Genomic DNA, 56,751 nt, shown 5'->3' with positions numbered 1-56,751 from the left:
TGGCCGCACCTCAGCCGCCCCAAAACAATCGGGCAGCGTACTTGGGCACGATAAGGCGGTAGCGAACTGCTTGCCCTGGCCGGCTAAAACAGGTGGCCCTTGCGGTGGCGCCGCCCAAGCGGCACCTAGGGCCATGCTGCGCCCCGGCGGCCTCGGCAGGCACTACTTCAGGATTTCCACAACCGGACGGCGCCCCGTAGCCTTTTCCATTTCGCGATTGAAATCGGCCAGCGAAATGACTTTGACCTTGAGCCTGAGTTCCTGGGCTTGCTTTATCTGTCCGTTGCCCGAAGAATAGTCCATCATGTCCGAATACTTGTAGGTATTCAGGGCTTCGCGGGTTGGTTCGGCCAGTACCAGGTTGTCGGCTTCGCTGTAGCTCAACTTCTTAAGCTCGCCGGCTTGGTACGCTTCTGCCACCACCGCCAACGAAACCTCGACGCCTTTGGGCTCTTGCCGGCAAGCCATTGCCCCGAAAGCGAGCAGCAGCACAGTTGGTTTATGCATGGTTCGATGGAAATGAAATTAGTTGCTTGCTGTAGGCAGTCGGCTGACCGCGAGTAGTAAAATTGGCCGAGGCAACGGTTATTTGCCGACCGCAAATTTGCTTATCGATTGGCTTGGCCCAAACCAGCGGTGGCCGCTTGCCCACTGCGTGGCGGCAAGGCTCTAAATTAAGGCTAGTTGAGGCGGCCCTGCCGGCAACCAACAATTTCTGAGGCCCTGGTTAAACCCAGCCCCCGTGCCTTCGTCTAACCCCGCACACGCCAACCGCCTCTACCACCTCTCCACTACCCCGCTTGGAAGACCAGGAAATCCTCCTCAAGTTCCGGGACCCCACCGCCCGCAATGTGGCCTTCAACCAGCTGGTGCGCAAGTACCAGCAGCGGGTGTACTGGCACGTGCGCAAGATGGTTATCGACCACGACGATGCCGACGACCTCGTGCAGGACGTGTTCGTGAAGGTGTGGAACAACCTCGAAAACTTTCGGGCCGATGCCTCGCTCTACACCTGGATTTACCGCATTGCTACCAACGAGTGCCTGAACTTTCTGCAAAGCAAGCGGCGCAAGTTTTTCCTGCCGCTCAACGATGTGGGCGCCGAGCTATCGGCCAAGCTCGAAGCCGACGACAGCCTGGCCGGCGACGAGGTGGAGCTGAAGCTGCAGAAAGCCATTTTGCGCCTGCCCGATAAGCAGCGCATGGTGTTCAACCTGCGCTACTACGACGAAATGCCCTACGAACAAATGGCCGAGGTAACCGGCACCAGCGTGGGGGCCCTCAAGGCTTCGTACCACCACGCCGTCAAGAAGATCGAGCAATACGTAAACGAAGCCAGCCATTAAACCTCAGGGCTTTGCGGCCCTCTAACCGATATGAAAACGCCTTTTCGACTGGACGACCACCCGCGGCGCCAACAGCCGCTGGCCGCGCCGCCCGATGGCTACTTTGATAAGTTGCCGCTGCGCGTGATGCAGCGCGTGCGCCCCGCCGAGCCCGACGCGGCTCCGCTGTTCGGCTGGCTGGCGGCGCTGAGCGCGCCGCTGCGCACCGCCCTGGCCTCGGTGCTGCTGTTGGTGGCCTTCGTGGGCGCGTTCTGGCTTACCGGCAACCCCGGGCGCGGCACGGGCCCGGCGGCTGCCGTGGCCACCGCCGCGGCGCCTAGGTCGGCGCAGGCGCTGGCGGCCGTGCCCCACGCCGAAGTGGTACAGTACCTGCTTACCAACGATGAACGCCTGACGCTGCAGGACTTGGCCGAAACGCCCGTGGCCGACCGCGACCTGACGGCCACCTTCCTGCCCGGTTCCTCGCGCGCCGAGCTGGAGGCCGCCCTCGACGAGCAGCCCAGCGTGGATGTTTACCTGTAAGCCCATCTTTGCAACCTCCTTCCTCTGATATGAAGCTTTTCCGATTGCCCCATTTGCTGCTGCTGATGCTGCTGGCCCTAGGTGCCGGGGCACCCGCCATGGCCCAGCGCCCCGGCGGCGGCCCGCGCATGGAGCGCCTCGAAAGCGCCCGCGTGGCCTACATCACCGAAAAACTCGCCCTCACGCCCGAACAGTCGCAGCGCTTCTGGCCTCTCTACAATGAGTACACCGACAAGCGCCGGGCACTGCGCCGCGAAGGCGGCCAGACCATGCGCGGCAAAGATTTTACGACCATGTCGGACCGCGAAATTCAGGCTGCCCTGGATCAGCAGTTTGCCACCCGCCAAAACGAGCTAAACCTCGACAAGGATTACGTGAAGCGGTTTCAGAAGGTCATCACCCTCCGCCAGGTAGCCCAGCTGCAACAGGCCGAGCGCGAGTTTACCAAGGCCCTCATCAAGCGCCTCGACAACCGCCCAACGCAGACTACCATCAGCAACGATTAGCCCGCTTTCTTGCCACTGCTTTTCAAAGGCTGCCCGCTGGGCAGCCTTTGTTGTTTGCCCTAGGTGTACGGGGCAGCCGCAGCGGCACTCCACGCCTAGGTGGTAACTTTGCGGGCTCGTTCTGCACGCTTATGCTTACTCCTCGCCAGCTCTTTCTGCGCCACCAGGCCCAAACCTCCGACTTCCCGCTGCTGCTCGAAATTGAGCGCGCCGAAGGCGTATGGATGTACTCGCCCGATGGCCGCCGCATTCTCGATCTGATTTCGGGCATTGGCGTGAGCAACGTGGGGCACCGCCACCCGCGCGTGCTGCAAGCCATTCAGCAACAGCTCGATAAGTACTTGCACCTGATGGTGTACGGCGAGCTGGTGCAGGCGCCGCCGGCCGAGCTGGCCCACGCCCTGCACCAAACCCTGCCCCCGGCGCTCGACAACGTGTACTTCGTGAACTCGGGCACCGAGGCCGTGGAGGGCGCCCTCAAGCTGGCCAAGCGCCACACCGGCCGCACCGAGCTGATTAGCTGCCACAATGCCTACCACGGCTCCACGCAGGGCGCGCTGTCGGTAAACGGTTCCGAGGGCTTTAAGCGCAGCTACCGGCCGCTGCTGCCCGATGTGCGCCACATCCGCTACAATCACCTCCCCGACCTCGAGCAGATTACCACCCGCACCGCCGCCGTAATCGTGGAAACGGTGCAGGGCGAGGCCGGCGTGCGCGTGCCCCTGCACGACTACCTAGGGCACCTGCGCCGCCGCTGCACCGAGGTCGGCGCCTTGCTCATCCTCGATGAAATCCAGTGCGGATTCGGGCGCACGGGCACGTTTTGGGCGTTCGAGCAATTCGGCATCGAACCCGATATCCTCCTGACGGCCAAGGGTATGGGCGGCGGCATGCCCATCGGGGCGTTCATTTCGCGCCAGGAAATCATGCAGGGCTTCAAGACGAACCCCATCCTGGGGCACTGCACCACGTTTGGCGGGCACCCCGTGTCGTGCGCGGCCTCGCTGGCCACGCTGCGCACCATCCTCGACGACCACCTGCTGGCTGGCGTACCTGGCAAAGCCGCGCGCTTCCGGCAGCAGCTGGTGCACCCGGCTATTCGGGCGGTGCGCGGCCAGGGGCTGATGATGGCCGTGGAGTTCGAGTCGTTCGGGGTGCTCAAGCCCATCATCGACCACGCCCTCGCCCACGAAGGCATCCTGACGGACTGGTTCCTCTTCTGCGACAACTCCCTGCGCCTGGCCCCGCCCCTCACCATCGCCGACGACGAAATCGACTATGCCTGCGCCGCCCTGCTGCGGGCCATCGATGCGGTGGTTCAGCCGTAGCGCGAAATTTCCGTTCGCTCTTCTCTGTCATCCTGAGCACAGCGAAGGACCTTATCACGCGAGAACGACCTAGGAGCAGGTAGTTACTATCAGGCGTGATAAGGTCCTTCCTTCGTCAGGATGACAGGTGGGCAGAAACGCCCTAGGTGCGCTACAGCCCGCGGCCGTGCGCGGCGGTGCCTTCGCCCTTGAAATTCAGGAAGGATTCCGATTCATTTTTGATTTGCTCGCGGGGCAGGCCGTCGCGCACGCCCATCGAGATTTTGCGCACCAGCACGCCCACAATGGCCTTGCGGAAACCGAGTTTCTCGGCCATGTCGATGCAGAAATCCATTTCGTTGTCGTCGACCACGCCGTCGGCCAGCATCATGTCCACCAGGTCGAAGATCTGATCAAAGCGTTCCGAGTCGTTATCGGGCAGGGTGAGGCTGTGCTGCTGCGCCTGCGCCACCACGCTGCGCACGTCGCTGGAGCTCAGCCCGTTTTTCTTCCCCACCGACACCAGGAAGTTCATTTCCCGCTCGTCGATGTGGCCATCAACCCGGGCCAGCGAAGCCAGATTGTGAATGTGGCTGCGTACTTTCTTGGATTGTTCGCTTTCGAAGAAACCAAACATAGGGGTGGGAGAAGAAACGGTGAGGAACAGCGGCCGCCACAAAAGCCAAATTGGCTAATGCCAACCCGCGGCCAAGCCAGTTGGCAGGGAGGGTAATGTTAATTTATCCTTTCCCTCTCAGGCATGCATACGAAACTCGAAAAAAAACTGTCAAATAATGGCGCATATTTGCAGGCTTAAATCAGCAACCCGCCGTACCGGTTAGCGGTTGTTCTAAACTGCCACACCTGAACGGGCCGCCGGTCGGCCCGTTTTTCTGCCCTTTTTACTAGCATGAAACGCATCGGAGTGTTTACGAGCGGTGGCGACGCGCCCGGCATGAACGCGTGCATCCGCGCCGTTGTGCGCACGGCCCTCTACCACGGCATTGAAGTTTACGGGATTATGCGCGGCTACTCGGGCATGATCAAAGGCGAAATCGTGCGGCTCGACACCACTTCGGTGGCCAACATCGTGCAGCGCGGCGGCACCATTCTCAAGTCGGCCCGCTCGCAGAAGTTCCTGACCAAGGAGGGCCGGCAGCAGGCGTTCGATCAGCTTGTCAACCACAAAATCGAGGGCCTGGTAGCCATCGGCGGCAACGGTACTTTTACCGGGGCCATGAAGTTTGAGGAGGAGTTCGGCATCCCGACCGTAGGCGCGCCCGGCACCATCGACAACGACCTGTTCGGCACCGATTACACCATCGGTTATGACACGGCCGTGAACACCGCCCTCGACGCCATCGACAAAATCCGCGACACGGCCGACTCGCACGACCGCGCCTTTTTTGTGGAGGTGATGGGCCGCGACTCGGGCTACATTGCCATTCCGTGCGCCATTGGCGGCGGGGCCGAAATCGTGCTGGTGCCCGAGCAGCAGCAAAGCATCGACACGGTGATTGAAACGCTGCAAACCGCCCGCAAGCGCCAGAAGTCGTCGTTCCTGATTATCGTGGCCGAAGGCGACGAGGAAGGCAACGCCACCATTATTGCCAACAAGGTGAAGGAGGCCATTCCGGAAATGGACGCCCGCGTAACCGTGATTGGCCACATTCAGCGGGGCGGCGCGCCCTCGGCCGCCGACCGCCTGCTGGCCTCGCAAATCGGCATTGCGGCCGTGGAAGGCCTCGTGAACGGCATGCGCAACGTGATGGCCGGCATCGTGGACCGCAAACTGGTGTACACCCCCTTCCACGATACCATCTACAAAAAGAAGCTCATCAACCAGGGCTTTATGCGCATGGTCGAGATTCTGTCGGTGTAACTGATTCACTTGCAAGCAAAAGCCGGTGCTTACCGTTTTGGCGGTAGGCACCGGCTTTTTTAGTGCTGCGGTGACGAGGCCGGCAATAGCCTACATCCCCCGCGACGTTATATGCTCTTGAATCCAGGCTTCGGCGGACTCGGGGTGCAGCCAGTGGTAGGCCGGGTCGCGGCGCAGCCAGGTAAGCTGGCGCTTGGCGTAGCGGCGGGTGTTGCGCTTGAGCAGGCGCACGGCTTCGTCCCAGTCGTAGTCGCCATCCAGAAAACCGAAAATCTCCTGGTAGCCCACGGTTTGCAGCGCCTGCTTGTCGCGGAACGGCACCAGGGCGCGCACCTCGTCGAGCAGGCCTTCGGCTAGCATCTGCTCCACGCGCAAATCAATGCGCTGGTACAGCTCGTCCCGCTCGCGGGTAAGGGCTACTTTCAGCACCTCAAAGGGGCGCTCGGCTTTGCTGCTGCTGCCGTGGAAGGAGCTGAATGGCCGGCTGGTGCTCATAGTCACCTCCAGGGCCCGCAGCACCCGTACGTGGTTCTGGCGGTCGATGCGCTGGTGGCACACGGGGTCGAGTTCGGCCAGCCGGGCCACCAGGGCGGGCAAGCCCCCCTCCTCCAGCTGCTGCTGCAGTTGCTCGCGCACGGCTGGGTCGGCGGGCGGCAGGTCGTCGAAGCCATCGGTAATGGCTTGCAGGTACAGGCCCGAGCCGCCGGTCAGGATTACCACCGGGTGCTGCTGAAACAAACGCGTGAGCAACGCCAGGCCGTCGGCCTCGTAGCGGCCGGCGCTGTAGTCCTCGCTGATGCTGTGCGAGTCGATAAAATGATGCGGCACGCCTTGCATTTCGGCCGCAGTGGGCTTGGCGGTGCCAATGCTCATCTCACGGAAAAACTGGCGTGCGTCGGCCGATACTACCTCGGTGCCCAGGTGCTGGGCTAGGCGCACGCACAGGGCTGTTTTGCCCACGGCCGTGGGGCCGGCTACTACCAGCAGCAGCGGCCGCGGGGTTGCTTGTTTGCTCATGCCAAAAGGGGTTGGGTATTCGGGACTTCCCACAGCACGGCGTACAGACGCAGCAGCTCTTGCTCTTCGTGTTGCCAATTGAGGGCCTGGCGGGCGCGCTGGCAGTTACGGGCCAATTGCTCGCGGCGTTCGGGCGCATCGCGCAGCAGGCGGTTGAGCGTGGCGGCCAGGCATTCAGGTGTTAGCTCCGGCACAACTTCGGCCACCTGGTATTCGTCGTTCAGGGCCACATATTCGGGAAAGGGCGAAATCAGCTGCGGCACGCCGGCGTGCAGGTAATCGAAAAACTTGTTGGCCAACGAGTAGTAGTAGCTCAGCCCTAGGTGCTCGAGCACGCTGATGCCCACGGCAGCCCCGCGGGTTACCTGCCGCAGCTCGGCCGGCACCACGTACCCCCGAAACTCCACCTTGCCAGCGGCTACCAGTCCTAGGTCGGCGGCGCGCTGCCGCAGCTGGGCCGACAGGTCGCCCTCGCCGCAGATTACCAGCCGGCCCTGCACCGCGGGCATGGCATCAATCAATGCCTCCAGGCCGCGGCCCACGTTCAGCACGCCCTGGTACAGAATGTACCCCGTAGCCGGCGAGGTGCCGGGCGTTTCGGCACCCAGGCGGCTGATGTTGCGTACCACCCCAAAAGGCCGCTGGTACCGCTGGCTAAACCACTGCGCCAGCGCCGGCCCCACCGTGTAGGCCAGCGTGGCCCTAGGTACCACAAAGCGCTCCACTGCTTGCCACACGCGCTGCACCCCCGGGCGCGCCACTACCTCGGGCACTTCGGTAAACAGCTCGTGGGCATCGTACACGAAGGGCTGGCCGCCAAGCCGGGCCCGCACCCACACGGGCAGGGCGGCGTCGAGGTCGGCGGCGCCGTAGGCGTGCCAGCCGCGCTGCCGCAATAGGTACAGCAGCAGCCGGATATTGTACTCTGCGTAGAAGAGCTTGCCCTTGTTGAACCAACACCGAATGCGCACTTGTTCAAAGGGTTGCGCACCCAGTGGCCGCGAGCCGGGCCGTTGCCGCCCCACCAACCGCACACGGTAGCCGTGCTGCGCCAGCGAGGCACAAATGCGCTGCATGCGCTGGTCGTAGGTAAGGTCGGAGGTAACGGCGAAGAGCAGGCGGCGCACGGCAATGCACAAATTCATCCTTCCGATGTGCACCCGGTAGGGTGTTCGGTTAGGATATATTTGACAAATTTAAGCGGTTAACCTGCTTATCACCGGCTACGGCCCAACCTAGGGGCCGCTGCAGCTGTAGTTTCTGCGATGTCATTCCACACAGATCAGGCCGTATCGGCCACCGATTACGCAACCTACCGGGCTCTTTTCGATGGTGCTTTCGATGCCATTCTGCTCTACGACGAGCAGGGCCGGCTTTTCGACTGCAACCAGCGCGCCCTCGATTTGCTGGGCACCTCGCGCGAGCAACTGCTCGAAGCTGGCATGATGAGCTTTACGCGGCCGGTGGCAACCGCCGAGCCGCACTGGGCCACCGAAACCGAGCTGACCGACGCCGTGCGGCACTGCGCCCGCACCGGCGAGCAGGCCTCGCGCGTGTGGTACGCGGCCCACCCCGATAAAACCGAGCTCGACGTGTGGCTGACGCTGCACCGGCTGCAATTGCCCGATCAGCGTAAGATTGTGCAGCTCACCGCCCGCGACGTAACCACCCAGCGCCGCACCAACGAAGCCACCAAGCAGCAGGTGGCCGTCGAGCATTTGCACAGCCAGCTGCGCGACGTGCTGAGCCGGGCCAATATGTGCTACCTCGAGCTCGACCGCAACGCGCACATCGCCGATTTCAACGAGCACTTTGAGCACCTGACGGGCTACACGCGCGAGGAGATTGTGGGGCGCGAGTACTTCGATACGTTTGCCCCGGTGGCCGAGCGCGAACCGCGCCGCCACGCCTTCCGCATGTCGCTGGAGCAGCAAAAGCTCTACGACTTTGTGGAGCGCTCCTTGCTGGGCCGCGACGGCAGCAAGCGCACTTTGTTCTGGCATTCCGAGTTTGCCCACACGCCCACCGGCGAAATCCGGGGCATCTTCTTTATCGGCTACGACACCACCGACCGGCAGGTAACGGCCAAAGCCCTGACCGACAACCGCTCGCGCCTGCAGGACTTTCTCGACAACGCCCACGACCTGATCCAGAACCTTTCGGTTGATAACCGCTTCCTGTTCGTGAACAAGGCCTGGAAGGAAAAGCTGGGCTACGACGACGACGAGCTTTCGGAGCTGACCCTAGGTGACGTGGTGCACCCCTACTACAAGGCCAAGCTGCTGTACCAGCTGCGCAACCTGTACAAGGGCGAAAAGGTGAACAAGCTCGAAACGGTGTTCCTCACCAAAACAGGCAAGCCGGTGCACCTTATTGGCTCCATTACCTGCCACTGGGACGAGGGCGAGCCGGTAAGCACACGCGCCATTCTGCACGACATCACCGACCGCATCAAGGCCGAGCGCCTGCAGAAGGTTTACTACAGCATTGCCAACCTGGCCATCAGTTCCAAGGACCTGCACTCGTTGTACGGGGCCATCCACCGCGAGCTGAGCAAAATCATCGAGACCAACAACTTCTACATCGCGCTCTGCGACGAGGCCCGCACGCACCTGCAGTTCGCGTACTTCGTCGATCAGAACTCGCAGGGCGAGAAGGCGATGGTAACGCGCCCGTTCTCGTCGGGGGTGTCGGAGTACATTATCCGCACGGGCAAGCCGCAGATTCTGGTACGCGAGGATTTGCAGATGCTGATTGCCGACGGCACCATTACGGCCTACGGGCTGATGCCGGAGGTAATGCTCTGCTCGCCGCTGAGCATCGGCGACCGGATTATCGGGGTAATTGCGGTGCAGGATTACTCCAACCGCGAAGCCTACGCCCCCTCTGATTTGGAGATTCTGCACTTCATCTCGAACCAGGTAGCGCTGGCCATTGAGCGGAAGCGCAACGAGGTGCAGATCAACAAGCAGAACGCGCGCCTCAACGCCATTTTCGAGAGCGGCACGCACTTGATGTGGTCCGTCGATCTGAAGTCGCGCCTTACCTCGTTCAACCGCAACTACGCGGCGTACTTCCTGCGCCGCAACGGGGTGCATCCGGCCCTCAACATCAACCTCTGGCACGCCGACCTGGCCATGATGGACGAGGATGCGCGCCAGCTGTTTATCGAGCACTATACCCGCGCTTTCGAGGGCGTGCCGCAACGCTTCGAGGTGCGCCTGCGCGACGTGCGCGGCCACGACACCTGGCGCGAAATCTACCTCAACCCGATTTACCTCGACGATGGCACCTTCGAGGAGATTTCGGGCATCGCGCACGACATCACCGACAAGAAACGCGGACAGCTGGAGCTGGCGGCGCAGGAGGAAAAATTCCGGGCCATCTTCGAGTCGTTCCAGGACGTGTACTACCGCACCGATGGCCAGGGCATCCTCACGCTGCTTAGCCCCTCGGTACACGATATGTTGGGCTACGAGCCGCACGAGGTGATTGGCACGCACATCGTGAACTACTACGTGAACCCCGCCGACCGCGACGCCCTGTTGCAAACCATTAAGCAGGATGGCGAAGTGCGCAACTACGAGATTGACATGCGCCACAAAGACGGGCACCCGGTAAGTGTGCTCATCAACGCGCGCATGGTGCAAGATGGCCCAGCCGGCACCGAGGGCATTGCCCGCGACATCACGGAGCTGAAAACCCTGAACGACGACCTGCGCCGCGCCAAGGACGAGGCCGAGCAGGCTTTGCATGCCAAAACGCAGTTTTTGGCCAACATGAGCCACGAGCTGCGCACGCCCATGAACGGCATCATCGGCATGATTGACTTGCTGCACCAAACGGTGGCCTCGGAGGAGCAGGAAGAGTACATCGATACGCTGCGGAAGTCGTCGGATGCGCTGCTGGCCATCCTGAACGATATCCTCGACTTGTCGAAGATTCAGGCGGGCAAAATGGAGCTGAACGAGGAGGGCATGGATTTGCACTACACCCTCGACAAGATTCACTCGCTGTTTGCCAACCGCGCGCAGCAAAAGCACCTCAACTTCACCTACGAAATCACGCCGCACACGCCGCGCTTCATCATCACCGACGAAACGCGTTTGCTGCAGGTGCTGAGCAACCTCACCTCCAACGCTATCAAGTTCACGCAGCAGGGTTCCGTAACGGTGCGCGTTACGTCGGTATCAACCGATGGCGTGGAGCACACCCTACGCTTCGAGGTGCAGGACTCGGGCATCGGCATTTCGCCCGAAAACGCGAAGCTGCTGTTCACCAACTTTACGCAGCTCGATACCACCCCCACCAAATCGTTTGGCGGCACGGGCCTAGGTCTGGCCATCAGCAAGCAGCTCACGGAGCTGATGGGCGGCAGCATCGGCGTCGACTCGAACGTGGGCGAAGGCTCCATTTTCTGGTTTAGCATCCGGTGCCGCGTGGCCACCAACGAAATGGAGATTTTGCAGGAGCGTCAGGCCTCGCGCGACCGGACCGGCTCGGAGGTAATGCGCTTCGAGCAAGCCCCGCGCGTGCTGCTCGTCGACGACAACCCCATCAACCAGAAAGTGGCCGTGCGCCTGCTCGATAAGCTGGGTTGCCGCACCGATGTAGCCGGCGACGGGTTTGAGGCCATCGGCCTGGCTACCAGCGGCCTGCGCTACGACGTCATCTTCATGGACATTCAGATGCCCGAAATGGACGGCGTTACGGCCATGCGCGAAATCCGGCGGCGCCTAGGTCCGGGGTGTCCCCCGGTGGTAGCCATGACGGCCTACTCGATGAAGGAGGACGCCGAGCGGTTTGTGCAGCAAGGCATGGACGACTACGTGCCCAAGCCCGTGAAAAGCCAGGACCTGTACGAGGTGCTGTGCCGCTGGCGCCCGCAGGCGGCGCTGCTCGCCAACGCCGGCGCCCTAGGTGCCGCCGAGCCGCCCACCGCCCCGGACCCCGAGGCCACCGCCGTGGTGGCCGCCCCGGCACCCGCCGCCGCCGCCGAGGAGGCCCCCGACCCACGCCCCATCATCGATATGGACACGGTGGAGCAACTGCGTCAGCTGGGCGGGGCTGATTTCGCGGCCGGGTTGTTCGCCGATTTCGAGCACGAGGCCGGGCCTTTGCTGAAAGAAGCCAAAGCCCTGGTTGACGCCGGAAAATACGCCGACATTTTGCCCCACCTGCACCAGCTAAAGGGCACCGGCTTCACGCTGGGCCTCACCCGCCTGGCCGAGCAAGCAAAACATTTGGAACATGACTTAAAGCAGGGCCGTACGGAGAATGCAGTGCAGGATTTTCAGGTGCTTTTGCATTACTTCGCGCAGTTCGTGGCCACTTATCCGGTCCAAACCAGCGCCACCTGACGCCCTGCCGTTAGTTTACGCCCCTACCAACTCACTCCAAACATTCTAGCTGTCAGTCATGTCCGACTCGAAAACCATCCTTATTGCGGAGGACAGCTCCGTTATCCTGAACCTGACCAAGAAGATCCTGGAGCTGCAGAAATACCGCATCGTGTCGGCGAAAAACGGAGGCGAGGTAGTAAAGCAGCTCGAGGCGCAGCCCATCGACTGCATTCTGCTCGATATCAACATCCCGGTGAAAGACGGCATGACGGTGGCCCGCGAAATTCGCCAGCACGGCGACGACAAGATCCGCCAGGTGCCCATCATCGCCATTACGGGCAATGCCAACAACTACACCATGGACGATTTCCGCGAGGCCGGCATCACCGATTACCTGCCCAAGCCCCTGGATTTCGACGCCTTGGTGCGCACCGTTAAGCAGCACATCGGGTAATTCTGAATGTTGAATTATGAATTCTGAATGGATGGGGTTCGGCATAGCTACGGTTCCGGTAATTCAGAATTCATAATTCTCAATTCATAATTCAGCACGCAGTGCAGGTTACTTTCCTCGGTTCGGGTACGTCGCAGGGGGTGCCCGTAATCGGGTGCCACTGCGCGGTGTGCCGTTCCGTCGACTTTCGCGACAAGCGCCTGCGCGTGTCGGTGCACTTGCAGGTGCAGGGCCGCAGCATCATCATCGACTCGGGGCCCGATTTCCGGCAACAGGTGCTGCGCGAGCAAATCGACCACCTGGATGCCCTGGTGTTCACGCACGAGCACAAAGACCACACCGCCGGCATGGACGACATTCGGGCGTACAATTTCAAGCAGCGGCAGGATATGCCCGTGTACGCCGAGCCGCGCGTGCTCGAGCAGCTGAAGCGCGAATACGCCTACATTTTCGCCGACCAGAAGTACCCCGGCGTACCGCAGGTCAAAACCATTCCCATCCTCAGCGACACGGCCGGTTTCGAGGTCGAGGGCATCGAGTTTCAGCCCATCCGGGCGCTGCACTACAAGCTGCCGGTGCTGGGTTTTCGGGTGGGGCGCTTTTCGTACGTAACCGATGCCAACCACCTCTCGCCCGAGTCGCGCGAGCGGCTGCGCGGCTCCGATGTGCTGGTGCTGAACGCCCTGCGCCACGAGCCGCACATCTCGCACTTCAGTTTATCCGAAGCCCTGGAAGTAATTGAGGATGTGCAGCCTAAGCGCGCGTACCTGACGCACATCAGCCACCTGCTGGGCCGGCATCGGGAGGTAGAGGCCACGCTGCCGCCGCACGTGAAGCTGGCCTACGACGGCCTGCGGGTGCAGCTGTAATATCTTCCTGAACAGGTACTTTTTTGGCTGCGTCGGGGCTGCTGAACCCGAAGCTTTTCGGCATGCACAACAACTATTTCTTTCTGCGCCTGCTGGCCCCTGCCCTTGCTCAGCACCTAGGCGGCTACCGCGTGGCAGCGTGCTTCTCGCAGGAGAAGGATGAGCTGGTTATCGGCCTGGCAAACGGCACCGCGGAATTTTGGCTGAAGGCGCATTTGGCCGGCACGCAGCCGCTGTTGTCGTTGCCCGAGAGCTTTCATCGCGCCCGCCAGAACTCCGTGGATTTGCTGCCCGATATGCTGGGCCGCGAGGTAACCGAGGTGGATACTGTGCCCAACGACCGGGTGCTGCGGTTCGCGTTTGCCGATGGGGCCGTGCTGCTGCTGAAGCTGTTCGGACCTAGGCCCAATGCCGTGTTCTGCCCCGCGCCCGGCGCACCGGCGCAGTTGTTTCAGCAGCGTGTGGTGGAGGATGCCGAATTGCTGCACCAGCCTGCCAAGCCCACCCCCACCGAGGCGGAAGTAAGCGCCCACCCCGACCCGGCCCGCCTGTTTCCGACCCTAGGCGAAGTACCTCGCTTGTGGCTCCGTTCCCAAGGCTACGACTCGGCTCCGCAACCTGGGCGGGTGGCGTTGGTGCACGAGGTGCGGCGGCGTCTCAGTACCCCCGAGGCATTCTTCATCATTCAGTTGGAAGGCCGTACGCGACTTAGCCTGCTGCCCGTGGGCACCGTGGAGCAAACCCTGGCGCCCGAGCCCGTGGCGGCCCTGCGGGCCTTTGTGCCGCTGCTGCTGGGCCGCGGGGCCTACGAGGCGGAACTGCGCCAGCTCCGCCAGCTGCTCGAAAAACGCGCCGACGAAGCCACCACCAGCGCCAGCATGGCCCGCCGGCGCCTGCACGCGCTTGCACACGAGGCCAGCTACCGCCAAACCGCCGACCTGATCATGGCCAACCTGCACCAGATTCCGGCCGGAGCCGCGCAGGTGGAAGTCGTCGATTTTTACCAAAACGACCAGCTGCGCACCATCAAGCTGAAGCCTACCGAAACCCCGCAGCGCACCGCCCAAAACCTCTACCGTAAGGCCAAAAACCAGCAGATTGAAACCCAGCAGCTGCAGGAGCGCGTGGAGAAGCGCGAAACCGAAGCCCTGTGGTGCCTGGAGCGGCTGGAGGAGCTGCCCACCCTCCTCGACCTGCGCACCCTGCGCCAATGGCGCAAGCAGCACGCCCTCGATGCGGCCACGCAAACCAAAGCAGCCAACGAACTGCCGTTTAAAGTGTTCGAAGATGGCGGCTTTACCATTCTGGTGGGCCGCAATGCCCAGAACAACGACCTGCTGACGCAGCGCTACGCCCACAAAGACGACCTGTGGCTGCACGCCAAGGACGTAAGCGGCTCGCACGTGGTGATTAAGCAGCGCCCCGGCCAAACCGTGCCCGAGCCCGTGCTGGAGCGCGTGGCCCAACTGGCCGCGTGGTACTCGCGCCGCAAAAACGACTCGCTGTGCCCCGTAACGGTTACGCCCAAAAAGTTTGTGCGCAAGCCCAAAGGTGCCGAGGCCGGAAAGGTGATTGTGGAGCGCGAAAAAGTGGTGCTGGTGGTACCTGCCAACCCCTACGAGCGCAACGCCTAGGTGCCCTGGCTGAGGTGGGCCGCTCGGCACCTAGGGCCGCTCGCATCAGCTAGCAGTTTTGCCCCCCCTGAAAAGCCAAAGCGGCTCGCCTTCCGAAGAAAGCGAGCCGCTTAGCTGGTGTGCGCACAGGGAGAGTCGAACTCCCACACCCGAAGGCACCACCCCCTCAAGATGGCGTGTCTACCAATTTCACCATGTGCGCAGGTCACATTAAATCGGCGCTTTGGGTGCGCCCGCTCCGCCGTAGAGGGCGGCGAAGTGGCGACAAAAGTAGTAGGTGGGTTTGGTTGGTGCAAGTCCTGCCCGGGCATTTTTGCCCATTGGCGTTGTACTGGCAAGGTTATCAGCTACAAAAATTCTCAGCCGGCACCGTTCATGCGTTCCTCACCCATTGTAAATTAAGCTTCCGTCGACTTTTAGCCACACCCTTCGCCATGACTACCAAAGAAGCGCTGCAGGAAATAGGCAGCCAAAACCAAGGCTCCATCTTCCAGCGCATTGCGCACACCATCACGGCATGGTCGGGCTCATCGTCGGCCTTTCTGCTAGCGTTGGGCGTTGTGCTGGGTTGGGCGCTAACCGGGCCCATGTTTCAATATTCCGAAACCTGGCAGCTCGTCATCAACACCGGCACCACCATTGTCACCTTCCTGATGGTATTTCTGATTCAGCGGGCGCAAAACAAAGACTCGTTGGTGCTGCACCTTAAGCTGAACGAGCTGATTGCCGCCACCAAAGGCGCCAGCAACCGCCTCATCAACGCGCAGGATTTCACCGAGGAAGAAATAGACACGCTGCACCGGTTTTACTGCCTGCTGGCCGAGAAAGCCAGGAAGGACAACGACCTAGGGCGCACCCACACCGTGGAAGAAGCCGAGGAAAACCACGCCGAGAAAATGGTGAAGCACCGCTCCCGGTAACTAACCGACCTGGTAAAAAACGGCCCGGGCTGCAGCTGCAGCCCGGGCCGTTTTGGTGTGCGGTGGCGGCGCGGTTTAGGAGCGGGCCAGCGGCGTATCAACCAGGTGCTCCGACAGGAACCACACCTGCATTTCGTTGGTGCGGATAACCTGGCTTACCACCAGGTCGTTGGTGCCGTCGTCGCCCGAGTCAGCCGAGCGTTCGGCAAACTCGTGGCAGGCGCGCAGGATGATTTCGTGCGCTTCGAGCAGGCGCGAAACCTGCACGGGGGCCTCCTCCCGGTCACGCGGGGGGCGCGGAATGCTGGTGGCTTCGGCAATGTCGGGGGCCATAGCCAGCGAAATGCCGCCCAAAATCTGGATGCGCTCGGCAATGGTATCCACCAGGGTGCTCTGCTCCTCGTAATGCTTGTCGTAGAGCAGGTGCAGCTGGTAAAAAGTAGGGCCCACCACCTGCCAGTGGTGCTTTTTGTACAGGTCGCGCAGCGTGATGGTATCGGCCAGCAGCTGGTTCAGCATGGTTACGCTCTCCAGCCGGGTGGCATCGTCGAGGCCGATGGGCAGGCGCTGCGCCACGGTGCCGAAGCGCTGGAGCACGCGGGGCGAGTTTTCCTGCTGATTCAGGACCGGCTGCACCATATCGGTGCCGTTTTTGGCCAATGTGATGGGCGCATCAATGTCGCCGTTGTTGGCGGTTGCTTTGCTCGAGAGTTTCGGGGCCGATTTGCCGCCGACGCGGCCGTTGGCCGAAGCCGGCGTTTTGGCGGCCGGAGCGGCCGCGGCTTTGGCGGATGTTTTGGTAGCCATTGGGTGTGGTGCGTATGCGAGTGTTCAGGTAAAACAGCCTTGCAGCTGCTCGGTTTGGCTTACGCACAGCACGGCTGCAGGTTTGCGCCGGGCGCTATCTTTACCGGTATGGCAGCCTACCACCAACACCCCCACCCCGAGGAGCACCTCACCAGCTCGGCTGTGTTGCAGGACATCGTCATTGGCTTGTCGGATGGCCTTACGGTGCCGTTTGCCCTGGCTGCGGGCCTGAGCGGCGCCGTGCAGTCGTCCGAGCTGGTGATAACGGCCGGCCTGGCCGAGATTGTGGCGGGCTCCATTGCCATGGGCCTCGGCGGCTACCTCTCGGGCCGCACCGAGCTCGATCATTACGCCTCGGAGCTGCGGCGCGAATACCGCGAGGTAGACGAAGTGCCCCACGTAGAGCGCGAGGAAGTGCGCGAGCTGCTGGCCGATATGGGCCTCTCGCCGGCCACCCAGGAGCAAGCCGTGCGCGAGCTTACCTCCGACCGCGACCAGTGGGTGAAGTTTATGATGAAGTACGAGCTAGGCCTCGAGCAGCCCGACCCCAAGCGCGCCCGCAACAGCGCGGCTACCATCGGGCTGGCCTACGCCCTAGGTGGGCTCATCCCGCTGAGCGCGTACTTCTTCACGGCTACGCCCGCCGAGGGGCTGGGGTGGTCGGCCGCCATTACGCTGCTGTGTTTGCTGGTGTTCGGTTACTTCAAAAGCCGCCTTACGGGCCAGCCGGCCGCCCGGGGCGCCCTCAAAATGGCCGGCATCGGGGCCTTGGCCGCGGCAGCGGCCTTTGGCGTGGCGCGGTTGGTGGAAGCCCTGTAATCAGCGCCCCCCCGCGACACGTATTTTGCCTTCCGCCGTGTACCTTTCGGCCGCCCATTAGCCCGGGTGCTTTACCATGAACGAAGCTCACCTTCACCTGCTGCTCAACCACGTTCCGATTTTGGGTAGCCTTGCCGGTTTTGTGATCCTGCTGGTTGGCGCCCTGCGCCGCAACGCCAGCGTAACCAAAACGGGCCTGATCATGCTGCTGGTTGCCGCCGCTGCCGCCGTGCCCACCCAGCTTACCGGCGAGGGCGCCGAAGAGCTGATTGAGCACCGCCCCGGCATTTCGCACCGGCTGATTCATGAGCACGAGGAAGCAGCCGAGCTGGCCTTCTGGGCCCTGGAGCTCACGGCCGCGCTGGCGCTGGTAGCCCTGATGCTGTGGCAGCATGCGCGGGCCCGGTTGCTGGTGCTCCTGACCGTAGGCGCGGCCGCCGTCAGCTTTGCCCTAATGGCTTACGCCGGCTGGGAAGGCGGCAAAATAAGCCACCCCGAGCTAGCCACCGCTGCCCCCGCCACCGAGCCCCAGCCCTAGCGGCCGGTTCGCGAGGTTTCCACCTAGGGCCGCTCGGCGCCCGCCTTACCCGTTCTGCATAGCCATGGCATTTCCTTTTTTCGGCGACGATAAATCGGTCGTGGCGCGCTTGCTGGCCACGCTGCCGCAAGTAGGCCGCGTGGAGTGGATTGGCGTGCGCCCGGCCCGGCGGCAGCCCTTGCAGTCGGTGCCGGAAGTGGAGGCCCTGACCGACGCCCACCTGGCCGGCGACCACGCCCGCCCCAAACCCGGCGGCAAGCGGCAGGCCACGCTTATTCAGCACGAGCATTTGGCTTCGGTGGCCGGTTTTTTGGGTTTGCCCGAGCCCGTAGAGCCCGGCCGTTTGCGCCGCAACCTCAGCATCAGCGGCCTGAATCTGCTGGCCCTGAAAAACCGGCGCATCCGCATCGGCGAGCAAGTGGTGCTGGAGATTACCGGCGAATGCCACCCTTGCTCGCGCATGGAAGAGGAGTTGGGCCCGGGCGGCTACAACGCCATGCGCGGCCACGGCGGCCTCACGGCCCGCATCCTGCAGGGCGGCCTTATCCGCGTCGGCGATGCGGTGCAGGTGGTGCACCAAGAATAGTTTGCCTGCTGACACACCCTTTTTCCGGGTTTCAACCTAGGCGGCGTTTCGCTGCTCCCGGTTCGGCATTGCGCAAATGAGCTCAGCTGATGCCGACAAGCTTGACCTTGATTTACTGCCTGTTGTCGATTGGTAAATTATTTTACCAACGGACGGCAACCGGCAATAAAATGCCACTTCTACTTTTCAAACATTAACGTATTTTGTTTGAAAGTTTAGAAAACCGTTACCTTTGCGGCACGATGACAGCCAAAAAGGACGACAAGCGCGAGGCGATTTTGCAGGCGGCAGCCCACTGTTTCAGCCGCTTCGGCTACGACAAAACCACGCTGCAGGACATCGGCGACGCGGCCAAGCTCAACAAGGCCTCGCTGTACTACTACTTCCGCAACAAAGAGGACCTGTTCGTGCAGGTAGTGCTGCTGGAGGCCGAGCGCTACCTAGGGGCTTTGCAGGAGCAGGTGCAGCCGCTGATGCGCGCCACCGATAAAATCGTGACGTACCTCACCGGGCGGCTCGAGTATTACCAGCAGGTGCTGAACCTGCACCAGCTCAGCATCGAGAACCTGCAGCGCCTTGAGCCGATGTTCGACGACGTGTACCAGGCCGTGCGCGGGCAGGAGCTGGCCTTTTTGGGCGAGCTGCTCAGCGAAGGCGTGGCCGACCGCGAGTTTCTGAAACTGCAGCCCGAGCGCGCGGCCGATGCCCTGCTTACCGTGGCCGACGGCATCAAGCACGAAGCCGTGCAACGCGCCCGCACGCGCTTTGCCCACGAGGTAGATTACGCCCCCGTGCAGGAAAAGCTTACCTACACCCTCACCCTGCTCCTCAACGGCCTCAAGAAATAGTGCCGCTGCCGCCGGCCCTAGGTCCGGCACGTTGCCCAGCATCCCAACCCCCAAACCACACCCATGAAAACTGCTCTCATTACCGGCGCCAGCAGCGGCATTGGCCTCGAGCTGGCCCGCATCTTCGCCCGCGAAAAACACCGCGTGGTGCTGGTGGCCCGCAACCAGGCAGCCCTGGAGCAGCTCCAGCAGGAGCTGCAGCAACAGCACGGCATCGAGGCCGTGGTGCTGCCCGCCGACCTAGGCCGCCCCGAGGCCCCGCAGCAGCTGTACGCGGAGCTGCAGCGCCGCGGCATTGCGGTTGATTACCTCATCAACAACGCCGGTTTCGGCGACTTCGGTTTGTTCGTGGAGGCCGACTGGGCCAAGCAGGAGCAAATGCTCGACGTGAACATCCGGGCCCTTACGCACCTTACCAAGCTGTTTTTGCCCGGCATGGTGCAGCGCCGCTCGGGCCGCATTATGCAGCTGGCCAGCACGGCCGCGTTTCAGCCCGGGCCCCTGATGGCCGTGTACTACGCCACCAAGGCCTACGTGCTCAGCTTTTCCGAAGCCCTGGCCAACGAGCTGCAAGGCACCGGCGTAACGGTAACGGCCTTGTGCCCTGGCCCCACGGCCTCGGGCTTTCAGGATGCGGCGGCCCTCAACGACTCCAGGCTGGTGAAGGGGAAAAAGCTGCCCACCGCGGCCGAAGTAGCCGCGTACGGCTACCGGGCGCTGCTGCGCGGCGAAACCGTGGCGGTGCACGGCTTGCTGAACGCGCTGATGGCGCAGTCGGTGCGCTTTGCCCCGCGCAAAATGGTAACGGCCCTGGTACGGCGCATGTCGGAAAAAGCCCGCTAGGGCACGGCCAATGCCGCTGGCAGCCGCCAGGCTAGCCGGGCGAATATTGTTAGTTTATAATATTTATAAGTTATTATAGTTCAGACCAATGAAGCCTCGCACTGAATATCAGCTTTAAGCACCTTCGATACGGGGCAGTTCAGCTTGGCGTCGTCGACGAGCGTGCTGAACTGCTGCTGATCGAGGCCGGGCACATCGGCGCCTACCCGCAGGTGCGAGGTGGTGATGACGCCCTCTTCGAGCACGATTTCGCAGGTGGCATCGATGAAGCGCGGGGCAAAGCCGGCCGTTTGCAGGTTGAAGGCGAGCTTCATGGCAAAGCACCCGGCGTGGGCGGCCGCAATCAGCTCTTCGGGGTTGGTGCCGATGCCCTCGGCAAAGCGCGAATGGTAGGAATACTGCACCGCTTGCAGCACGGTGCTGGGCGTGTTGAGCTGACCGGTGCCGGTGGTGCCGTTGCCCTCCCAGCGGGCAGTAGCAGCGCGTTTGATAGCCATAATCGTTGATTGATTTACCTAGGGAATGCGCAATGGTAGCGCGGGCAACAACGTCAATACGTTGCAAATAACCAAAGCGGTAGCGCGCGATTAAGGCTTGCCCGGTTGATTGCTTCTGTTCGGTTTACTTGCGCCGAAATTCTTTGCCGAAGCCATCCGGCATGTCCTCGTCGAGCCCAAGTTTATCGGAAAGCTCACTGACCAGGTACCGCCACCGAATTACGTGATACCCGGTGTCGGGCGGGGCCAGGTACACCTTACGGCGAATGGTAAGCACCAGCCGCTCGTCGCCGAACAGCCGGCTCCGCTCGCGGCGCAGCGTGTATTTGACGGGCTCGGCGCAGCCGCCGCTGCCGCACTGCACAAACAGGCTATCGGCGCTGAAACGGTAGGTTTTCGGGCCGTGCGTGGCCGGCGTTTCTACCTGCCGGCCGGTCATACCGCCTACGCTGCGCTCCCACTCCCACCCGCCCACCAGCGTGGGCGCCTGCTCCTTCGTGCAACCCCCAAATGCCAAGGCTGCGCTGGCACCTAGGGCCAATAACCTGATTCGCATAATTCCGAAGCCGATGGCGTGTAGCCGCACGATGCGCTCGGGCTACTGGTTGGTTGCATGCGCAAAAAAAAGTGCCGGCCCGGCCACCGCTTAGCCTTCGCGGTGGCCGGGCCGCACCGATCAACAAACCGCTTAGGTGCCGCCGCGCGGCCTACTCGCCGCCGTACTTGCTTTTGCCCGAGCCGCCGGCGTCCATGCGCACAATGCGCGGCGTAAAGGAGCCGAGCACGTCGACCAGGTCGCGTTGGTGCGCCATTACCTGGTGGATGTCCTTATAAGCCATCGGGGCCTCGTCGAGGCCGCCGCCGATTAGCTCCACGCCCTGGTCGCGCAACAGGCGGCGCAGCTCGCCTTCGGTTACCTGCTGCTTGGCCTGCGTGCGCGAAAGCCGCCGCCCCGCCCCGTGCGAGGCCGACTGGATGGAATCCCGCTCGCCGCGGCCGCGCACGATAAAGCCGGGGGCCGTCATGGAGCCGGGGATAATGCCCAGCACACCCTGGCCGGCCGGCGTGGCGCCCTTGCGGTGCACAATGGCTTCGCGGCCGTCGGCCAGGGTTTCCTTCCAGGCAAAATTGTGGTGGTTCTCTACCTGCGCCAGCGGATTGTAACCCAGGGCTTTGCTAAGGCGCCGGTGAATGTCGTGGTGGCAGGCCGAGGCGTAGTCGCCGGCCAGGTTCATGGCGCGCCAGTACTCCTGCCCTTCCTGCGAGTCGAGGTCGAGCCAGGCAAGGTAGCGGGCTTCGGGCGGCAGCTGGCACTTGTTCATGGCTACTTTGGTGTAGTGCTGGGCAATGGCAGCGCCCAGGCCCCGCGAGCCGCTGTGCGAGAGCAGCCCCAGGTACTGGCCCAGGGGCAGGTTGAGGTCGTTTTCTTCCTCGGTGATATCAACAATGCCCCATTCCACGAAGTGGTTGCCCGAGCCCGATGAGCCGAGCTGCTTTACGGCGGCTTCGTGCTTGCCGCGCACCACCCCGATTTCCTTGAACTCGGGCCGCTCCAGCACGGGGTCGTCGGCGGGGTTCTTGAATACTTCTTTGTTGCCGAAGCGGGTGTGGTTGTGCAGCAGCTTTTTCAGCTCGTCGCGGCGCTGCTCGAGGTAGCGCGGCGGCAGCTCGAACACCGACAAGGCCATGCGGCAGCCGATGTCCATGCCCACGCCGTAGGGTATCACGGCATTATCTACGGCCAGCACGCCGCCAATGGGCAGACCGTAGCCTTGGTGGGCGTCGGGCATAAGGGCGCCGTCAATCGAAACGGGCAGTTGCATAGCGGTGTCCATCTGCTTGCGGGCCCCGTCTTCGATAAAGGCCTCGCCGTAGCGGCGGTAGTCTTTTATTTCGGGGTTCAGCTTTACGTCGCGGCTGGGTTGCGGCACCAGCTCCTGGGCTAAGGGGCGCCAGGTTTGGTCGCGCACGTACTTGTAGGGGTCGGCTTTAATTTCGCGCAGCAGCGCCAGGGCGCTGCCTTTATCGAGCTTGCGCAGCTCGCGTTGGTCGAGTATGTCGAGGGCAAGGCTGATCTGCTTGTCGTCGGTGAAGCCGAGCTGGCGTAGGTCCTTGCTGTGAAGTTTATTGGTGTTTTTGGCCATGATGCAGATGGGAAGGATGGTAGTGGGTTTACCGCACCTGGCGTGGCCCGGGTTGCATGTGCATGCTGATGCTGCATGCCTTAGGTATGATGGATCAGCTACCGACAACACATAGATGAGGTTGAATATTTAATGCGGATTTAATGGCTTTTGGCAATCCGCCGGGTGTTGGTGGTCCGTAGCTCCTACCTCGCTGGCTAAGCAAGCCAGCGGAGCTGTACGCCATTTTCAATCTTACCATATCCCATGCAAACACCAGTACTGTTGCCCACTACTCGCCTGATTGCCCGCCGTATGCGCCGCGCCGCCCTGCTAGGTTCGGTGCTGAGCCTGGCTGCCCTGGCACCCGCCGCGGCCCAAACCATCTACGGCCTATCGGGCACCAACCTAGTTACCTTCCAGGCCTCGGCCCCGGGCACGCTCACGGCTACCACGGCCATTACGGGCGTAGCCACCGGTCAAACCATCGTAGGCATGGATGTGCGCCCCAACACCGGCGAGCTGTTTGCCCTGGGCTACAACCCGGCCACCACCACGGCGCAGCTCTACCGCATTAATGCGGGCACCGGCGCCGCAACTGCCGTAGGCACAGCCCTCACGCTGAACCTAGGCGGCACCACCGACCGCATCGGCTTCGACTTCAACCCCACCGTCGACCGCATTCGGGTAACCAGCACCAACCGCGCCAACCTGCGCCTCAACCCCAACGACGGCGCCCTGGCCGCCACCGACGGCCAGCTAACCTACGCCCCGGCCGATGCCAACTCGGGCCAAACGCCCGGCGTGGGCGCCTCGGCTTACACCAACAGCTACATCGGCACGGGCAGCACCACGCTCTACAACATCGATGAGGTGAACAGCCGCCTGGTGTCGCAAGTACCGCCCAACGACGGCACCCTCAACACCATTGGTGCCCTAGGTGTAACCACCAGCGGCGCCACCCAAAGCGCCGACCTCGACATTGCCTACAACGCCGCCAACCAAACCAACACGGCCTACTTGGTGGTAACGATGGCGGGCACCTCCACGGGCACCACGCTCTACACCGTGAACCTCACCAGCGGCGCAGCAACCGCCGCAGGTGCCGTGGGCACGGCCACCAGCATGATTACCGACATTGCCGTAGCCATCGACCGCACAGTGCCGGCCACGCTTACCGGCCGTCTGATTTACGCCGTGTCGGGCACCAACCTGCTGTCGTTCGATTCGGCTCTGCCTGGCACCATCCGCACGCTCACGCCCATCACGGGCCTTACCGCTGGGCAGGCTTTGGTGGGGGTTGATTTCCGCCCCGCCACCAACCAGCTGTTTGCCCTAGGTTATAGCGCTGCCAACACCACGGCGCAGCTCTACCGCCTCAACCTGACCACCGGCGCTGCTACTGCCGTGGGCTCGGCCCTTACCCTTAACCTAGGGGCTGCCACCGACCGCATCGGTTTTGATTTCAACCCCACCGTCGACCGCATTCGGGTAACGAGCACCAACCGCGGCAACTTCCGCCTCAACCCCAACGACGGCACCATTGCCGCTACCGATGGGCAGCTGAACTACGCCGCTACCGACGTGAATGCCAGCGCTACGCCGTCGGTTTCGGCTTCGGCCTATACCAACAACGTGAACGGCGCCACTACCACCACGCTCTTCAATTACGACGACGCGCTGAACGTGCTGGTAACCCAAACCCCGCCCAACGACGGCGTGCTGAACACCGTGGGCAGCTCGGGCATTACCGTGAACCGCACCACCAACTCGGTCGATTTCGACATCATCACCGACGGTACCACCAACCAGGCGTTGCTGGCAGCCAGCACCGGCACCAGCACCTCGGATAACCTCTACTCCGTGAACCTGACTACGGGTGCCACTACGCTGGTGGGCCCCGTGGGCGGTGGCATCAACATCAGCGGCATGGCGGCCTACTCGCAGGCTGGCTTGCCCACGGCTACGGTGCCCAGCGTACTGGCCGCGCAAGTGTCGCTGTACCCCAACCCGGCCCAGGGCACGGCCAACTTGGTGCTGCCTACCGAACTCACCAAGCAGCCCCTCACCGTACGGGTGCTGAATGCGCTGGGCCAGGAGGTTAGCCAGCAAACCCTTACGGCGCGCGGTGCGCAACCGGCCGCCATTTCGCTCTCGGGCGTGAAAACCGGCTTGTACCTGGTGCAGGTAAACACGGCCGAAGGCCAACTGACCAAGCGCCTGTTTGTGGAATAGCAGCGCCCTAGGTGCGTACAACAAAAGCGGGCCCGACGAACAGCTGTTCGTCGGACCCGCTTGTTTGTTTTCGGCTCAGAGAGGCCTTGGCACCTAGGCGGCACTTGGGCAGATCAGGCACCATCCATGCGCACAATCTTAGGCGTGAAAGTGCCAAGCACATCCACCAAATCGCGCTGGCTTTCCATCACGGAGTAGATGTCCTTGTAGGCCTGCGGCGCTTCGTCGACGCCGCCGCCGATCAGCTCCACGCCGTGCTGCTGCAGGTGGCGGCGCACTTCGGCTTCGCCCAGCTCCTGCTTGGCCCGGGTGCGCGACATCAGCCGCCCGGCCCCGTGCGAAGCCGAAGCCAGTGACTCTGCCACTCCCCGACCGCGTACAATGAATCCCGGCGCCGTCATCGAACCCGGAATAACTCCGAGCACGCCTTTGCCGGCCGGCGTAGCGCCCTTGCGGTGCACGATAACCTCGCGGCCATCGGAGAGGCGCCCCTTCCAGGCAAAGTTGTGGTGGTTCTCCACCTTGGCCAAGGGCCGTTCTCCTAGGGCGCGGGCAATGCGCTGGTGAATCTGGTGGTGGCAGGCCGAGGCGTAGTCGCCGGCCAGGTTCATGGCGGCCCAGTATTCCTGCCCGGCTTCCGAGTCCAAAGTCAACCACGCGAGGTGTTGCGCTTCGGCGGGAAGCTGGCAGGTGTCTTTGGCAAGCTTGGTGTAGTGCTGCGCCACGCTGGCACCCAGGCCCCGTGAGCCCGAGTGCGACAGCAGCCCCAGGTACTGGCCCACGGGCACACCCATTTCGTTGCTGGGGTCGGTAATCTCAACAAAGCCGAACTCCACGAAGTGGTTGCCCGAGCCCGACGTACCAATCTGCGCCGCGGCGGTTTCCTGCTTGTTGCGCAAGAACGGAATCGTGCTGAATTCATCGCGTTCCAACACCTCGTGGCCCAGCTTCTGCCCGTGCCGGAACACGTCGCGGTTGCCGAACTTGGTGTTGGCGAGCAAGATGTTTTTCAGCTCCTGCACGCGCTGCGTGAGGTACTGCGGCGGCAGCGCGAAGATGGACAAGGCCATGCGGCAGCCAATGTCGACGCCGACGGCGTACGGAATCACCGCGTTGTCGGTAGCCAGCACGCCGCCGATGGGCAGACCGTAGCCGTGGTGGGCGTCGGGCATTAGGGCACCGCCCACTGTTACGGGCAGCTTCATGGCTACCTCCATCTGGTGCACGGCGCTGGGGTCAATGTACTCAGCCCCGAACGTTACGTACTCCTTGCGCTCGGCTAAGGCAATGTGCCGGCTGGGCGGGGGCAACAGCGCCGCGGCGGTGTGGCTCCAGTCGAGGTCGGTAAGGAAGTTGTGCGGGTTGTGGATGAGGGCCTGCAGCAAAGCCATCTGGTCGGTTTGCGACAGGCGCTTCAGCTGTTTGCGCTGTAGTTGAGCCAGCGCTAGCCCGATGGCACGTCCTTCGGGGAAGCCAAGCTGCCGAAGGTCGTTGCCGCGTAATTGATTAGCCATAATGGTGGGAAAGTGAAGGTGAGAACGAACTCCCCTCCTCAGATGAGGAGGGGTGCCCGAAGGGCGGGGTGGTTGATGGTCGCTGGGCTAATGCCCGAACGATTACCCTAGGTCGATAACCATGAGGCGTCATGCTGAGCTTGCCGAAGCATCTCTACCGCTTCTCCTGATCGTCATGTCGAGCGTAGTCGAGACATCTCGCGTGCTGACGTGAGCTAGTAACCCAAGCGAAGCGGTAGAGATGCTTCGACAAGCTCAGCATGACGTGCTGGTTGGTTGAGGTTACTATCCGACGCGAGGCCCACCACCCCAGCGGCCACTGCGTGGCCGCGTCCCCTCCTCAGCTGAGGAGGGGAGTTTTCGGAACGAGCTGCTGACACGGGGCAACAAGCGGCTGGCGTTGCCGGCACACCCGCAGGCGGGTGCGCCACTTGCCACCTAGGCGGCAAGGCGCAGGATTTGAACCTGCACGATCGTCAGATCTTACCGAAGTAACGCCGTCCTACGGCACCCGGTCAGCAGTAAGAAAAGTGTTGGGGCAACAAGCGCCAAGCCTACATATCCTGCTCTACCAACTGAGCTACCGCCAACCACCTAGGGCTGGCGAGCGGGAATCGAACCCGCGACACGGCGAATCTGAATCGAAGCATGGCCCGGCTACGGCACCCAACAAGGTTTAAGCTAAACGGGGCAATTGGTGCCCGGCCAACGAGTCTGCCCTACCGTTCGCGTATGCGCAGTGCCCTAGGGCGCCACTTCGGGAGTCGAACCCGCGACAAGGATGGTACGAAGGATGGCCGCGCTACGGCACCCGCTTAGCAAGCTATGATCCACTGGCCTAACCAACTGCAAGGGCTACAGGCGACAAGCGAAATGTTTTCACCACCTGACCACTGGCCAGGGACGGGATTCGAACCCGCGTTGATACGGCAACCATTGCGCCGCACCCGAAAACGATGCCACGAAGTAACGCTCGTCTACGGCACCTTACGAGTTGGCTGGCCGCGGCGGAGGCATCAGCACCTAGGGCCGATGCTTGATGTTGTTATCTGCGCTTCATTGCAGTAAGAAGTTGAAAAAAGTGTCCGGGATGATGGGGCAGCGGCTCGGATTAGCCGCCGCCCCGGCAGCTTTGGTTTAGCAGAATTGTGGGTAAGGATTGGGCACGGATGATGGTAGTTGTAGTTGCTAACTGATTGCCTGCCAGGCAGGCCTACAGCTCGATCTGCTCGATTTCCGACAAGGCCGTGCCGCCGTTTTCCAGCGCCTGCAGCACGTCGAATACCTTATCCGACCAACCCGCAATGAGGGCCACGCCATCGTTGTGGCGCACCTCCACGGGCGTGTTGCCGTGGCCGGCCAGGTCGAAGAGGTACAGGCGGGCCTGGGGTGCTACTGTGCGGCGGTACTCGGCCCATTCCTGCGCCAAGGTGTCGCCGTGGTTGTGGCTGTCCCAGAGCTGGCAGTCGGTGAAGAGCATCACCTTATCTACCACCTCGCGCTGCTGCCGAAGCTCGCGCACCACCAAGTGGCCGTTGGTGCTGTAGCCTACCTCGCCTTCGCGGCGGTAGAACTCCTGCACGTTGCTGAGCACTTGGTTACGGGGCAGCGCAATGCGCTTCCACCGGTCGCCGAACATGCCGGTTACCACGTTGGCGCAGCGGCTCTGCAGCAACATGCCCAGCACCAGGCCCACGTCGTAGAGCTGCACTTTGCTGCGCGCCGATACCGGCTGCTGCATCGAGCCCGACACGTCGCAGGCCACCACCACCCGCGTATTTGCATCGAAGCCGCGCAGGTTTTGGATGGAGTGTCCGATGGCCATTTCCAGGGCTTCGAGTACGCGGGGCACGTGGCCCGAGCGCACCTGCAGCAGCTCGCGGTAGGCGGCCAGGTAGCGGAACGGCAGCTGCTTGCTGCGCGCCACGGCAAAGCGGTCGGCGAGGCTGGTGCACACCTGCTCCACCGCCGCCGCCGAAACCTCGGCTTCGAGGATGTTGCGCAGGTTGCGCAGCAAGGCCATGTAGCCCAGCTTGCCGCTCGCAATCAGCTCTTCCCACTTATTGCGGAAAGCCGCTTGCCGCTCTTCGGCCGTAGCAAACGGCTCCTGACCTAGGGCCGACAGCTCCGTTTCCCAGGTGTAGGGCGTGGGCAGCTCGCCGCACACCAGTTGGTCGAACAAGGCTTGCTGCTCAGCGCTTTTGGCGGTGGGGTGCACCAGGAACAAGGCATCGCGCAGGCGCACCTGCCCGGCCCGGTCGTACTTGGCCAACTGGTAGCCATCGAAGCGGTTGAAGGCCAGGGCCAGGCCCTTCTGCAGCTGCTTCGAGAGGCGGTTCAGCGTTTTCGGGCCCTGGCGCTGGTTGGCCAGGGCGTAGAAGGCGAGCAGTTCGGTTATTTCATCGGCGCGCTGCACCACGCGGGCCACCAAGCGGCTCACGAGGTTGTCGCCGCGGTGCACTTGGGCCAGCTCCACGGCCAGCACCAACGGTACCGAGCGCAGGTTCAGCCGCTCACGAGCATACACGGCCAGCTGAGCCACAAAGCGCGGATCATTCTGGGCTACCAGCTCGCGTAAACGCTGCAGGCGGGTGCCGGCTTTTTCGTAGAAATGGTCGCTCAGCGCGGCGGTTGCCACGGCGGCGTACAGCTCCAAAGCCGGGGTGAGTTGGAAAGCCGGAGCACCCTCGTGGTTTGCTACTTGCGCCGGCTTGTTTTTGCGAAAAGTAAAGTTGAAGCGCATAATACCGTTGCGTAAAGAGTGTAGAAATCCGTTCGGCAATTTCTCAGGAATTAATTGCCGTTATTAATTGAAATAATTACTGTTTCGCGAAGGCAATATTTTCCCGCACCGCTAATTATTAGCGGCGATACTCAAGAAATAAATACCTCGAAATTTACCCTAGGTGGTTACCTAGAGGCCCGGGTATTGCCAGCAGTGGCTAACCCGTTTCCGCCAGCCAAAATCAGCCGGTATATTTGCTTCGCTGCCGAAATACCAAAGCATTGCGGCGGCTGGTGCATGGGCCAGGGCAAGAAGCTGGGGGTATTGGTTCGACAACATAAGCGTGAGCAGTTAAGCAACTGATTGAAAAAGCAAAACGCCCGAACCGGGTGGGGTTCGGGCGTTTTGCAATGGATGGCTTCTATCTCTGAAACCTCATCTCGCTGCGTGCGCGCCGAACCCCAGTTGGATCTTATCCACCGAGCTGGTTGGCATCCCTAGGTATTGGTTAAAGTGGCGGCGCATGACGAGTGAAGTCGGGTAAGGCGTTTGTGTTTTGTGCTTTGAACGGGCCAAAGGTAGAAAGGTTATTTTCTATAAAGCAATATCCAGATAAAATTTTTTTGAAAATATTCTTCATCACTTGTTGCAACCATTATCTGTCCAGTACTCTAAACCTGTTTATTAATTTAAAATCATTATTATTTACATCAGTTGTTAATCAAACGAGCATTTGCAAACTGATGCTATTCATAATGTATTTGGTTGTGTCATGCTGAGCTTGCCGAAGCATCTCTCCCGCTTCGCCCACGTGTAGCGCGGACTCTGTAGTCCGCGTCCGCAGATACATTCTTCTAATCGTTGAGCTAGATACCAGAAGTTACTATCCGGGGACGCGGACTACAACCGAAGGTCGGCGTAGCCAAAGTCCGTGCTACAGCATTGCCAATTGTGCTGGCCAACGCGGACTGAAGTCCGCGCTACACGCTCGCAAAAAACCACTCCTAGTACTCCTCTCCTCATCTGAGGCGGACTGCTTTGCGTTCAATACCTTTCGCACCCGCTTACCTGCATGCCCTGCCTAGCCACCTCCGACCGCTACACCATTGCCCTGCCCCAGGGCCACCGCTTTCCCATTGCCAAGTACGAGCTAATCAGGGAGCAGCTGCTGTGGCAGGGCATTGCGCCGCCCGAAGATTTTTACGACCCGGGCCTGTGCCCCGAAGAAGACGTGCTGCGCGTACACACGGCCGAGTACTGGCACAAGGTGCGCGACCTGCAGCTCTCCCCTGCCGAGGTGCGCCGCCTAGGGTTGCCGCAGAGCGAACAGCTGGTGCTACGTTCCTTGAGTTCTTCGGCCGGCACGTTGCAATCGGCGCTGCGGGCCTTGCGCGACGGCGTGGCCCTGAACTGCGCCGGCGGCACCCACCACGCCTTTGCCGACCGCGGCGAGGGTTTCTGCGTGCTCAACGACATTGCCATTGCCGCCGCTCACTTGCTGCACCACGGCTTAGCGCGGCAGGTGTTGGTTGTCGACCTAGACGTGCACCAGGGCGACGGCACGGCGGCCATCTTTCGGCACGAGCCGCGGGTGTTCACCTTCTCTATGCACGCCGGCGCCAACTACCCGCTGCGCAAGGAGCAATCCGACCTCGACATCGAGCTACCCCTAGGCATGGACGATGCCGCCTACCTAGGGCAGCTGCACGAAGTACTACCGGGCCTGATTGAGCGCGTGCAGCCCGACTTCATTTTTTACCAGGCCGGCGTGGATGTGCTGGCTACCGATAAGCTCGGCAAATTGGCCCTTACGCCCGCCGGCTGCCGGCAGCGCGATGCGTACGTGCTCGGCTTGTGCCACCGCCTGGGTTTGCCGGTGGCCGTGAGCATGGGCGGCGGCTACTCCGAGCGCATCGCCGATATCGTGGACGCGCACTGCAACACCTTTGTGGTGGCTTACGAGCTGTGGGGCGCGGCTTCTTGCCGACCTTTGCCCGCTGCTTCGCCCACCCTGACCGCTGTCGATGCCCATGCCCCTACCCGAGTTTGAAGAGTTCGACGCCCGCAACACACCCAAAACCCAGCGCGAGGTAGGGCGCCACGGCCAAGCCCACGAACCCACCGGCACTCCGGCGCAGCAGGCATTTCGGCAGGCGGTGCAGGATGTAGAAAACCTGCGCAACCAGGTGCAGGAGCTGGAGCAGGCCCAGCGCGAAGCCAAAAACAAGTACTGGCGCCAGGTAGGCCCGCTTGCCGATACCGTGGTGGCCGCCCGCCGCGCGTTGTTTGAGCCACTAGAGGCTGCGCTTACCACCGGCTATTTCAGCCGCCTGGAGGAGCAACGCATCGAGGAGCTGCTGCTGCGCAACGCGCTTACCCTGCAAAACCGCTTCGGCGAGGAGGTGCCTGAACTGATTCGGAAGTACGCGCCGCAACCGCGCTCAACTGAGCCTCAGCCAAGCGGCCGCCAACCGCAACAGCACGAAGCATCGGACGATTGGCAGCACCACGCCGAACACCACGCGCACCAGCGGGGCAAGCGCAAATCGAAGCTGGACCGCGAGCAGGAAGCTGCCGCCCGCGCCCTGGCCGCCGACCAAAAGCGCCTGCAGGCCGGTGCCAAAGCCGTATACCGCCAACTGGCCCGCGCCAACCACCCCGACCTCGAACGTGACCCGGAGCTGGCCCGCCAGAAAACCGAGCGCATGCAGCGCATCACCCGCGCCTACGAAGCCGACGACCTCTACGCCCTGCTCCAGCTGCTAGCCGAACACCGCCAGGGCGACTCCGACGCCGAATCGGATGAGCTACTGATGCGCTACACCCGCGCCCTGCAACAGCAGCAAACCGAGCTGAAGCTGCGCCTGCAGCAGCTGAAGTTCGGCGACCGAAACGCTTTCATAGGCACCGGCAAAAAGCAGGAGGCGGAGTTGCGGCAAGTTAAGCGTAGCCTGCGCGGTGAGGCCGAGTACCTGGAGCTCGTGCACAAAGCCGTGCAGGACCCCGAGAACCTGCGCCAGCTACTTCGGGAGCTAGACGAAGCCGGCCACGAGGAGATATAAGCCAACCGTGCCCGCCGCTGTCATTGCGAGCCAAGCGAAGCAATCGGTCCTGGGCTGGTCACGACCGTTCAGCTGGCAGCAACCAAAAACCGCACCGCCCGAATCCTGATGCAGGCGTCGGGCGGTGCGGTTTTTAGTGGCTCCGGGTTTTTGGTTGGTGATGAGTGAACGGTTGTGCCACAGACAGGAACGATTGCTTCGTCGTACCTCCTCGCAATGACAGCTTAGGGAATGGTTGTGCGCTGCGCAGGACCGATTAACGCCGCTCGATGCGCGGAATGCCCTGCGTCCTTACAATGACAGCTAAGGGGCACGGCCGCTATTGCAGGAACTCCACTACCTGTTGAATCACGCCCTTGTCGCGCATGATCTTGTTATGACCTAGGCCGTTGGTGGGCCGGAAGTCTAAACCGGGCCAGTTGCGCGCTACCTCCTGCGCCTCCCCGAAGGGCACCGAATCGTCGTTGCAATCGTGGAGCAGCATCACGCGCTCGGCTTGCACGCGGGGGCCGGCTTGCGCCAGGCTGAAGCTTTCGGCATCGCGGCCGTGCTGCTCGCGCACGTGGCGGGCCATGCGGGCCAGCACCTTGGGCGAGAGGTGCAGCAAATCGGCGAAGCGCTGGGCTACGGCAGGCGTGTTGCCGGGCGCACTCATCAGCACCAACCTAGGCAAGCCCGTGCCTTGGTTGAAAACCACGGGCAACCCCGCCGTGGTGGCGGCGCCAAACGAGTGGCTTACCACGGCCCACACCTCGCCCAGGTAATCGGCCAGGGTTTGGGTGGCGCGGCCGTACTGCGGCAGGTTGGTACGGCGGCCCGTTTGCGAGTCGCCGTGCGCAGGCCCATCAAAAGCCACCACGCGGTAACCGGCGCGCACCAGCGCATCCACAAACACGCCCCAAAAAGCGGCGCGGTGCTCCCAGCCGTGCACCAGCAGCACGGTGCGCTGGCCCTTGGGTTTCCACTCGTAAGCGGCCAAGTAGCCTTGCTCGAAGGGCACCCGAAACGGCCGCGCCGTCGCCAGCGCCGCCTCTTCCCACTTTTTGCGCGGCAAGCGGCGCGGGGTGCAGAACATCCGCCAGGCCTCCCGGAACGCCAGCTCCGTGGAGAGGGCCGAAAGCAACCGAAACTTCAGCCGAACCCAGCCAATGCCCGGCGGCTCGGCGTAGCGAAATTCGGAGGGCGAGGCATGCGGGGGCATGATGCGCGCGGTGCTGTCGTACGCGGGCGAATACGTATTCATCATAACCTACGTGTTGTTGCAAGGTGACACAAGGGGCGGCGCTTGCTTACGTGGTGTGGGAAAAAGCGGGCTGCCTGCTCCTACTCGAACCAGGGCAACGCGGCACCTAGGGCAATGCTATACGCAAAGCTCCCGGGCAGCTATTCAGCCAACACGCCGCAACCCCGGATATTTTTAGCGGCAGGCCAGCGCAGAGCGGGCTTGCCTACCCCTTCTTGCGGTGCGGCCCACGCTACCTCGCGCCACATCTACTAAAAACCGCCAGCACTACCCCTGGAAAGGCGAGTGCTGGCGGTTCGCACTCTTAGCCGTAGCTCCCTAGTCGTTGAAGTGGTACAGGAAGGTAACGATGCCCGTGTAGGCGGGCTTCTTGCTGTCTTTCACTTCCAGAATCACCTCGATGCGCGCTTTGGCAATGCCGCGCAGGTTTTTCACCGACAGCAGCTTAGCCAGCAGGCGCACTTCGCTGTTCACGGCCACGGGTTGGTTGAAGCGCAGGTTTTCGATTTCGTAGTTCACCTGCATTTTCAGGTTCTCGATGCGCACAATCTGCTGCCAGAGGTAGGGCAACAGCGCTACCGTGAGGTAGCCGTGGGCAATGGTGGCCTTAAACGGCGACTCGCGCTGGGCACGCTCCGCGTCGGTGTGTATCCACTGAAAATCGAGCGTGGCGGCAGCAAAGCTGTTGATTTGCTCCTGGCTGATGGCGTGGTACTCGGAGGCACCCAGCATTTGCCCCTCGTACTGCTCGAGGTCGGCGAGGCTGCTGATGGTAAGTTGGCTCATGCGGTTGTGGGGAGTAGCACGCGGGCCGCTGAAAGTGCCGCCCGCGCGTTTTGCGGCGCGAAATATACAGCCGCTCGGGCTACTGCAAACGCGCCAGCAGTTGCTCTACCTGCCGCTCCAGTTTGCTCACGCGCTCGTCGAGCACGGCCGGCGGGCGCAGGTGCGTGCTGAACACGGCCTTCACCTCCCAGATTTCCAGCGCCTGCCCTAGGTCGAACTCCTGCACGGGGTAGTCGGAGTTGTCGGCGCGCAGGCGCAGCACCGGGCCATCGGGCAGGCGCTCGGCCAGGCGGCGCACCAGCAACCGGTTTTGCGTCACAAATGCATACACCTCGCCCACGCGCAGCACGGGCGCGGCCCTGTCGACGGGGCAGCACAGCACCACATCGTGGTGGCGCAGGGTGGGCTGCATATCGGCCCCGCTCAGCTCGAAGGCGCGGGTGGTTGGCCCGAGCCGGTGCGGAAACGTGAGCGGGGTCAGCTCGTCGACGAACCCGGGGTTGTGGTGGTGCACGATGTACTCGAGCACCCGATCGGCGGGCACCAGCGGCGTGAGGTGCGCCTGCTTGTCGGCTTCGGCTTTCACGTCGGGCGGCGGGGCGGCCTTCAGCTCCTGCTGAAAAATATCGAAGCGGTAGAGGTCGTTTACGGTGAGTTCTCTCGTTAGTAGCAGGTCTACCGATAAGCCAAAATGCTGAGCAATCTGAATCAGCGTTTCCATTTTTGGCTCCGAGCGGCCCTCTTCGTACGCTCCCACGCTCGGTCTTGCCAAGCCAAACAATTCGGCAAATGCCGCTTGGCTTAGCTTTTTAACCGCTCGTATCTTCCGGATATTGTTTCCGATGTAGGACATACAGCCGATTTTTTCTGGATGGGTTGGCAAACCCAACGGGGAATTTGGGTAGCATTGCGAAGCAAACCTACCCGAAAATACCCCCAACCACCGCCTGCGTAAGCCACTTTGTTAAGCAGCCAAGCGCTTTCCAACAGACGCAGCCCATAGCCGCAATACTACCCCAATAAACGCCTACGAAAAGCATCTTTACTACGCTTCAATCCTGCTGCTGATCAGGGCCATGGTGCTGCGCCTGCTGCACCTGGTTTCGCCCGAAAACACCATCTCCATGCTGGTGCTGGGCACCATGTTTCTGGGCATTGCCTACCAGCGCTACACGCGTCGCCTCAAAAGCCACGTAGCCGAACTAGAGGCCAAACTGGCGCAACTCGCAAGCTAGGCAGGTGCTGCAGGTGCTCACGAAGCTGGAGGCCATTGCGGGCGGACTGAGCGGGATAAGGCAGGTATTAAAAGGGACTTCCGCAGGCTAGAGTCAGCTTCCCCTTCAGGGTAGCGGCCATGATGCCGGGTAGCACCTGAGTTATTCACCTCTCAGCAAGGGTTACCACCCTTAAAACCATACTCAAAGTCATGCCATCAGGGCCACTTCGCACCCCTCAAAGCGCGGTGCGAAGTGACTTCCTGTGGTCGGAATGAGCGAATCCAAACAGCGGCTGTCGTGCTGAATTTTTCGACGTGCCCAAAGCAAACTTTATTGGCCCTCCTGAATTCTTATACAACCGGCCGGGCTGTGGCTTTGCTTGCAAACCTCAACGGCCGGGCCTTGTTGCTTTCACTTCCGCTCACGTAACGGTCCACTTAGCGCTTGGGGCAATGGCAGAATCGGGGGCGGTTTCCTAAGTCGACCGTACTATGCTGCACTGCTTCTTGCACACCGGGCCAGATTCCTTTTGCCGTCGGCTGGTGGGGCGCCTTGCCGCAATTGGTAGCCTCTGCCTGGCGTGGCTGCCGGGCATTTGCGAAAGCCAGGCCCTCGCAATGCCGCCGGATAGCTCCGCCCGCCCCCTGAAAACCTGCGTCGACTCGCTGCTGCGGCATGGGCGCACTGTCTATTACACCGTTCGCGGGCACGCCGCTTGGGTGAGGCAACGTCCGGTGGTGCAAAAGTTTGGGGTACCGGTCCTGCTCATCGGTACGGGCGCCATTATCCGCAACGAGGTGGAGTTGTTCGAGCTGGAAATGGAAATCGACGAATCGGTGCGCGATGGTGCGCAGCGCCACCTTTACGGGGTGCGCACCAACATCGACGATTACCTGCGGCACGTGCCCGCCTACGCCACCTTGGGACTGAGCGTGGCCGGCGTGAAGGGCAGCAACAAAATACTCGATCAGGCCCTGCTATTGGGCCTCATTTATCAGGTAAACAGCGGCATTACCAGTCATCTGAAGCGCTGGACGCAGGTGGAGCGCCCCAACGGCCAGAACCAGCGCTCCTTCCCCAGCAGCCACACCAGCACGGCCTTCGCCACGGCTCATTTCATGCACAAAGAATACGGCCACCGCAGTGCCTGGTACAGCGTTGGCGCCTATGCCATGGCTACCTCTACCGCGGCCCTGCGCGTGGCGAAAGACAACCACTGGACATCCGACGTGGTAGCTGGCGCGGGTGTGGGCATTTTGTCTACGGAGCTGGCCTACTGGGCTTACCCCGCGCTCAAACGGACCGCCCAGCGCCTAGGTCAGCATTTGGGCCGCAAACCCAAGCAGCAAGCCAGCGGGGGCACTCAGGTATTAGTCTCGCCTTACTATGCGCAAGGCGCTGTGGGTGCCTGCCTGATGGTTGGCCTGCGTTGACTCGAAGTATGCCCAAGGTGCTTTGGCGCTACAGGGAAGCAGCTGCCCCACCTCTGCCATGCCGAGGTTGTGTTGGGCCGTTTACGTTTTACCCTCAGGTGCCGCTATTGGAGCCGATGAGCCAGCTGGCTACTGCCCCGAGGGCGCGTAGTGCTCGTCGATGGCTTTGCTCATGGCCTCCTGAAACGCGGCTAGCAGCTTGGTGCGCTCGGCATCGGGCATGCTTTGCAGGGTTTGCTCGATGGTGCTGCGGTACACGTGCGCCATGAAGGCGGGGCCGTAGGAGGTGTAAAAGCCGTCGTGGACTTTGTTGAAGGCCAGTTTTTCGGCCGACGAAATGGACAACGACAGCGCCAGCCACTCCTTGGCGTTGTTGGCCAGGCTATCTTGCAGGTCTTGGTTCATCAGAATTGGGAGTAACAAAGTGTGAGGGAGCAACCCGGCTAGTGCGAGCGGCGGAAGGGCCGGTGTACGTAAGGCACGAACGGCGCCGCAACCTCGCCCATGCCGCCGTGCGCCGCGAAAAACGCCTGGGTGGCAGCTTCCAAAGCGGGGCCGTCGTGCAGGGCGGTGCTGGCAAACACATCCTGCGGGGCCAGGGGCGCCACCAGGTTGCTCAGGCGGCAGCTGGCCACGCCCAGCGGGTGCTCGATGAAAAGAAAGGAGCCGTCGAGGGCGCGGCGCTCGTGGCGGTAGCGCCAGGCCACCCCGAAGGGGCGGCGGGCGCCTAGGTCGTCGGGCTGCACGGGCGCAAAGCCAAGGCTGCGCAGGTAAGTATCCGTCATGTCGATAGGAAAACAAGTGTGGGGGTTGATGCCGCGGCCGGCCCTGGTTGGGCAACAGCCCCGCGAACGGCCGCCGGGCCGCGCAGCACGCGTACGGCCGCCTAAAAGCGGCCAAAACAAAGCAGTGGGGGTGGCTCCGGCGTGGGGTGGCAGTACGGTTTCTTGCCACATCCGCCCGGATGATTGCAGCGGCGTTGGGATGGCGGCGCGCTAAACCGTAAGGGGGCCGGTGCCTACAACGGCAAGGCCTGCAAGTGGTGCAACCCTAGGTGAGGAACCGGGCCGATAGCCCGGCTTTCGGTTGCAGCCACCGGGGTTGTTACAGAAGCAAGCAGCTCCCCGGTAGTTAAGTTCAGCTAGTTACGACATATATTCTTGGCAACCCCCGAGCCGGGCGCCGAAGCAGGCACCTAGGGCTTGTTGGGGAGTCCAAATCAGCTCGTGCCTGGCTTGCGCCCTCCTCCGATTCGACCGGGCTCAGCATGCGCCTGAATGCCTGAACAGGCGCCCAGGTCACGGCATGGCATTGCCGCGGGGCAGTTTCTGCCTAAGGCGCTGGCGGTGCGAGGCGTGCTGCCGGCCGGTTCGGGCGGGCGCTTCCCGGCATGTTCCTTTCGGCCGCTTTCCTGTACTTTAGCCTAGGCTGCCTTAATACCAGCCTCACTCCTATGCCCGATTTCCGACCTTTCCCCACCCGCCTGCTGCTAGCCGGCTCCTTACTTACTCTACAGCTTACGGCTGTCGCGCCTATGTCCAGCTCGGCCCAAACTACCCAACCTGCCGCCTCGGCTACGGCGGCTAATCCTTTGCTGGCGGGCTGGACGGGCCCCTACGGCGGCGTGCCGCCCTTCGACAAGGTGAAGGTGGAACACTTTAAGCCTGCCCTCTAAGGCGCTATGGCCGAAAACCTGCGCGAGATTCAGGCCATTGCCGATAACAAGCAACCCGCCACCTTCGACAACACCATTGCCGCCCTGGAGCGCGCCGGCCAGCGCCTCGACGAGGTGCAGACGGTGTACGGCATTTGGTCGGGTACGCTGAGCACGCCCGAGGTGCAAGCCGTGCAGCGCGAAATGGCCCCGAAGCTTGCGGCGTTCAGCGACCAGATAAACCAGAACGCGGCGCTGTTTAAGCGAATCGAGGCGGTGTACAACTCGCCCGACAAAAAGAAGTTGACGCCCGAGCAGCAGCGCCTTACTTGGGTGTACTACAACAACTTTGTGCGGGCCGGCGCCAAGCTCGATGCCACCGCCAAAGCCCGCCTCTCCAAAATCAACCAGGAGCTGGCCAACCTCTACACCCGCTTTTCGCAGAACCTGCTGGCCGACGAAACCGACTCGCTGCTGGTGCTCAAAACCGCGGCCGACCTAGGCGGCCTGCCCGCTTCGTTGCAAACCGATGCGGCCAACGCCGCCGCGGCGCGCAAGGTGCAGGCGGCGGGCGTTATCGTGAACACCCGCTCGTCGGTGGAGCCGTTCCTGACGTACTCCGACCAGCGCAAGCTGCGCGAGAAAGCCTGGCGCATGTTCTACAACCGCGGCGACAACGGCGGCGCCCGCGACAACAACGCCCTCATTTCGCAGATTCTGCCGCTGCGGGCCGAGCGCTCCAAGTTGCTGGGCTACAAAACCTACGCCCACTGGCGCCTCGACAACACCATGGCCAAAACCCCCGAAGCCGCCATGAAGCTGATGGAGGACGTGTGGAAGCCGGCCGTGGCACGCGTGCGCGAGGAAGTAGCCGACATGCAGGCCGTAGCCAACAAAGAGGGCGCCAACATCACGATTGAGCCCTGGGACTACCGCTACTACGCCGAGAAAGTGCGCAAAGCCCGCTACGACCTCGACCAGAACGAGGTGCAGCAGTACCTGCAGCTCGATAAAATGCGCGAGGGCATGTTTTGGGTAGCCGGCGAGCTGTTCAACTTCACCTTCGTGCCCGTAACGAACGTGCCCGTGTACCACCCCGACGTGAAAGTGTGGGAGGTGAAAGACAAGACCTCGGGCAAGCACGTAGGCCTGTGGTATTTCGACCCGTACGCCCGCCCCGGGAAACGCTCGGGCGCCTGGATGAACGCCTACCGCAAGCAGGAGCGCCTCGATGGCGAGGTTACCACCATCGTATCGAACAACTCCAACTTTGTGAAGGGCAAGGACGGCGAGCCGACGCTGATTTCCTGGACCGACGCCAGCACCTTGTTCCACGAATTTGGCCACGCCCTGCACGGCCTGTCGTCGAACGTGACGTACCCCTCGCTCTCGGGCACCAATGTATTGCGCGACTACGTGGAGTTCCCCTCGCAGATCCTCGAAAACTGGCTGCCCACGCCGCAGGTGCTGCAGCGCTTTGCCCTGCACTACAAAACCGGCAAGCCCATTCCGCAGGAGCTCGTCGACCGTATCGAAAAGGCCTCGACCTTTAACCAGGGCTTCGAAACCACGGAGTTCCTAGGTAGCGCCCTCATCGACATGAAGCTGCACCTGGCCGGCGACCAGAAGATTGACCCCGACAAGTTTGAGCGCGAAACCCTGGCCGAGCTGGGCATGCCCAAGGAGATTGTGATGCGCCACCGCACGCCGCAGTTCGGCCACGTGTTTTCGGGCGAAGGCTACGCGGCCGGCTACTATGGCTACCTCTGGTCGCAGGTGCTGGCGGCCGACGGCTTCAGCGCCTTCACCGAAGCTGGTGGTGCCTACGACAAAGCCGTGGGCCAGCGCCTGACCAAGCACGTGTTCTCGGTAGGCAACACCGTTGACCCCGCCGAAGCCTACCGCAAGTTCCGCGGCCGCGACCCGAAAGTGGATGCGCTGATGAAGGAACGCGGCTTCCCGGCTACTACGGCCAAGCCTAGCAACAAAAAGCCGGCACCCAAAACCAGCAACAAGAAGGCTTAGCGGCTAACGCCCTGAGCCAGCAAATAAGAAAAATCCCGGCAGTGAAGCTGTCGGGATTTTTCTTGTGTACCAGTAGTGGTCAGCCGCACGAAGATGGTCAAGAAAGCGCTCAGTTATTAACTATAATCGGGAAGTTAATAGAGCTGCTAGGCTGAGTCAACGCCGCGCAGCAGCACTAGCAGCAGATTAAGTAGACCTACTTGGAAAACATGCGCAACTCCCTGGCCGACCAGATGCCGCATGTGCTAATGAAGCTCTAAGCTAATGCGGAGTATAAAAGGCAAGCAATCCTGAGGTACAGTAGAACAACTAACACCATTAGCAAGTTAAAAAACAAAGGAGTGCCTCAGTGAGGCACTCCTTTGTTTTACTCCTTACTTGAAACCATATCTCTTTTAATACACACCATTTCATCAAATCCGTGTCTCAGTAACAATGTTTTCAATGTCGTTATAAAACGCTTTAATTCTCTATCAAGTATTGACTCATAATCAGGACTCATGGAGTTGAAATCAGCAGGCAGCAAATTTTGTATTGCATGATTGATACCAGCAATGATTGTTGGGAAATCAACAAATTCTAAAACATTATCTTTAATTTTCGTTTCAATACTTATGTACCTGGGTCTTCCTGCGTACTTAAAAGAAACATTTTCCATTTCCACACCACGTTTCATTTTTTCAAATTGTATATTAACATCTAAACTTATTTTTTCAGGAATAACTATATTTAGAATACATTTGTTATATTTTATTTCCCCCAGATCGAATCCATCATTTTCAATTACATGCTTGCAAATTGGAACAACAAGGTTTTCAAAATATACAGATGCAAGAGTAGCAGATGGGAAAAAATTAATTTCCGTATCTCTACTTGAAAGAAACAAATCACGAACTTGTTCAACTGCTGAAATAAATCCTTTTAGATCACCTTTTTCAAACCTTGCTAATGAGATACCACTAAGGTCTGACATTACCTTAAGTTCTTTTTCGATAATAAATGCACATTTAGATAAGCCGAGACGCCCAGTAAACAAACCTAACTCAAACAAAACATTATCTCGAGGTTGGAGTAATTCCTTATCTCGGTAAATAACTTTGTCATCAGTCGTTCCTAGCAGAACACCAAAATCATATTGCAATGAAGCTTTTAATAAATCAGAAAGGAAATTTTGATTTATTTTAAATACTGATGTATCCCATACATTATCATTCCAAATTGTAACATCGAAATCCTTTTCTAAAACTGTTTTTGCAATTCCAGCAAGGGTCAATTCCTCAGAGGAGGAGCCAATAAATATTCTTTTTTTTACTTGTTGCATTTTCTTAAGCTTTCAACCTCGTTTATACTAAAACTTTGCCAAATACACCAGACTTGATTAAGTCATTGTATATCCCCGAGACTTCATTGAGAATACTTCTCAAGCTTTCAAGTTTAGCTGGGTTGTTCCTGAAGATATACTCTCTCCCGTCAACAGATTTCAGAGCATCAGCATGCCTTTGGTCATCACATAAACTCTTAACTTGTTGATAAATAACAGGAACCAACTCGTAAAATTTAGCATTTTTGTATTTATCAACTGTTATATCATAACATATAGCATTGAAGTCAAAGCTACTTAGCTTAATATCAACTGAAGATTTTGCCTTAATATTTTTCAAAAATCTAATCATTTTCTTTACACGACCAACGGTTTCTTCTCCCCTATCGTTGATGCGTTTGATACTTAAGAAAGGAAAATCAACCATACCACGAGTATGCGTGTCTTTGTTATACACTTGTATACCTCTATACTCCCCTTTATCGTGCAGAATAGACATAACATCATCATAATAGTTTGCAATGACTATATCAACATCTCTACCTAGACTAAGATTAGTGATTTTTATAGCCTTCGCATGTGAAATATCACAAATTGAATACTTATTCTTAAGTATATTTTCACAATCCCTTCTTAGCAGTCTCAAGTCCTCTAATGGAGAGCCTGTATAGGGAGACATATCAACTTCACTTCTCAATTTCTGCAATTGGCTCCAAGACAAACTACCAATCTGTTCATCAACAGCTTTCTTAGCTGAATGAGCATCATACGAATAAAATTTATTAGAAATTGTCAGCAAATCAATATCACTATGAGCCCTAATATGGGTATTCGTCATGACCGAACCTTGATATCGGAAAGCCACGTCATTCAACGAAGCATTTAGGTGGTCTTTCACTCTTTCACCCGCCTCTTTGCTCCTACGTGTGTAATCTGGATCAACTCCTTTCATTGCCAGCCTAACATAGACCAACACATCACTATAAGATAAAGTAGAAAGCTCCTCCGAAAATCTTTTTTGAAAAGCAAGATGTTCAGGGTTTATTCTGTTTCTAACACTTTCGGCTAGCAATCTGTAGTTCTGGGTCATACAAGCTTTTAAGTTAGGTTAAGCCAAACAAGAGTTGGCTACTGTTGATGAGGCTAAAGTAATAGGATCCTTATCATATTGCTGAGCTAATTCTCATATTTTTAGTCTTACTCTTGCTAATGTGCCTGTTTGACGCGAAGCTTAGATACAAAAAACCGCCCCAACATTAGCTGGGGCGGTTTTTTGTATCTAAGCTTCGCGTCAACAACCCATGCTACACCCCCACAGAGGCGTAAACCCTACCTACTTCTGCCTCCCCGCCCAAGCGTCCATCGTTTTCTCAGCAATGGCTAGAGGCATGGCGGCGTTGGCCAGCAGCTCGTCGTGGAAGTTGCTGAGCTTGAACTTCGGGCCGAGCTGCTTTTGGTACTTGCTGCGCAGGCCGAGGATGTGCATCTGGCCGGTTTTGTAGGAAAGCGCCTGGCCGGGCATGGCCATGTACCGCTCGATTTCGGCCGTGGCGCCCTGCTCGTCGATGGAGCGGTTTTCGCGCATGTACTGAATGGCCTGTTCGCGCGTCATGCCTTTGTGGTGCATACCCACATCCACCACCAGCCGGATGGCGCGGTGCATTTCGGTGTTCAGGGCGCCCATGCGCTGGTAGGGGTCGGTGTACACGCCTAGGTCGCGGCCGAGGCTCTCCACGTACAGGGCCCAGCCTTCGCTAAAGGCGCTGTACCCGTTGAAGCGGCGGAACTTGGGCAGGGCGGTGTTTTCCTGCTGCAGCGAAATCTGGTAGTGGTGGCCGGGTATGGCTTCGTGCAGGAAAAGTGCATCCATGCCGCGCGTTACGTTGTACTTGGTGGCATCGACGATGGGCACGTAGAAGATGCCGGGGCGCGAGCCGTCGGGCAGGCCGCGGTTGTACTGCGCCGAGGCAGTGGCCGCCCGGAAAGCCTCCGTCTGGCGCACCTCGAAGCCGGTTTTGGGCACACGGCCAAACATCTTCTTCAGGTTCGGATCGATGCGGGCCTGAATGCCGCGGTACACGTTCAGCACTTCTTCGGGGGTTTTGAAGGGCATGAACTTGGGGTCGGTGTTCAGGTAGGTGAAGAAGGCCTGCAGGTCGCCTTTGAAGCCGACCTCGTTTTTGATCTTTTCCATCTCGCCCCGAATGCGTTTTACCTCGTCGAGGCCGGTTTGGTAAATCTGGTCGGGGGTGCGGTCGGTGGTGGTCCAGAACTTAACGGCGTAGCGGTACATGCCCTCGCCGCCGGGCACCGCCGAAATGCCGGTGGGGGCAGGTACTCGTTGCGCAGGAAGTCGTGCAGCTTTTGGTAGGTAGGCACCACCTGCTGGCTGATGGCCTGCTGGTAGGCCGCCGCGAGGCGCTGCTGATCGGCGGCCGAAACCGCGGCCGGAAACTTACTTACGGGTCCGTAGAAAATGCTCTTGCTGGCATCGGTAGTAACCATGGCCTGCAGCTGGGGCAGCATCTTCTCGACCAAGGGCCTGGGTAGCACCACGCCGGCGCGCATGCCGCGGCGCATGTTGCTGATGGCGGTATCGGCCCACACGGGGTAGGCGCGCACGCGGCCCAGCCAGTTGTCGTAGTCCTGGGTGGTTCGGAAGGGTTGGTTGCCGGTGCCCGCGCCCAGCTGCGCCATCGAAATGGGCAGGCCGTTGAACTGCGAGAAGGGCATCATCCAGGAGAGCTGCTTTAGGCCGTCGAGGCGCATCTGCATTTCGTAGCGGAAGATGTCGTAGCTCACCTGGTCGTTGGCCGAGAGCTTGGCGCGGTCGAACTTCTGCAGCGCCTCGAGGTACTGCTGAAAGAACTGGCGCTGGGCTTCGCGGTAGGCCTGGGTGCCGTCGTTGGGCAGCAAATCGTTGTAGCGGTTGTCGCCCTGCGCGGTGGCCTCGAGCGGAAACAGCTGGGCACGCTCGTCCCAGTACTTCTCGAACATGCTCGCCAGCTGCGGCGAATCGGCCGCCGTAGGCGCGGCGCGGTGGCTCATCAGCGTGCCGAGCAAGGCAGCAGCCAACGCAGTTGATAGGAAAAGGTGCTTCACGGGGTAGGTGGAAATGCGCTAGGCGGTGTTCTCAATAACCCGTTTGCATGGGCGGCGTAGCAGGTTAATTTGAGGCCATGAACACAGACCGCACGTTGTTGAGTGATGCCGATTGGGCCGTGTTGGCCCCGTTGCTGCCGGGCCGGGCGGGCACGCGCGGGGTGACAGCCGCGGACAACCGGCGGTTCGTGGAGGCCGTGCTTTGGGTGGGCCGCACCGGGTTGCCCTGGCGCGATTTGCCGCCGCACCTGGGCCAGTGGCACCGGGTGTTCGTGCGCTTCGCGCGCTGGCGGCAGGCCGGCGTGTGGGCGCGCGTACTGGCCGCGCTGCAAGCCCGCGGCCGCGCCGTGGGCAGCCCGCGCAGCCGGCAGGTACAACTCGACTCGACCACGGTGCGGGCGCACCAGCACGCGGCCGGGGCGCGAAAAAAACGGGCCGCAGGCGCTGGGGCGTAGCCGCGGCGGCTTCTCCACCAAGCTGCACCTGGCCGGCGACGCGGCGGGCTACCCGCTGGGTTTTGCGCTGACCGCCGGGCAGGCTGGCGACGCGCCGCAAGCCGCCGCCCTGCTGGCCCCGCATTTAGCACCCGGGCGGCTGGTCATCGCCGACACGGCTTACGACTCCGACGCGCTGCGGGGCCAGATTGCCGCGGCGGGCGCCGTGGCCGTGATTCCGCCCAAGCCCAACCGCCGCCAGCCCCCGCCGCTGGACCGCGCCGCCTACCGCGACCGGAACCAGGCCGAGCGCTTGGTGAACCGCCTCAAGCAGCACCGGCGCATCGCCACGCGCTACGACAAATGCGCCGATAGCTACTTGGCCTTCGTCTACGCCAGAGCCATCTTGCTGTGGCTCAAATGAGAACACCGCCTAGCGTGGGATGGGGCCTAAATGTAGCGCGGTTTAGGCAACGGATAGGCAGGTAATTTAGGGGTTCAGTGTGGCGGGTGGTTGGTGGGGTGAGCTAGGGAAAAGCTAGGCTTAGAGCTAAAGATAGGTGCTAGTTCCCCTCCTCAGATGAGGAGGGGCTAGGGGTGGTTGACCGGTCGTTGTTAGTTGCCCCAATGTTATGCCCAAACACCGCCTTAATAGCCGCCAATACACTCTCTACCTGCTGCAGCACCAACACGTTCTCAAAACGCAACACGCGCAGCCCCAAGCTCTGCAGGTAAGCGGTACGGGCCACATCATGCGCTTCGCCGCTCACGCTGAAATGGCCGGCCCCGTCCAGCTCCACGACCAGCTGCTCCGCAGGGCAGTAAAAATCGACGATGTACGGCCCGATACTTTGCTGGCGCCGGAATTTGCGCCCTTGCAGTTGGCTGTTGCGCAGGCAACGCCACAGAATAGCTTCGGCAGGCGTGGCGTTGTTGCGCAGGTCGCGGCGGTGTTGTTTTCGGTGGGGTAGGTTATGCAGATGCTCGGTAGCCATAATTTGGTTAATAGTTAGAGCCAAACAGCTAAAGGGCTACAAAACTAGCTCCCCTCCTCAGATGAGGAGGGGTTGGGGGTGGTTGAAAGGCAAAAGTTAGAAAGTAGGCTAGCAACAGTTCAACGACCAGTCAACCACCCCTAGCCCCTCCTCATCTAAGGAGGGGAACTAGCTCTAGCTCCTTACCTTGGCTTTGGCACTCAGCCCTGGCCTTAATTCTTACCTTAACCCTAGGTCGGCAAGCATCCTTTTAGCGCAGGCAGCCCCAGCAGCGCCCTATCTTTGTTGGCCTACTTTTCACCTAGGCCACAAATGAAATACCCGATACTCTTTCTGCTGCTCCTGCAGGGCCTTTGGGCGCAGGCGGTGCAGCTTACTTTCCGCGTGAATATGCGCGGGCAAACCGTGGCCGCGAGCGGTGTGCACGTGGCCGGCAACTTTCAGGCGGCGGCTGGCTTTGGCTCCGACTGGAACCCCGCCACTACCCTACTCACCGACGCCGACAACGACCAGATTTACGAGGTTACCGTGGATGTGCCCGCGGGCCAGTACCTCTACAAGTTTGTGAATGGCAACAGCTGGAGCGGGGCCGAGCAGCCCGGCGCGGCCTGTGGCGTACCCGATGGCGCGGGCAACGTAAACCGCCAGGTTTCCCTAGGTGGCACGGCCTACCGGGTGCCGGCGGTGCCGTTCGGCGGGTGTGCTACGCTGGTGCAATTTCAGGTGAACATGCGCGGCCAAACCGTAACCCGAGCCGGCGTGCACGTGGTAGGCAACTTTCAGACACTGGCCGGCTACAGCGCCAACTGGGACCCTACCAGCATACCGCTAACCGATAACAACGGCGACGGCATTTACGAGGCGCAGGTAGCGCTGCCGGCGCCCATGCGTTTTCAGTACCGCTTCGTGAACGGCGCTACGCTGGCCGGCGCCGAGCAGGTACCCGCCGCCTGCGGCACCGATGATGGCACCGGCACTTTGGCCCGCGTGTTCGAGGCTACGGCCGCCACCAACACCGTACCCCCCGCCTGCTTTGGCACTTGCCAGGACTGCGGCCCCACTCCCACCGGCTACGCCACGCATTGGTGGAACGACGCCGTGTTCTACGAAATCTTCGTGCGCAGCTTCTACGACTCGAACGCCGATGGCAAGGGCGACTTTGCCGGCCTCACGCAGAAGCTCGATTACCTGAACGACGGCAACCCCAACACCACCTCCGACCTGGGCATTACGGGCATTTGGCTGATGCCCATGATGGAGTCGCCGAGCTACCACGGCTACGACGTAACCAACTACAAAGCCACCGAGCCCGACTACGGTACCATGGCCGAGTTCGAGGCGTTTCTGGCCGCGGCCCACGCCCGCGGCATCAAGGTGATTATCGACCTGGTGCTGAATCACTCCTCCAACGAGCACCCGTGGTTTCGGCTGGCGGCCAGCAGCGTGGGCAGCCCCTACCGCGACTGGTACCGGTGGCAGAACACCAACCCGGGCCTGGGCTGGCATCAGCAAAACGGCAGCTACTACTACGCCTACTTCTGGAGCGGCATGCCCGACCTGAACTGGCGCAACGCCCAAATGCGCGCGGCCATGTGGGATGCTTCGCGTTTCTGGCTGAAAAAGGGCGTGGATGGCTACCGCCTCGATGCCGTGAAGTACCTGGTGGAAAACGGCAGCACCATCGAGAACACGCCCGAAACCTACGGGGTGCTGGAGGAATTTCACGACTCGGTTCGGGCCGTGAACCCCGCCGCGTTTACCGTGGGCGAAGCGTGGTCGGCCACGCCGCAGGTGGTGCCCTACGTGGTGAACAACCGCCTCGACGCCTGCTTCGAGTTTGACCTGCAGGGAGCCATCATCAGCAGCCTGAATAGCGGCAACCCGGCCGCGCTGCGCACGCAGCTGGAGGTTGTCGACCGCACGTACCCCAAGCTGCAGTACGCCACCTTCCTGAGCAACCACGACCAGAACCGCGTGCTCGGGACCCTAGGTGGCGATATGGCCCGCATGAAGCAGGCAGCTGCCTTGTACCTCACCATGCCCGGTGTGCCCTTCCTGTACTACGGCGAAGAGGTAGGCATGCTCGGCGCCGGCCCCGACGAAGACAAGCGCAAGCCCATGCAGTGGACGGCCGGCTTGAACGCGGGCTTTACCAGCGGCTCGCCCTGGCGCGCCCTCAACGGCAACTACGCGCAGTACAACGTAGCCACGCAGCAAGCCGATGCTGGTTCGCTGCTTAACCACTACAAGCAGCTCATCAGGCTGCGCAACACCCACGAGGCGCTGCGCAAGGGCTACCTGCTGCCCGTTACGGCCTCAGCCAGCTCGGTGCTGGGCTACGCCCGCGTGTACAACCAGGAGGCCGTCGTCACGGTGGCCAACCTGGGCAGCGCGGCGGCCAGCAACACGGCGCTTTCGGTGCAGCTTTCTACGCTGGCCGCGGGCCAGTACCAGGTTACCGATTTGCTTTCGGGGCAGGCGGCCGGCGTGGTTACGCTCGATGCGCAGGGTGGTTTTAGCAACTGGCGTGTGGGGCTGCCGGCGTTGGCCGCTAACCAAACGTGGGTGCTGCGCCTTACTCCGGCTCAGCCTACGCCGGTTAGGGCTGGCAAAGCTGATTTCAGCCCTAGGCTGTACCCCAACCCGGCTAGCCATGTAGTGCGCCTGGAGCTGCCTGGCAAACCTACCGGCGAAACGCAGCTGCGCGTGTACGATCTGCAGGGCCGTGTGGTGCAAACCGTGTCGTTTAGCGGCAGCAATTATCAGGTTGATACCCAGGCCTGGGCCAACGGCACTTATCTGCTGCGCGTGCAATCGGGCCCGAAGGTTTCGGTGCAGCGCTTGGTGGTGGTGCACTAGCGCGGCGCTTTGCCCTAGGTTTATTTTGCGTGAACAGCCCTGGTTGCTACTGGCAGCTGGGGCTGTTTTGGTTTTGTGGTTGATGAACGTATCTGCGCGTCATGCTGAGCGCAGTCGAAGCATCTCTACCGCTTCGCCTGGGTGTAGCGCGGACTTTGGCTACGCCGACCTTCGGTTGTAGTCCGCGTCCGCAGATAGCATACTCAATAGACGCCGCTAATTGAGAAATGTACCTGGCGAAGCGGTAGAGATGCTTGGCTGCGCCTTCCTTCGGTTCGGCAAGCTCAGCATGACAGACGCGGGAAGTAGTCCTAGGTAGTTGTAGCTCTAGCCTTTCAACCACCCCTAGCCCCTCCTCATCTGAGGAGGGGAACTAGTATCTAGCCCTCGCTTAGTTTTTAGTGGTTAAAGCTTCCAGCTTTAACTAGGGAGATAGATGCGGAAGGTGGTGCCCTCGCCTACTGTGCTGTCGACTTCGACGTGGCCGCCGGCCTGGTGCACCAGGCGGTTTACCAGGTACAGGCCCATGCCCGAGCCTACTACCTCGGGGTGGAAGCGGCGGAAGAGCTGGAACAGCTCGTGGCCGTGGCGCTGCAGGTTGATGCCGCGACCGTTATCCTGCACGCGCAGCACTACCTGGTCGCCGTCGGGTTGGGTGCTGAGGTGCACGTGGGGCGGGCGCTCGGGCGAGGCGTACTTGATGGCGTTGCTCAGCAGGTTGTAGAGCATGCTGTGCAGCCCGGGGCGGGCCATGCGGAGGGTGGGCGCGGCGGCAAAGTCGAGGCTGAAGTGGGCGGGTACTTCGTCGGGGCGCTGCAGGCTGCGGATAATTTCCTCGCACACGGGCTGCAGCAAGATTTCTTCGGCGGGTACGCGCTCCAGCTGGCGTTGGAGCTGCACTACCTCGGTAAGGCCGCCAATGGTAGTCAGAATTTGCTGCAGCGCATCCTCAAACATTTGCATCATGGGCTCGGCCTCGGGGTCGTTGAAGGAGGCCACCCGCTTCAGCTCGCCAAACAAACCCGCCATGTTGTTGATGGGCTGCTTGAGGTCGTGCGAGGCGGTGTACACAAAGCTGTCGAGGTCGGCGTTGATGCGCGTGAGCTGTTCGTTTTTGGTGGTGAGCAGCTCGTTGGCGCGGGCCAGCTGCTCGCGCTGCTCCTCGGCCTGCGCTTTGGCGCGCAGCAGCTCCTGCTCGTACTTGCGCCGCTCCGTAATGTCGAAAAAGGTAAAGCGCAGCAGCAGGGGCTGGCCGTCGGAGTCGCGGCGCAGCTCGGCGCTCATGAGTACGGGCAGGGTGGCGCCGCTTTTGCTCCGCAGCGTGTAGCTGATTTCGCGTACCCCGTCGAGCAGCAGCAACATGGGCGCGCAGTGGGTTTCGTAGTGCAGGCGGCTGCCCACGGTGAGCAGTTGCTGCACGCCCTGCCGGGCCACCAGCTCCGGCCGCGTGTAGCCAAGCCAGCGCAGCAAGGTTTGGTTGAGCTTCACGAGCGTGCCATCGGGCAGGCACGAGCAGTAGCCACAGGGGGCATTCTCGTACAGGTCGTCGAGATTTTCCTCTGTCAGGCGCAAGTCCAGCGCGGGCAGCTCGTCGTCGGGTAGGCTCATACCAGTTGCATACGCTCGGCAGCCAAATAATTTTCGATGGCGGCAATGGTAGCCTCGGGCGCGCTTAGGTGCGGGCAGTGGCCCGAGGTTTCGAGCAGCACCAATTGGCTACCGGGTATGCGCTGCTGCATGTAGCTGCCTACCGAGCGCGGGGCAATGGCATCGTGGGCGCACTGCAAAATGAGCGTGGGCACCTGCACCCTGGGTAAATCGGCGCGGTTATCCGACAGGAACGTAACGCGGGCGAAGTGGCGGGCAATTACGGGGTCGGTGCTGCAGAAGCTTTGGTTCAGCTCCTCGGCCAGCTCCGGCCGATCGGGGTGGCCCATGATAACCGGCGTGATGGCCGCCGACCAGCCCAGGTAGTTGCTGTCCATGGCCTCGAGCAGCTCCTCGATATCGGCCCGCTCGAAGCCGCCGTGGTAGCCGTGGTCGTTGATGTAGCGCGGCGAGGGCCCCACCAGCACCAACCGGGCAAAGCGCCCGGGCTGCTGGTTGGCGGCCAGCACCCCAATCATGGCGCTTACCGAGTGGCCCACCAGCACCACCTCGCGCAGGCCGAGTGCCTCCAGCACCTCCAGCACATCGTGGGCGTGCGCGTGCAGGGTTTGGTAGCGCGCGGGGTCGTAGGCGCCTAGGTCGGATTGGCCGGCTCCAATCAAATCGAGCAGCACCACGCGGTAATCGGCCTCGAAAGCCGGCGCCACCAGCCGCCACATGCGCTGGTCGCACCCGAAGCCGTGCACGAATACTATTGGTTGCTTATCGGCCGCCCCCGATACGGTAACGTTGTTGCGCTTTAATACTTGCATATACCTGTAACCCTGGCTTATAACCCCCATAAGCAGCCACGCGCCGGCTTTCTGCGGCAGCCTGCCAGCCAATGGGCCTCCTAATGTAACAGTTAGCCGGCAGCAACTGCCCCCGCCCCCCTCGCCTCGGCAACTACGTGTACCGCCCGCCACAAGCCGGGGCCGCGCGGCCGCAACCCGCACGCCTGACTTGTAGCTGCGCCATAAGTACTCACCCCGCCCGGAACAAACACGCAGCTTGATTTTCAGCATTTTAACCCTTACATTCTACCATTATATCGGGTAACTTAGCAATCAGGAGCAGTGGCCAAACAAGCACGCTGCCCCCCGGCCGAGCCGGCCCCGTTTGTTGCCTACTACCAAAACCCTTCCCGGCCATGAGAGTCACCCAACAGAAGTTTCTGCCCAACCGGCAGAGTGCTTCCAACATCGCGTCGGTTGATTTGGACGCGGTAACCGCCGAGCAGGTGGTACGCGCGCTGGCCCGCTGCCCGCAACAGCCCCGCCCCCTGCTGCTCGTTGATGTGGCCAACCTGAAGTGCCTGCGGCACCTGGGCGTGAGCCACGTAATTACGGAGCTGCTGGTGCTGCGCAAAGCCGGCGCCGATGTGTGGGTGCGCAACGCCAGCCCCGCCCTCAGCCGCTGCCTGCGGCTGCTGAAGCTCGATGCCGTTTTTCACCTGCACTCCGAGCTCGAAACCCCGGCCACTACCTAACCGGCAAGCGGCCACGCCGCACCTCCACACCCAAACACCTAGGGCCCGGCCGATGCTATCGGCCGGGCCTGTTTGTGGGGCCGGGGTTGGCTGGCTGCGCGGCGAGTTGCGTACACAGGCGAGGCCCGCCCGGCCCGGCCGGCGCCGCGGCCGCCCGCAACACCCACCCAACCGCTGTACCATGTTTGAGCCGGTAGATTGGCACGGCATGTTCGTGCCGAAAATACCCATCCTGGAAATCGTCATCCGGGGTACTCTCATTTACCTCGGCCTGTTTTTGCTGATGCGCGTTATCCTGAAGCGCGAATCGGGTACGCTAGGCATCAGCGACATGCTGCTGGTGGTGCTCATTGCCGACGCCTCGCAAAGCGGCATGACGGCCGATTACACCTCCGTCACGGAAGGGCTGATTCTGGTGGTTACCATCATCGTGTGGAGCTACGTGCTCAACTGGCTGGGCTTCCACTTTCCTATGTTTCAGCGGCTGCTGAAACCCGGCAAGCTGCTGCTGGTGAAAAACGGCGTGATGCTGCGCGAAAACATGCGCAAGGAGCTCATCACGCACAGCGAGCTGATGAGCGAAGTTCGCGCCAACGGCATTGCCGATCTGAGCCGCATCCGCGAAGCCTACATGGAGCCATCGGGCCGCATCAGCATCATTTGCGAAGACGAAAAACCCACCCGGGCGGCCGAGGAGAAAAAGGTGCTGTGATTGGCAGCCCCGGCTTAGCCCACGACGGAGCAAAAACAAAACGCCCCTTCGGCCGTCTGCCGAGGGGGCGTTTTTAACTGATTCGGCGCCACACGTAGTACCACACCAGAAACTACGCGAGTTGCCGCATTAAGGCGACGAATCACACTAGCTTAAACGTGGGCGGCCGCGGCGGGTAGGGCCGATAACTACGGGATTTGCGCTGCGCGATGCCGGTAATTTCGGCTGCGTATTTTCTGCCGCGAGGCTGCTGCCCGGGTGCCGATACGTAGCCGCGGGCGGCGCACCTAGGCGGCCTGCGCGGGTTGCCCGTGGCGGCCGGCCGCGGCCGGCGCGTACACCAGCACGTGCGCCGGGGGCAGGTTCAGGAGTACGTGCTCGTGGCTTACGGGCCTGAAAAACCGCTCGAACAAGCGCTTGTTGCGCATAGAGTACTGAAACAACACCAGCTTGCCGTCGGGCTCGAGCAGCTGCTGGGTATGCTCCAGGATGCGCCAGCCCAGGCGCCTCGACAGCGACGAAAACGGCAGCCCGCACACCACGCAATCGACTTGCCTGATGCCCAGCGGCTGCAGGTACTCGGCGGTTTTATCGGCCGAGCCGTGGATGACGTGCACGTTGTGGTGGGCAGCGTAGCGCTGGCGCAGCAGCTCGCTGAAGCGGCGGTTTACCTCGACGAGCACAATGGCCGTTTCGGGCCGGCGGCGCTTTAGCAGCGCCTCCGTAAATACCCCCGTGCCGGGGCCGTACTCCACAATGCAGTTGGCCGTAGCAAAATCGATGGGGGCCATTACCTGCTCGGTCAGCTCGCGCGAGCTGGGCACCATCGAGCCCACCGTGGCCGGGTTGCGGATAAATTCTTCAAGAAAAGACATAGGCAAAAGCGGGTTTCAAAAAAGCAGATTGGGCCATGCGCGGCAGTTGCTTGTACGCGGGTTGCCGGCCCCGGGTGCCGCCCCGGTGTGGCACCGAGTGGCACTCGGTGGTGGCGCCGCAGGCGCCAAGGCGGAACCGCGCAGTACTGAGAAGTAACTGCTGGCGCGCGTCTTAGCGCTTTCAGCGCGCGACTCGTGCCTGAGCATGGTTGGGAGTCTCCGACTCCCGTGCCGTGAACGACGCGGCCTAGGTGCCGGTGGCTTTTGAAAGGGCAGGCACCTCACGCGGGCATGCCGTGCCCCAGGTGCCGTGCAACGCCCGGGAGTCTGGAGACTCCCCTCCATGCTGCGGCACGAGTCGCGCGCTGAAAGCGCTAAGACGCGCGCCAGCAGTTGCGCGGCCCCGCCTTGGCGCCTGCGGCGCCACCACCGAGTGCCACTCGGTGCCACACCGGGGCGGTTATTTAAACCGCCGCAGGTAGGGCGCCGTGCGGCTTTGTTTGCTTTTCGCCACTTCGGCGGGCGGGCCGGCGGCTACCACGTGGCCGCCTTCGTCGCCGGCGCCGGGGCCCATGTCGATAACCCAGTCGCTGCCGGCCACCACGCGCATGTCGTGCTCTACTACCACCACGGTGTTGCCGGCTTCCACCAAGCCATCGAGCTGCACCAGCAGTTTCTCCACGTCGGAGGGGTGCAGGCCGGTGGTGGGCTCATCGAGCACGTACAGGGAGTTGCCGCGACCCTGGCGCTGCAGCTCCGTGGCCAGTTTGATGCGCTGCGCTTCGCCGCCCGATAGCTCGGTGGCCGGTTGCCCCAGGCGCAGGTAGCCCAGGCCTACCTCGCGCAGCACCGTGAGGGCGCGGTGCACGGCAGGCTCCTCGTCGAAAAACTCCCAGGCGGCGTCTACGGTCAGGTTCAGCACTTCGGCAATGTTCTTGTCGCGGTAGGTTATTTCGAGGGTTTTGGCGTTGTAGCGGGCGCCGTGGCACACGGGGCAGGGCGCGTACACGCTGGGCAGAAACAGCAGCTCCACCATCACGAAACCTTCGCCCTGGCAGTTTTCGCAGCGGCCTTTGGCCACGTTGAAGGAGAAGCGGCCGGCATCGTAGCGGCGCTTGCGGGCGGCAGGCGTGGCGGCGAACAGCTTGCGCACGTGGTCGAACAGGCCGGTGTACGTGGCCATGTTGGAGCGCGGCGTGCGCCCGATGGGTTTCTGATCGACGCGCACGAGGCGCTTGATGCTTTCCAGGCCGCTCACGATGCGACCTTCAGAAGGAAGAGCGACGAATGAGGAATGAAGAAGGTCTGCCTCGCCTTCGTCTGCTATTCCTCCTTCTTCCGTCTTCACTCCCAATGCTTCCCCTACCAGCTCCACCAGCACCTGGCTTACCAGGCTCGATTTACCCGAACCCGACACGCCGGTTACGGTGGTCATTACGCCCAGCGGGAAGGCTACCGCCAGGTTGTCCAGGTTGTTGCGCGAGATGCCGGCCAGCTTTAGCCAGCCGCCGGGGGTGCGCGGGTTCCTAGGTAGTTCGGCCTCGGCAGCGTTAAAGAGGTAGCGGCGCGTCTGCGAGGCGGCTACCTCCGCCAGGCCAGCAGGCCGGCCGCTGTACAGGATTTCGCCGCCTTTTTCGCCGGCGGCAGGGCCCACATCTACCAGCCAATCGGCCTGCCGGATTACGTCGAGGTTGTGCTCGACCACGAACAGCGAGTTGCCGGCTTGCTTGAGGCTGTGCAGGGCTTGCAGCAACGCCTCGGTATCGGAGGGGTGCAGGCCGGCGGAAGGCTCGTCGAGCACGTACACCACCCCGAACAGGTTGGAGTACAGCTGCGTAGCCAGCCGCAGGCGCTGCAGCTCGCCCGGCGAGAGCGTGGGCGTGCTGCGCTCTAAAGAGAGGTAGCCCAGCCCTAGGTCGAGCAGCACCGCGAGGCGGGCCACCAGGTCGTGGGCGATGCGCTGGGCCACAATGGCTTGCTCGGGGTGCTCGGCATCGTGGCGCTTGCGGCCTTTGGCGGTGCCCTCGGCAAAGGGCTGCAGCAGGGCGGCCACGCGCTTGAGCGGCAGCGCAGCCATTTCGGCAATATCGAGCCCGGCAAACGTAACCGACAACGACTCGGGCCGTAGGCGCTTGCCGCGGCACAGCGGGCACTCGGTGCTGAGCATGTACTGCAGGGCCCGCTTTTTCATGAGGGGGCTTTGGGTGTTGGCGAAGGTGTGCAGCACGTGGCGCCGGGCGCTGGTAAAAGTGCCCATGTAGTTGGGCGGCTCTTTGCGCTTGAGGGCGCGCTGCGTTTCCTGGGGCGAGTAGCCGGGGTACACGGGCACCACGGGCTGCTCTTCGGTAAACAGAATCCAGTCGCGCTGCTCCTGCGGCAGCTCCTGCCACGGCACGTCCACGTCGTAACCTAGGGTCACGAGGATGTCGCGCTGGTTTTGGCCGCCCCAGGCCTGCGGCCACGCGGCAATGGCCCGCTCGCGGATGGTAAGCGTGGGGTCGGGCACCATGCTCTGCTCCGTTACTTCGTAAATCCTACCCAGGCCGTGGCAGGTGGGGCAGGC

48 protein-coding genes, 2 tRNA genes and 1 pseudogene (1 of these 51 running past the window's edge) are annotated in these 56,751 nt (G+C 61.4%); 26 read left to right on the top strand and 25 right to left on the bottom strand.

Annotated elements, in window-relative coordinates:
* Positions 1-162 precede the first annotated feature (162 nt).
* Positions 163-507 (bottom strand): hypothetical protein, encoded by a 345-nt coding sequence (locus OIS50_RS03090; protein ID WP_264692862.1) that lies wholly within the window; start codon positions 505-507, stop codon positions 163-165.
* A gap of 293 nt (positions 508-800) precedes the next feature.
* On the opposite strand from OIS50_RS03090, the gene OIS50_RS03085 reads away from it, so the two are divergent.
* From OIS50_RS03085 to OIS50_RS03070, 4 genes are all read left to right on the top strand, one after another.
* Complete coding sequence (locus OIS50_RS03085) at positions 801-1,346, top strand: RNA polymerase sigma factor (protein ID WP_264692861.1); 546 nt, start codon at positions 801-803, stop codon at positions 1,344-1,346.
* Between the two features lie 30 nt (positions 1,347-1,376).
* On the top strand, positions 1,377-1,868 hold the full coding sequence (locus tag OIS50_RS03080) for a hypothetical protein (protein WP_264692860.1): 492 nt from the start codon (positions 1,377-1,379) through the stop codon (positions 1,866-1,868).
* Between the two features lie 29 nt (positions 1,869-1,897).
* The gene (locus tag OIS50_RS03075) at positions 1,898-2,374 is read left to right on the top strand and encodes a hypothetical protein (protein ID WP_264692859.1); all 477 of its coding nucleotides are present in this window, start codon (positions 1,898-1,900) and stop codon (positions 2,372-2,374) included.
* Positions 2,375-2,505: 131 nt separating this feature from the next.
* Positions 2,506-3,702, top strand: a complete 1,197-nt coding sequence (locus tag OIS50_RS03070) for an aspartate aminotransferase family protein (RefSeq protein WP_264692858.1) — start codon at positions 2,506-2,508, stop codon at positions 3,700-3,702.
* 151 nt (positions 3,703-3,853) lie between these two features.
* Here the strand turns inward: OIS50_RS03070 and OIS50_RS03065 are convergent, their stop codons facing one another.
* Positions 3,854-4,318, bottom strand: coding sequence for a tellurite resistance TerB family protein (locus tag OIS50_RS03065; protein ID WP_264692857.1), 465 nt, complete (start codon positions 4,316-4,318; stop codon positions 3,854-3,856).
* Between the two features lie 273 nt (positions 4,319-4,591).
* Between OIS50_RS03065 and pfkA the strand changes: the two genes are divergently transcribed.
* Positions 4,592-5,563 (top strand): 6-phosphofructokinase, encoded by a 972-nt coding sequence (gene pfkA / locus OIS50_RS03060; protein ID WP_264692856.1) that lies wholly within the window; start codon positions 4,592-4,594, stop codon positions 5,561-5,563.
* A gap of 90 nt (positions 5,564-5,653) precedes the next feature.
* Here the strand turns inward: pfkA and miaA are convergent, their stop codons facing one another.
* Both miaA and OIS50_RS03050 read right to left on the bottom strand, forming a co-directional pair.
* Positions 5,654-6,580 carry a tRNA (adenosine(37)-N6)-dimethylallyltransferase MiaA gene (miaA, locus tag OIS50_RS03055; RefSeq protein ID WP_264692855.1) on the bottom strand — a complete coding sequence of 309 codons (927 nt, stop codon included), beginning with the start codon at positions 6,578-6,580 and terminating at the stop codon, positions 5,654-5,656.
* Positions 6,577-7,725, bottom strand: coding sequence for a glycosyltransferase (locus OIS50_RS03050; protein WP_264692854.1), 1,149 nt, complete (start codon positions 7,723-7,725; stop codon positions 6,577-6,579). The genes miaA and OIS50_RS03050 overlap by 4 nt, the downstream gene beginning before the upstream one ends.
* A gap of 120 nt (positions 7,726-7,845) precedes the next feature.
* On the opposite strand from OIS50_RS03050, the gene OIS50_RS03045 reads away from it, so the two are divergent.
* The 4 genes from OIS50_RS03045 to OIS50_RS03030 all read left to right on the top strand — a co-directional run bounded on the left by OIS50_RS03045 (position 7,846) and on the right by OIS50_RS03030 (position 14,879).
* Complete coding sequence (locus OIS50_RS03045; protein WP_264692853.1) at positions 7,846-11,940, top strand: PAS domain S-box protein; 4,095 nt, start codon at positions 7,846-7,848, stop codon at positions 11,938-11,940.
* Between the two features lie 58 nt (positions 11,941-11,998).
* On the top strand, positions 11,999-12,376 hold the full coding sequence (locus OIS50_RS03040) for a response regulator (protein WP_059070281.1): 378 nt from the start codon (positions 11,999-12,001) through the stop codon (positions 12,374-12,376).
* Positions 12,377-12,477: 101 nt separating this feature from the next.
* Positions 12,478-13,245 carry an MBL fold metallo-hydrolase gene (locus tag OIS50_RS03035; RefSeq protein WP_264692852.1) on the top strand — a complete coding sequence of 256 codons (768 nt, stop codon included), beginning with the start codon at positions 12,478-12,480 and terminating at the stop codon, positions 13,243-13,245.
* A gap of 62 nt (positions 13,246-13,307) precedes the next feature.
* A complete protein-coding gene (locus tag OIS50_RS03030; protein WP_264692851.1) occupies positions 13,308-14,879 on the top strand; it encodes an NFACT RNA binding domain-containing protein in 1,572 nt (523 codons plus the stop codon).
* A 120-nt stretch (positions 14,880-14,999) separates the two neighbouring features.
* On the opposite strand, the gene OIS50_RS03025 is transcribed toward OIS50_RS03030, so the two are convergent.
* Positions 15,000-15,081, bottom strand: a tRNA-Leu gene (locus OIS50_RS03025).
* Positions 15,082-15,313: 232 nt separating this feature from the next.
* On the opposite strand from OIS50_RS03025, the gene OIS50_RS03020 reads away from it, so the two are divergent.
* Complete coding sequence (locus OIS50_RS03020; protein WP_264692850.1) at positions 15,314-15,799, top strand: low affinity iron permease family protein; 486 nt, start codon at positions 15,314-15,316, stop codon at positions 15,797-15,799.
* Between the two features lie 75 nt (positions 15,800-15,874).
* Here the strand turns inward: OIS50_RS03020 and OIS50_RS03015 are convergent, their stop codons facing one another.
* On the bottom strand, positions 15,875-16,606 hold the full coding sequence (locus tag OIS50_RS03015; protein WP_264692849.1) for a Dps family protein: 732 nt from the start codon (positions 16,604-16,606) through the stop codon (positions 15,875-15,877).
* A gap of 108 nt (positions 16,607-16,714) precedes the next feature.
* On the opposite strand from OIS50_RS03015, the gene OIS50_RS03010 reads away from it, so the two are divergent.
* From OIS50_RS03010 to OIS50_RS02990, 5 genes are all read left to right on the top strand, one after another.
* Positions 16,715-17,425, top strand: coding sequence for a VIT1/CCC1 transporter family protein (locus OIS50_RS03010; protein ID WP_264692848.1), 711 nt, complete (start codon positions 16,715-16,717; stop codon positions 17,423-17,425).
* A 76-nt stretch (positions 17,426-17,501) separates the two neighbouring features.
* Positions 17,502-17,963, top strand: a complete 462-nt coding sequence (locus OIS50_RS03005; RefSeq protein ID WP_264692847.1) for a hypothetical protein — start codon at positions 17,502-17,504, stop codon at positions 17,961-17,963.
* 64 nt (positions 17,964-18,027) lie between these two features.
* Positions 18,028-18,549 (top strand): MOSC domain-containing protein, encoded by a 522-nt coding sequence (locus tag OIS50_RS03000; protein WP_264692846.1) that lies wholly within the window; start codon positions 18,028-18,030, stop codon positions 18,547-18,549.
* A 242-nt stretch (positions 18,550-18,791) separates the two neighbouring features.
* Positions 18,792-19,397 (top strand): TetR/AcrR family transcriptional regulator, encoded by a 606-nt coding sequence (locus OIS50_RS02995; protein WP_264692845.1) that lies wholly within the window; start codon positions 18,792-18,794, stop codon positions 19,395-19,397.
* A 63-nt stretch (positions 19,398-19,460) separates the two neighbouring features.
* On the top strand, positions 19,461-20,240 hold the full coding sequence (locus OIS50_RS02990; RefSeq protein WP_264692844.1) for an SDR family NAD(P)-dependent oxidoreductase: 780 nt from the start codon (positions 19,461-19,463) through the stop codon (positions 20,238-20,240).
* Between the two features lie 80 nt (positions 20,241-20,320).
* On the opposite strand, the gene OIS50_RS02985 is transcribed toward OIS50_RS02990, so the two are convergent.
* The 3 genes from OIS50_RS02985 to OIS50_RS02975 all read right to left on the bottom strand — a co-directional run bounded on the left by OIS50_RS02985 (position 20,321) and on the right by OIS50_RS02975 (position 22,881).
* Complete coding sequence (locus tag OIS50_RS02985) at positions 20,321-20,737, bottom strand: OsmC family peroxiredoxin (RefSeq protein ID WP_264692843.1); 417 nt, start codon at positions 20,735-20,737, stop codon at positions 20,321-20,323.
* Positions 20,738-20,861: 124 nt separating this feature from the next.
* The gene (locus OIS50_RS02980; protein ID WP_264692842.1) at positions 20,862-21,293 is read right to left on the bottom strand and encodes a hypothetical protein; all 432 of its coding nucleotides are present in this window, start codon (positions 21,291-21,293) and stop codon (positions 20,862-20,864) included.
* 151 nt (positions 21,294-21,444) lie between these two features.
* Positions 21,445-22,881 (bottom strand): RtcB family protein, encoded by a 1,437-nt coding sequence (locus tag OIS50_RS02975; protein WP_264692841.1) that lies wholly within the window; start codon positions 22,879-22,881, stop codon positions 21,445-21,447.
* A gap of 246 nt (positions 22,882-23,127) precedes the next feature.
* Here OIS50_RS02975 and OIS50_RS02970 point away from each other — a divergent pair, with 246 nt between their 5' ends.
* Positions 23,128-25,095: a DUF4394 domain-containing protein gene (locus OIS50_RS02970; RefSeq protein WP_264692840.1), complete on the top strand. Its 1,968-nt coding sequence runs from the start codon at positions 23,128-23,130 to the stop codon at positions 25,093-25,095.
* A 113-nt stretch (positions 25,096-25,208) separates the two neighbouring features.
* Here OIS50_RS02970 and OIS50_RS02965 read toward each other — a convergent pair whose 3' ends face one another.
* From OIS50_RS02965 to OIS50_RS02955, 3 genes are all read right to left on the bottom strand, one after another.
* Positions 25,209-26,609 carry an RtcB family protein gene (locus tag OIS50_RS02965; RefSeq protein ID WP_264692839.1) on the bottom strand — a complete coding sequence of 467 codons (1,401 nt, stop codon included), beginning with the start codon at positions 26,607-26,609 and terminating at the stop codon, positions 25,209-25,211.
* Between the two features lie 443 nt (positions 26,610-27,052).
* Positions 27,053-27,197 (bottom strand) — tRNA-OTHER (locus OIS50_RS02960).
* 625 nt (positions 27,198-27,822) lie between these two features.
* Positions 27,823-29,352 carry a TROVE domain-containing protein gene (locus tag OIS50_RS02955; protein ID WP_264692838.1) on the bottom strand — a complete coding sequence of 510 codons (1,530 nt, stop codon included), beginning with the start codon at positions 29,350-29,352 and terminating at the stop codon, positions 27,823-27,825.
* Positions 29,353-30,406: 1,054 nt separating this feature from the next.
* Between OIS50_RS02955 and OIS50_RS02950 the strand changes: the two genes are divergently transcribed.
* Positions 30,407-31,384: a histone deacetylase family protein gene (locus OIS50_RS02950; protein WP_264692837.1), complete on the top strand. Its 978-nt coding sequence runs from the start codon at positions 30,407-30,409 to the stop codon at positions 31,382-31,384.
* Complete coding sequence (locus OIS50_RS02945; RefSeq protein ID WP_264692836.1) at positions 31,359-32,396, top strand: J domain-containing protein; 1,038 nt, start codon at positions 31,359-31,361, stop codon at positions 32,394-32,396. The genes OIS50_RS02950 and OIS50_RS02945 overlap by 26 nt, the downstream gene beginning before the upstream one ends.
* Before the next feature lie 319 nt (positions 32,397-32,715).
* On the opposite strand, the gene OIS50_RS02940 is transcribed toward OIS50_RS02945, so the two are convergent.
* The 3 genes from OIS50_RS02940 to OIS50_RS02930 form a co-directional block, all read right to left on the bottom strand.
* Positions 32,716-33,642, bottom strand: a complete 927-nt coding sequence (locus OIS50_RS02940) for an alpha/beta hydrolase (protein WP_264692835.1) — start codon at positions 33,640-33,642, stop codon at positions 32,716-32,718.
* A 315-nt stretch (positions 33,643-33,957) separates the two neighbouring features.
* Entirely contained in the window at positions 33,958-34,425 is a 468-nt protein-coding gene (locus tag OIS50_RS02935) for a MaoC family dehydratase (protein WP_264692834.1), read from the bottom strand.
* A 79-nt stretch (positions 34,426-34,504) separates the two neighbouring features.
* Positions 34,505-35,278 carry a LexA family transcriptional regulator gene (locus OIS50_RS02930; protein ID WP_264692833.1) on the bottom strand — a complete coding sequence of 258 codons (774 nt, stop codon included), beginning with the start codon at positions 35,276-35,278 and terminating at the stop codon, positions 34,505-34,507.
* Positions 35,279-35,501: 223 nt separating this feature from the next.
* Between OIS50_RS02930 and OIS50_RS02925 the strand changes: the two genes are divergently transcribed.
* Entirely contained in the window at positions 35,502-35,660 is a 159-nt protein-coding gene (locus OIS50_RS02925) for a hypothetical protein (RefSeq protein WP_264692832.1), read from the top strand.
* A gap of 599 nt (positions 35,661-36,259) precedes the next feature.
* Positions 36,260-37,075 (top strand): phosphatase PAP2 family protein, encoded by an 816-nt coding sequence (locus OIS50_RS02920; protein WP_264692831.1) that lies wholly within the window; start codon positions 36,260-36,262, stop codon positions 37,073-37,075.
* 129 nt (positions 37,076-37,204) lie between these two features.
* Here OIS50_RS02920 and OIS50_RS02915 read toward each other — a convergent pair whose 3' ends face one another.
* Positions 37,205-37,480, bottom strand: coding sequence for a hypothetical protein (locus tag OIS50_RS02915; RefSeq protein ID WP_264692830.1), 276 nt, complete (start codon positions 37,478-37,480; stop codon positions 37,205-37,207).
* Positions 37,481-37,518: 38 nt separating this feature from the next.
* Positions 37,519-37,860: a hypothetical protein gene (locus tag OIS50_RS02910; protein ID WP_264692829.1), complete on the bottom strand. Its 342-nt coding sequence runs from the start codon at positions 37,858-37,860 to the stop codon at positions 37,519-37,521.
* Positions 37,861-38,528: 668 nt separating this feature from the next.
* Between OIS50_RS02910 and OIS50_RS02905 the strand changes: the two genes are divergently transcribed.
* Complete coding sequence (locus OIS50_RS02905; RefSeq protein WP_264692828.1) at positions 38,529-38,750, top strand: hypothetical protein; 222 nt, start codon at positions 38,529-38,531, stop codon at positions 38,748-38,750.
* Between the two features lie 6 nt (positions 38,751-38,756).
* Complete coding sequence (locus OIS50_RS02900; protein WP_264692827.1) at positions 38,757-40,754, top strand: M3 family metallopeptidase; 1,998 nt, start codon at positions 38,757-38,759, stop codon at positions 40,752-40,754.
* A 367-nt stretch (positions 40,755-41,121) separates the two neighbouring features.
* Here the strand turns inward: OIS50_RS02900 and cap12 are convergent, their stop codons facing one another.
* From cap12 to OIS50_RS02885, 3 genes and pseudogenes are all read right to left on the bottom strand, one after another.
* Entirely contained in the window at positions 41,122-42,075 is a 954-nt protein-coding gene (gene cap12 / locus OIS50_RS02895) for a CBASS system CD-NTase-associated NAD(+) hydrolase Cap12 (RefSeq protein ID WP_264692826.1), read from the bottom strand.
* A gap of 22 nt (positions 42,076-42,097) precedes the next feature.
* Positions 42,098-43,165, bottom strand: coding sequence for a nucleotidyltransferase-like protein (locus OIS50_RS02890; RefSeq protein WP_264692825.1), 1,068 nt, complete (start codon positions 43,163-43,165; stop codon positions 42,098-42,100).
* Positions 43,166-43,408: 243 nt separating this feature from the next.
* Positions 43,409-45,072: pseudogene (locus OIS50_RS02885) on the bottom strand (DUF885 domain-containing protein).
* 182 nt (positions 45,073-45,254) lie between these two features.
* Here OIS50_RS02885 and OIS50_RS02880 point away from each other — a divergent pair.
* Positions 45,255-46,035 (top strand): IS5 family transposase gene (locus tag OIS50_RS02880; protein ID WP_413617037.1). Its coding sequence is split into 2 segments (ribosomal slippage): positions 45,255-45,613 and positions 45,612-46,035, totalling 783 coding nucleotides; the frame shifts between segments, so codons are not numbered across the junction.
* A gap of 139 nt (positions 46,036-46,174) precedes the next feature.
* Here OIS50_RS02880 and OIS50_RS02875 read toward each other — a convergent pair.
* Positions 46,175-46,606: an endonuclease domain-containing protein gene (locus tag OIS50_RS02875; protein ID WP_264692824.1), complete on the bottom strand. Its 432-nt coding sequence runs from the start codon at positions 46,604-46,606 to the stop codon at positions 46,175-46,177.
* A 312-nt stretch (positions 46,607-46,918) separates the two neighbouring features.
* Here OIS50_RS02875 and OIS50_RS02870 point away from each other — a divergent pair, with 312 nt between their 5' ends.
* The gene (locus OIS50_RS02870; protein ID WP_264692823.1) at positions 46,919-49,465 is read left to right on the top strand and encodes an alpha-amylase family glycosyl hydrolase; all 2,547 of its coding nucleotides are present in this window, start codon (positions 46,919-46,921) and stop codon (positions 49,463-49,465) included.
* Positions 49,466-49,885: 420 nt separating this feature from the next.
* On the opposite strand, the gene OIS50_RS02865 is transcribed toward OIS50_RS02870, so the two are convergent.
* Together OIS50_RS02865 and OIS50_RS02860 are read right to left on the bottom strand one after the other, a co-directional pair.
* A complete protein-coding gene (locus OIS50_RS02865; protein ID WP_264692822.1) occupies positions 49,886-51,073 on the bottom strand; it encodes a PAS domain-containing sensor histidine kinase in 1,188 nt (395 codons plus the stop codon).
* Complete coding sequence (locus OIS50_RS02860; RefSeq protein WP_264692821.1) at positions 51,070-51,885, bottom strand: alpha/beta fold hydrolase; 816 nt, start codon at positions 51,883-51,885, stop codon at positions 51,070-51,072. The genes OIS50_RS02865 and OIS50_RS02860 overlap by 4 nt, the downstream gene beginning before the upstream one ends.
* A gap of 377 nt (positions 51,886-52,262) precedes the next feature.
* On the opposite strand from OIS50_RS02860, the gene OIS50_RS02855 reads away from it, so the two are divergent.
* Entirely contained in the window at positions 52,263-52,601 is a 339-nt protein-coding gene (locus OIS50_RS02855; protein ID WP_264692820.1) for an STAS domain-containing protein, read from the top strand.
* Between the two features lie 181 nt (positions 52,602-52,782).
* Positions 52,783-53,313, top strand: coding sequence for a DUF421 domain-containing protein (locus OIS50_RS02850; RefSeq protein ID WP_264692819.1), 531 nt, complete (start codon positions 52,783-52,785; stop codon positions 53,311-53,313).
* A 287-nt stretch (positions 53,314-53,600) separates the two neighbouring features.
* On the opposite strand, the gene OIS50_RS02845 is transcribed toward OIS50_RS02850, so the two are convergent.
* Together OIS50_RS02845 and uvrA are read right to left on the bottom strand one after the other, a co-directional pair.
* On the bottom strand, positions 53,601-54,188 hold the full coding sequence (locus OIS50_RS02845; RefSeq protein ID WP_264692818.1) for a class I SAM-dependent methyltransferase: 588 nt from the start codon (positions 54,186-54,188) through the stop codon (positions 53,601-53,603).
* Between the two features lie 460 nt (positions 54,189-54,648).
* On the bottom strand, positions 54,649-56,751 hold the 3' portion of the coding sequence (uvrA, locus tag OIS50_RS02840; RefSeq protein ID WP_264692817.1) for an excinuclease ABC subunit UvrA. 453 nt of this gene lie beyond the right edge of the window; only the last 2,103 of its 2,556 coding nucleotides appear in the window; its start codon lies off the right edge, out of view — the gene reads right to left on this strand; its stop codon occupies positions 54,649-54,651.

This window comes from Hymenobacter sp. YIM 151858-1, assembly GCF_025979705.1.
Classification (GTDB): domain Bacteria; phylum Bacteroidota; class Bacteroidia; order Cytophagales; family Hymenobacteraceae; genus Solirubrum.
This window is presented reverse-complemented; position numbering and strand designations above follow the sequence as displayed.

Bases quoted from the DNA above. Each gene is read 5' to 3' on its own strand.
- OIS50_RS03090 (WP_264692862.1), bottom strand. From the start codon at position 507: ATGCATAAACCAACTGTGCTGCTGCTCGCTTTCGGGGCAATGGCTTGC.
- OIS50_RS03080 (WP_264692860.1), top strand. From the start codon at position 1,377: ATGAAAACGCCTTTTCGACTGGACGACCACCCGCGGCGCCAACAGCCG.
- OIS50_RS03075 (WP_264692859.1), top strand. From the start codon at position 1,898: ATGAAGCTTTTCCGATTGCCCCATTTGCTGCTGCTGATGCTGCTGGCC.
- OIS50_RS03070 (WP_264692858.1), top strand. From the start codon at position 2,506: ATGCTTACTCCTCGCCAGCTCTTTCTGCGCCACCAGGCCCAAACCTCC.
- OIS50_RS03065 (WP_264692857.1), bottom strand. From the start codon at position 4,318: ATGTTTGGTTTCTTCGAAAGCGAACAATCCAAGAAAGTACGCAGCCAC.
- pfkA (WP_264692856.1), top strand. From the start codon at position 4,592: ATGAAACGCATCGGAGTGTTTACGAGCGGTGGCGACGCGCCCGGCATG.
- miaA (WP_264692855.1), bottom strand. From the start codon at position 6,580: ATGAGCAAACAAGCAACCCCGCGGCCGCTGCTGCTGGTAGTAGCCGGC.
- OIS50_RS03050 (WP_264692854.1), bottom strand. From the start codon at position 7,725: ATGAATTTGTGCATTGCCGTGCGCCGCCTGCTCTTCGCCGTTACCTCC.
- OIS50_RS03045 (WP_264692853.1), top strand. From the start codon at position 7,846: ATGTCATTCCACACAGATCAGGCCGTATCGGCCACCGATTACGCAACC.
- OIS50_RS03040 (WP_059070281.1), top strand. From the start codon at position 11,999: ATGTCCGACTCGAAAACCATCCTTATTGCGGAGGACAGCTCCGTTATC.
- OIS50_RS03030 (WP_264692851.1), top strand. From the start codon at position 13,308: ATGCACAACAACTATTTCTTTCTGCGCCTGCTGGCCCCTGCCCTTGCT.
- OIS50_RS03020 (WP_264692850.1), top strand. From the start codon at position 15,314: ATGACTACCAAAGAAGCGCTGCAGGAAATAGGCAGCCAAAACCAAGGC.
- OIS50_RS03015 (WP_264692849.1), bottom strand. From the start codon at position 16,606: ATGGCTACCAAAACATCCGCCAAAGCCGCGGCCGCTCCGGCCGCCAAA.
- OIS50_RS03010 (WP_264692848.1), top strand. From the start codon at position 16,715: ATGGCAGCCTACCACCAACACCCCCACCCCGAGGAGCACCTCACCAGC.
- OIS50_RS03005 (WP_264692847.1), top strand. From the start codon at position 17,502: ATGAACGAAGCTCACCTTCACCTGCTGCTCAACCACGTTCCGATTTTG.
- OIS50_RS03000 (WP_264692846.1), top strand. From the start codon at position 18,028: ATGGCATTTCCTTTTTTCGGCGACGATAAATCGGTCGTGGCGCGCTTG.
- OIS50_RS02995 (WP_264692845.1), top strand. From the start codon at position 18,792: ATGACAGCCAAAAAGGACGACAAGCGCGAGGCGATTTTGCAGGCGGCA.
- OIS50_RS02990 (WP_264692844.1), top strand. From the start codon at position 19,461: ATGAAAACTGCTCTCATTACCGGCGCCAGCAGCGGCATTGGCCTCGAG.
- OIS50_RS02985 (WP_264692843.1), bottom strand. From the start codon at position 20,737: ATGGCTATCAAACGCGCTGCTACTGCCCGCTGGGAGGGCAACGGCACC.
- OIS50_RS02980 (WP_264692842.1), bottom strand. From the start codon at position 21,293: ATGCGAATCAGGTTATTGGCCCTAGGTGCCAGCGCAGCCTTGGCATTT.
- OIS50_RS02975 (WP_264692841.1), bottom strand. From the start codon at position 22,881: ATGGCCAAAAACACCAATAAACTTCACAGCAAGGACCTACGCCAGCTC.
- OIS50_RS02970 (WP_264692840.1), top strand. From the start codon at position 23,128: ATGCAAACACCAGTACTGTTGCCCACTACTCGCCTGATTGCCCGCCGT.
- OIS50_RS02965 (WP_264692839.1), bottom strand. From the start codon at position 26,609: ATGGCTAATCAATTACGCGGCAACGACCTTCGGCAGCTTGGCTTCCCC.
- OIS50_RS02955 (WP_264692838.1), bottom strand. From the start codon at position 29,352: ATGCGCTTCAACTTTACTTTTCGCAAAAACAAGCCGGCGCAAGTAGCA.
- OIS50_RS02950 (WP_264692837.1), top strand. From the start codon at position 30,407: ATGCCCTGCCTAGCCACCTCCGACCGCTACACCATTGCCCTGCCCCAG.
- OIS50_RS02945 (WP_264692836.1), top strand. From the start codon at position 31,359: ATGCCCATGCCCCTACCCGAGTTTGAAGAGTTCGACGCCCGCAACACA.
- OIS50_RS02940 (WP_264692835.1), bottom strand. From the start codon at position 33,642: ATGATGAATACGTATTCGCCCGCGTACGACAGCACCGCGCGCATCATG.
- OIS50_RS02935 (WP_264692834.1), bottom strand. From the start codon at position 34,425: ATGAGCCAACTTACCATCAGCAGCCTCGCCGACCTCGAGCAGTACGAG.
- OIS50_RS02930 (WP_264692833.1), bottom strand. From the start codon at position 35,278: ATGTCCTACATCGGAAACAATATCCGGAAGATACGAGCGGTTAAAAAG.
- OIS50_RS02925 (WP_264692832.1), top strand. From the start codon at position 35,502: ATGGTGCTGCGCCTGCTGCACCTGGTTTCGCCCGAAAACACCATCTCC.
- OIS50_RS02920 (WP_264692831.1), top strand. From the start codon at position 36,260: ATGCCGCCGGATAGCTCCGCCCGCCCCCTGAAAACCTGCGTCGACTCG.
- OIS50_RS02915 (WP_264692830.1), bottom strand. From the start codon at position 37,480: ATGAACCAAGACCTGCAAGATAGCCTGGCCAACAACGCCAAGGAGTGG.
- OIS50_RS02910 (WP_264692829.1), bottom strand. From the start codon at position 37,860: ATGACGGATACTTACCTGCGCAGCCTTGGCTTTGCGCCCGTGCAGCCC.
- OIS50_RS02905 (WP_264692828.1), top strand. From the start codon at position 38,529: ATGCCCGATTTCCGACCTTTCCCCACCCGCCTGCTGCTAGCCGGCTCC.
- OIS50_RS02900 (WP_264692827.1), top strand. From the start codon at position 38,757: ATGGCCGAAAACCTGCGCGAGATTCAGGCCATTGCCGATAACAAGCAA.
- cap12 (WP_264692826.1), bottom strand. From the start codon at position 42,075: ATGCAACAAGTAAAAAAAAGAATATTTATTGGCTCCTCCTCTGAGGAA.
- OIS50_RS02890 (WP_264692825.1), bottom strand. From the start codon at position 43,165: ATGACCCAGAACTACAGATTGCTAGCCGAAAGTGTTAGAAACAGAATA.
- OIS50_RS02875 (WP_264692824.1), bottom strand. From the start codon at position 46,606: ATGGCTACCGAGCATCTGCATAACCTACCCCACCGAAAACAACACCGC.
- OIS50_RS02870 (WP_264692823.1), top strand. From the start codon at position 46,919: ATGAAATACCCGATACTCTTTCTGCTGCTCCTGCAGGGCCTTTGGGCG.
- OIS50_RS02865 (WP_264692822.1), bottom strand. From the start codon at position 51,073: ATGAGCCTACCCGACGACGAGCTGCCCGCGCTGGACTTGCGCCTGACA.
- OIS50_RS02860 (WP_264692821.1), bottom strand. From the start codon at position 51,885: ATGCAAGTATTAAAGCGCAACAACGTTACCGTATCGGGGGCGGCCGAT.
- OIS50_RS02855 (WP_264692820.1), top strand. From the start codon at position 52,263: ATGAGAGTCACCCAACAGAAGTTTCTGCCCAACCGGCAGAGTGCTTCC.
- OIS50_RS02850 (WP_264692819.1), top strand. From the start codon at position 52,783: ATGTTTGAGCCGGTAGATTGGCACGGCATGTTCGTGCCGAAAATACCC.
- OIS50_RS02845 (WP_264692818.1), bottom strand. From the start codon at position 54,188: ATGTCTTTTCTTGAAGAATTTATCCGCAACCCGGCCACGGTGGGCTCG.